The sequence below is a fragment of the Neolewinella agarilytica genome (assembly GCF_900110645.1).
Lineage (GTDB): Bacteria > Bacteroidota > Bacteroidia > Chitinophagales > Saprospiraceae > Neolewinella > Neolewinella agarilytica.
This window is the reverse complement of sequence record NZ_FOFB01000002.1, coordinates 57672-115342: the sequence shown is the minus strand read 5'-3', so window position 1 is coordinate 115342 and position 57671 is coordinate 57672. Positions and strand designations below refer to the sequence as shown.

Genomic DNA, 57671 nt, shown 5'->3' with positions numbered 1-57671 from the left:
TCGACCTCTGGTACGGTTGTACCATAAAAACGAGGGTCGAAAAAATAATCCGGAGAAGTGCACCAGTCTTTCCAGTCGTTAAAAGCCTTTGGTGGTAAATCCTCCATGATACCAAAGCGCTTAGCGGCAACGTAACCTTTCAGGGCGATGGACAGCGGCCCAAAGAGGTAAAAGAAAAAATGCGACTGCAACCTGTAATGCAGCGGCATTCCAGGGGCATAGCCCGTAGACACCCCAAAAAAATGAGCGCCCGCCACGTCCTTCAGGTTTTCGCAAAAAGGCAGTTGCTGCCCGCCGCCACTGTGCCCTACAAAGAGAAAGGGTAAACCCGGGAACTTCTGCTGCAGGTAAGCTCTCCCGGCCGGAATATCCAATAGCCCGTAGTCCGCATAGCCAAATCCGCAATCCTTTAAGTTCGTAGCTGGCCCTTCCGCAGATCCCCGATACCCCAATTGCCCTACTGCAAAACCCCGCTGCGCTAAAAAACGGAGAAAGGGCTGATAGAAGCGCATTTTCGCAGCTGTCCCAGGGTTAAATTGAATCACCGACTTAGGCTGATCGGGCAGGTAAAGCCAGAGCGGAATTTCTACCCCATCACCTGCTTCAATCAGTAGTTTTTCTTCCTTGACATCCCCTCCTTCCTTCATCGAGCTCGTAATTTTTGCTGAAGTTATACGATCGTACTGGCACTACCAAAACACCACGTCATTGCTAACCTCCTTACCATTGTGGTTAGGCTATTCCCCTGCCGGGGCCAAGGCACGCCGCATTTTGGTCAACGAACGCAATTCCAGCAATCAATGGTTTCTGCTGCATCGCCAAACGAGGAAAACCCTGGTTGAGGGGCTCCGCCCCGAAAACACGAGGCTTCAGCCGAGCATTTAAGTTTGCTGCGCATACATTTTTCGGGGCGGAGCCCCTCATCCGGGAATCGACGATCAACTGCCATAGGTTTGTTCATGACAAGGTCCACACCAGTGAACAGTACAACTTCTTACCTTTACAGTTCCTAACCAAGTTGATCAAATGACCGCCACCCTCCCACCACTCACTTACGGCAGTTTCACCACCGACGAAGCGACGCAAGTCAAACTCTACGAAGATCTGCTCCGCCCGCGCCTCATCGAAGAGAAGATGCTCAAGCAACTTCGCCAGGGCATCATCAGTAAATGGTTTTCCGGCATCGGGCAGGAGGCTATTTCGGTGGGCTGTGCAGCCGCGCTGAATGACGACGAGTATATGTTCACGATGCACCGCAACCTGGGTGTATTCACGACCCGAAACGTCCCCCTGGAGCGTCTTTTCGCTCAGTGGCAGGGCAAGCCCGGTGGTTTCACCCAGGGGCGCGACCGGAGTTTTCACTTCGGCAGTCAGGAGCATAAGATTGTGGGCATGATCTCTCACCTGGGGCCACAGATGAGCCTGGCCGCCGGGGTGGCCCTCCGCCACAAGCTGATGAAGGAGCCAAAGGTGAGCCTGGCCTTCACCGGCGATGGCGGCACCAGTCAGGGAGAATTCCACGAGGCGCTCAACACGGCTGCCGTCTGGAAGCTGCCCGTTCTCTTCGTAGTGGAGAATAACGGCTGGGGATTGTCTACCCCCGTCAGCGAGCAATACGCCTGTGAGAATCTGGCCGACCGGGGTGTGGGATATGGCATGCGCTCCCTGGTCATCGATGGAAACAACGTGCTGGAGGTCTACGAAACCGTCAGGCAACTCGCCGAAGAGATGCGGACGAACCCGGAGCCGGTACTGCTGGAATGCCGCACCTTCCGGGTGCGGGGGCACGAGGAAGCCAGCGGCGTCAAGTACGTCCCTAAAGACCAGATCGAAGCCTGGACGGCCCGCGATCCCCTCAGCAACTTCGCCACCCACCTGAAAGAGAAGGGGCTGCTGACCGGGGCGAAAGAAAAAGCGCTGACGAAAAAAATCAAAGCCGAGATCGACGCCGGCCTCAAAGCCGCTGCAGCCATGCCGGATACTGAAGGAGACGTAGCCCGGGAGTTGGGAGACATCTATGCTCCTTCAACGTCCACTGCACCCGCGGCCGCGCCCGCAACCCCCGCAACCCGCAACCCGCAACCCGCAACCGTCAAGCGTATGATCGACGCCATCTCCGACGGTCTCCGCGAAGGAATGCGCGCCCACCCCGACCTGGTGCTGATGGGTCAGGATATTGCCGACTACGGCGGCGTGTTCAAGATCACCGACGGCTTTATGGATGAGTTTGGCGCTGACCGCGTCCGCAACACCCCTCTTTGCGAAAGTGCCATCATCGGTATCGGGCAGGGGCTGAGCATTGCTGGTGGTAAAGCGATGGTGGAGATGCAGTTCGGCGACTTCGTCACCTGCGGCTTCAACCAAATCGTGAACAACCTGGCCAAACTCCACTACCGCTGGCAACAGAGCGCTGACGTGACCGTCCGCCTGCCCGTCGGCGGCGGCGTAGGCGCCGGCCCTTACCACAGCCAGACGATGGAAGCCTGGTTTACCTCCGTACCGGGGCTTAAGATCGTCTACCCCAGCAGCCCGGCCGACGCCAAGGGGCTATTACTCGCCGCCCTGGCCGACCCCAACCCCGTGCTCTACTTCGAGCATAAAGCGCTCTACCGTTCCCTGAGCGGGGAAGTACCCGCCGGTAATTACCACACGGAGATCGGCAAAGCGGCCGTCACCCGACCCGGCTCCGCGCTAAGCATCATCACCTACGGCATGGGCGTGCACTGGGCCTTGAAGGCCGTGGAAGCCACCGGCATCGACGCAGAGATTCTCGACCTGCGGAGCCTCGCTCCGCTCGATTACGATGCCATCTCCGCCACCGTTAAAAAGACCAACCGCGCACTCATCCTCCACGAAGCCAGCCTGACGGGCGGCTTCGGCGGCGAGCTCGCCGCCTGGGTCGGGGAATACTGCTTTGAAGACCTCGACGCGCCCGTGCGCAGACTGGCCGCGCTGGACACCCCCGTCCCCTTCGCCGCCGCGCTGGAAGCGGATTATATGCCGGAAGGGCGGCTGGTGGGGGCGATGGAGGAATTGGTGGCTTATTGAGGCTGGTTTCGCGGAACTCTAGTTAACAACAATTCACGTAAAAGCTAAAGTCCGCTGAACCAGTTCTTCCCTCTGAAGCAAGATTGTACCTTTGCCCGAAATAACCAACACATGAAACTAAGCGAAATCATCGCCGTCACCGGTCTGTCCGGTTTATACAAAGTAGTGACCGAACGCAAGGGCGGTCTGATCGTAGAGAGCCTCGCCGATGGCAAGCGCCGCTTCGCCCCCCAGCGTAAGCATCAGTTTGCCCCGCTGGAGAGCATGGCCATGTACACCAACGATGGCGACGCCGAACCGCTAAAGAAGCTCTTCGACCGGATGAACGAGCAGGCAGAAGACAATCCCGCGCCCGCCACCAACGCCAGCAAAGATGTCCTCTTCGAGTACATCGAAGACGTATTACCCAACTACGACAAAGAACAGGTTCATTCCAGTGACATCAAGCGCCTGCTGAAGTGGTATCACTTTATGAAGGATAATGATCTGTTTGCGGACTTGAGTGAGGAGGAATAAGGCAGTAATGTAGTAGTGTAGTTTGGTAGTAATGTAGTGCTGCCGCATTTTGGAGGCGAGAGAAAGGCCTTGCCTGTCCCTGCTACATTAGATTTACGTCATTAGAACACTACATTACTACCCTCTACATTACTACAATACTCCTCTCCGTGGCCAAAAAGACCCCAACTCCCCAAATCCTTCGCCCCCACGCCGAAGTGGCCTACAAAAAAGAGCTCGCCGCCCTGGCGAAGCAGGATACCGGTGTGAAGCCGACCGGTTGGAACCTGAGCCCGCGCGCCGTAGTGGATTACCTGCTGGGAGAAACGCTGGCGGACGGAACGGAGATCACGACTAAATACTTTGGTGATCGCCGCATCATCGAGGTGGCAGTAGCGAGTCTGGTAACGGACCGGGCCTTGCTGCTCGTCGGCGTTCCGGGAACGGCCAAAACCTGGGTAAGTGAACACCTGGCCGCCGCCATCAGCGGCGATTCCAAACTTCTCGTACAGGGGACGGCCGGGATGAGCGAAGACGCCCTCCGCTACGGCTGGAACTACGCCCGGCTGCTGGCCGAAGGGCCCAGCGAAGCTGCCATGGTCCCCAGCCCCGTCATGAGTGGTATGCAGGCGGGCAAGCTCGTCCGCCTCGAAGAACTCACCCGCATCCCCAGCGATGTGCAGGATGCGCTGATCACCATCCTCTCCGAAAAAATTCTCCCCATCCCGGAGCTTAATAAAGAAGTACAGGCCGTTCGCGGTTTCAACATCATCGCTACGGCGAATGACCGGGACAAGGGCGTCAATGAACTCTCCAGCGCCCTGCGCCGCCGCTTCAACACCGTGGTAATGCCGCTGCCGGCTACGCTCGAAGAAGAAGTCCGCATCGTCACCGACCGCAGCTCCGCTGCGGCAGCCGGCATGGAGCTTCCGCCCATAAAGAAAGACGTCGCCGCCGAAATCACCCGCCTCGTCACCATTTTCCGCGAGCTACGCAATGGTCGAACGGAAGACGGCCGCACCCAACTCAAATCTCCTTCCTCTACCCTCTCTACGGCAGAGGCCATATCCGTCGTTAACCAGTCCCGCGCCCTGAGCCATCACTTCGGCAACGGCGACCTGACACCCGATCACCTCGCCGCCAGCCTGACCGGCGCCATCATCAAAGACCGGGGGCAGGATGAATCCGTCTGGCGGGAATACCTCGACGTAATCGTCCGGAACCGGAAAGGCTGGGAAGATCTTTGGGAGGTTTTGAAGTAGGGGGGGGCAGGTTGCAGGGTGCAGGTTGCAGGGGGCAAGTTGCGGGTTGCGCCGGCTGGGGAGTTCACCAACAACTTGCAACTTGCAACCTGCAACTTGAAACTTGAACCCTACAACCTGACTCTACCTCACCAGCACAATCTCCCCCTCAAACACCTCTACCCTTCCGTCAACGAATTCAATTTCGGTGGTGAATACGAAGACCGCCGGGTTCATGCCTTTGCCCCGAAGGGTACCATCCCAACCGGAGGCCGCGTCGTTTGGCGCCAGGTTTTCGGCGAAGAAGACGGCGTTCCCCCATCGATCATAGATACGAAGGGAGGGAATATTACGGACCAGCGTGGAATTAGCGAAGGGAACCCAACGGTCATTCACACCGTCTCCGTCGGGGGAGAAAGCCGTGGGGAAGTAAACATTAAGGCTTCGGTCAACAATGAGTTCCAGCTGATCGCTGGCCCGGCAGCCATCGGTGGTTTCTACGGATAAGGTATAAATCGTTGTCTCGCTGGGGGAAGCATTGGGGCGGAGGCAACCTTCGCAGCTGAGCGCCGTCGTTGGTGTCCAGGTGACGATGGCGAAGGCAGAATCCGCAAAATTGGTCACCGTATTCAGCCGAAAGCTATCACCGAGGGAAATGAGCGCCCGGGCGTCCAGAAAAACATCTAGCTCCGGCGGAAAGGGAATATTCGTTTGCTGACGGATTTCGCAGCCCTTAGCATCCTGCACAACGAGCCTGTAATCGCCGGATTCCAAACCAGTAGCCAAAGTATCTGACTGAAAGCTCGCACCGCCATTAACCGAATACAGGAAGGGAGCGGTTCCACCACTGACCGATTCAAAAACGACGGTTCCCGTCGGCACTCTGCAGTCAGGCGGCACCTGACTGAATGCGAAGGTTTCGGGCAAGTCCTGTATCGTCACAACCGTATCTCCCCCGACACAACCGTTACCCTGGTCAGTTACGGTGACGGTATAAGTTCCGGGGCCATCCGACAGCGGGCGGGCGGAGTTTTCATCGCGGATGATGCGGCCATCGGCCGTCGTCCAGGCGTAAGTGAAGGGCCCCAGACCCGTTGCTTCGGCGGAGAGTTCCATCGGTTTACGTTCGCAGCCCAGGTCGATATCCGGCCCGGCGGAAACCGCCGGTGGCGTCACATTGCGGTTGACCCTGACGGACAAAACCGCCCGACACCCCGTGCTTCGGTTGGAAGCCGTTAAGCGGTATCGGCCGGGAGCCGTCACGGTGGGCGTAAGCGTGCTGCCGCCCTGAAGGAAGTTACCGCTGTCGTCCGTCCAGAACAGGAGAAATTCATCGGCGTTGGGTTCGTCCAGGCTGGCGACAATGTCCACGGAAGTACGGGTACAGGTCAGCAGGTCGGGGGGGAGGAAAGAGAGCTGCGGCGGAGCAGCGTCCCGTTGTACGATGACGGAGTCTGTCGCCTGGCAACCATTGACGGTGTTACGAACCGTCAGGAGGTAAGTCCCCGCTTCCGCTACCACGGGCATCAGCGTTTCGCTGCCGGAGACAATGTTCCCGTCGGCGCTGGTCCAGGCATAAGCGAATTCACTTCCCTGGCTGGAGCTGGTGGCCAGGAGCTCCCGCTGTGGGGTTCGGCAGTCCAGGGCTCCGGGCGGAGTAATCGCTGCCAGCGGAGCTATGGTATCAATCCTCACCCGAACGGTGGTTGAATCAGTACAGCCATTAGCGGGGTTCTCCAGCCGTAACTGATACTGGCCTGGGCGATCCACTACGGGGCTCGGGCCATCCGTTCCGCTCAGGAAATTTCCGTCCGGCGTAGACCAACGGATCAACAGGGAGTCCGCGACGCTATCCGCCTGCAGCGACAGTTCGGATCGTTCACAATCCAGGGCTTCCGGCAGGGCGAGGCGAACGCGTGGCAACTCTCGGTCAGCCGTAACCAGAACCTCTCCGTCCGCCGAGCAGCCATTGCCCCGGCTCGTCGTCGTCAGCCGGTACGTTCCGGCAAAGCTGACGGGGAGGGTGGACAGGAAATCCGGCCCCATGAATTGTCCGTTCGGGGTCGTCCACCGATATTCGAGATTGGGATTGATGGCTTCTGGGTTACCGAGAAGCACCTGGCGGGTCCGGCAGGTCAGCTGCCGGGTTTCGGGACCGGTAACGGCCACGGGAGCGGTAAAATCGGCCGTTACCTTCACGCTATCGATGGCAAAACAGCCGTTATCGGGGTTTTCAGCGCGGAAGTAATAAGTACCTGAATCAATGACCGAAGGCATTAGGCTGTTGAAGCCGAGCCCGGCAGCGTCCGTCCAGGCATAATCGAAGCCCGATCCGCCGGTGGTGTCGGGCAAAAGTTGCAGGGTGGGCGCACGGCAATCTAACCTTCCCCCTGCACCTGCGTCCGCGCCCGGCATCACGGTATCCTGCATAACGACGACATCGAGTTCGGTCGAACAATCGTTGTTCTGATTCAAGATCGTGAGCGTATAGGTACCCGCCGCATCGACGCGGGCCTGCAGGCTGTTTTCTCCGTTCAGGAGGTTACCATCGGTCGTCGTCCAGCGGATCGCGAAGCCAGGGTCATCGTCGGAATTACTACCGTCCAACGTTAGTTCTGTCCGCCGGCAATCCAGCCTTTCCGGTGTAGCAATACGTACCCTTGGAGCTGCTGCGTTTTCTGAAATATTTACCGTATCGCGGCTAACGCAGGCATTGGACGTGTCCGTCACCACCAGATAATAAGTACCCTGCGCATTGATCACCGGGCGGGGCGATGTTGAATCTGCGAGAAAATTTCCGCCGGACGTTGTCCAGCGATAAACAGCGTTCGTTTGTGGTGCACCTCCCCGAAGGGTGTCCTGCAAACTCGCACAAGTGAGGGTAAAATCAGGCCCCGCATCCGCCAGTGGCGGGAGGGTATTTTCAGCGACAACAATCATACTGTCGGCCGAGCAACCGTTCTGCGGGTTAGTAACCGTCAGGGTATAACTTCCGGCGCCCGCCACGGTGGGGCTATCCGTATTTCCATCGCTTACGATCGTGCCTCCGTTGCTGGCCGTCCAGGTGAACTGAAGTGGCCCAAAGACGGAGTTTCCGCTGCTGCTTAAGGTCATTTGGGCGCTTCCGCAGGTGAAAGGTGGAGCTTCCGGAACAGCAATGTTTACCGTTTCCACCCGGGAGATGACCTCTACCGTATCTCTGGCGCTGCAGCCCGAAGCTCCGTCGGAGACCAACAGAAAATATTGCCCCGGAGCGTCCACCAGAGGGCTGCCGCCATTGGCTCCGGAGACGATGTTTCCCGTGTCCGTCGTCCACTGGTAAAGGATGGGGCCTCCGATGGAGGAAGCACCAACGGACAGGCGGACACTCCTTTGCCGGCAATTGAGTGTGTCGTTCACCACGGCGTCAGCTATCAGGTCCGAAGGAGTTTCGTTTACCCTCACGGTGGCGCTTGCTTCACAGCCCGTAGTGGTGTTGGTCAGGGTAAGCGTATAATTACCGGGGAGGTTGACGATGGGCATGAGCCCGTCAGTTCCGCTCTCGAAGTTGCCGTTGGGTGTCGTCCAGACAGCGGCAATGTTGGATGCCATTGCGGAGCCGGAGCCGTCGAGTTGAATACTCGGGCTGTCACAACTTAATTCGTCGGGCAGGGCAATGCGGGCAAGGGGCATTGTCTCTTCTGCCGTCACCATAACCGAAGCCGTCGCCCGGCAACCGCTGGGCTGGTGGATAACCGTTAGCTGGTAGGTTCCCTGTGCATCCACTTCGGGGCTGGCGCCGTTGGCGCCGGAGAGAATGTTGCCGTCGGTCGTCGTCCATTCATAGCGGATGTTACTGCCCGAAGAAGAGCCCACGGCGGTGAGAATGGCCGTCGGGTTATTACAATCAATATCATTGAGCCGGTCAGCGGCTGCATCGGGGATGTCGGTGCTTTCGGTGACAAGGACGGTAGTTTGATCCGTGCAGAAGGTGACCCCGTCATCGTAGGTTACTTCGAGTTCGTAAGTGCCCGCTGCGTTGATGCGTGGAGCCGGGCCGTTGGCCCCGGAGAGGAGGTTACCGTCGGCTGTCGTCCAGTTATAGAAGTAGTTCGCCCCGTCGCTGGAGTTCGTTCCGTCAATGACGACGCCTTGCGGAGGAACATCGCAGGGAAGCGACAGGGTTGCGGGCGCATCCGCCTCGACGCTTACCTCAAAAATTTCCACCTCATCGCTCTGTTCACAAACCGGGCCGAAGAAGATATCGTCAATGGCAAAGTCATTGCCGGAGCCCTGGGTATTCTGATTAGTTATGCAGATCTCCGCAGAGTTGCTTCCGCCAGACTGCCAGACCTCGTCGAACTCCCGCCAATCACAGGTACTTCCGGAGGCCCGGAAGTTATCTCCCACTAAATCTCCATTTACCGAAAACTGCAGCCTGGCCGGGTTTTGCGGGTGGACCGATTGCAGCCAGGCGTTGAAGACGTAGGTCGTATTCGGGTCTACACTGACCGTTTGGCACCAGACATTTTCGTTGAGCGTTGAAGAACCGTTGACAACCATCATATTCCCGCTGCCGCTATGATCCGGACAGTTGGAAAAATTGGTGTGCGTCAGGTTACTGTTGGTGGTAATGACGTATTCCCCTTCATCGGAGAGCAGACCAAAGCTTCCTCCGGAGCCCGGACTGTAGTCCGTAGAAAAGCCACTATCGCCGGCCTCGAAGTCTCCGTTGGTGATGATGTTGTTCGCGGGGTCAAAAACCAGGGCCGTCAGGGTATACACTGCAGGCCCCGTTACCGTGGCGGTGGGCTCCAGGTCAGTGGCATCGGACAGCCCCTGGGCCGGCGTCCAGGCAAAGCCCACTACGTTAGTCCCGAAAACATCACCCAGCAACCGGACGCTGCCCCCTCCGGCACACACACTAAGGTCAGCTCCGGCATCAACCGTAACCCCGCACTGCCCGGCTAGTGAGCAAGACAGGCTGAGAACCATCAAAAAGCAGAAAAGACGAAGGACCATATAGGAAGTAAAGGACGAAGGATTATCCTGTTCTCCCACAAAAAACGAAAAAAAGAAGGAACTTCTGTTATCGTAAAAAGAGAAGGGACAAGTGACCGATAGCGGACAGCTCTCTGCTGTTCAGCCACTATCTTTGCCACCTCCTCAAAAAATCCCTTTAGGATTTCCATATGCGCGTTACCGACTACTTTGAACAGGCTAAAGGCAAAACCCTTATCAGTTTTGAGGTACTACCTCCACTAAAGGGAGGCAGTATGCAAGCCATTTTTGACACCCTTGACCCTTTGATGGAGTTTAAGCCGCCCTTCATTGACGTTACCTACCATCGTGAAGAATACGTTTACAAGCGGCGGCCCAGCGGCTTTTACGAAAAAGCCTCCATCCGGAAGCGCCCCGGTACCGTTGGCATCTGTGCGGCCATCATGCATCGTTACGGCGTAGACGCGGTGCCGCACTTACTGTGCGGCGGGTTTACCCGCCAGGATACCGAGAACGCCCTGATCGACCTGGGCTTCCTCGACGTACAAAACGTACTGGCCCTGCGGGGCGATGCCCGCAAATTCGAAGGAAAGTTCATCCCCGAAAAAGATGGACATGACTATGCATCGGACCTGGTGGAGCAGATTTCAAACATGAACAAAGGCATCTATTTGGATGACCTGACGGCTACCGACGAAGCGAGTAAAACCAACTTTTGCATCGGTGTTGCCGGCTACCCAGAGAAACACTTCGAGTCGCCTAACATGGAAATTGACCTGCGTTACGTAAAAAAGAAGATAGAAGCAGGAGCCAATTACATCGTAACGCAGATGTTCTTCGATAACGAGAAGTACTTCGCCTACGTAGATGCCTGCCGCAAAGCAGGCATCGATGTCCCCATCGTTCCGGGGCTGAAGCCACTCACCAAGCTTTACCAACTTAATTCTATCCCCCGTTTGTTTCACGTAGACCTGCCCGACGATTTGGTTAGTGCCATTACTGCAGCAAAGAACGGTGAAGCCCGGCGGCAGGCGGGGATTGAGTGGTGTATCGCCCAAAGCCAGGAGCTTAAAGAGCGAGGAGCACCCTGTCTGCATTATTATACAATGGGAGATTCCAGTACGATTCAGGCGATTGCTAAGTCGGTTTATTGAGATAGGATAAACCCTCTCCTCCGGCCCTCAGGGCTAAGGCATATCTACCGGACGCTCACCTCGCAGCAGCCCTAAAAAGCAATCAGCACCCAAGCCGCTAAGGCCTGGATGCTGATCGCTAAATATTTCGTCTGCGGAGGGGGAAGCCCCCCTCGCTAAATACGAAAGGCAAGCCCGCCTACCCCAGCATCTTCATGCTGCGGTCAACGAAGGCTTTCAGGTCGGGGCCTGACAGCATTTGCTGGCTCAGTAGCGCGAGCTGGTAAAGGTGAGTGGCATTTTCGCTGCGTTCGCCCTCGTCCTCTTTAGCCAGGATATGCTCCTTCACGGTCGGGTTATTGGCGTTGATGATGACCTGAACGCTGTCCGGGAACATACTCGTGTCCATGCCCTGCAGCTGCTGCATCTCCTTCATGCGGCGCATGAATTCCGGGCGAACAATCTGTACGGGAGCATCGGCAACATCCAGTGGCTTCACCTCTACGGTGCCCGCAGTGCCAACGATGTTGGTAAACAAGTTGGTGACCGTCGTTTGCTCTTCCTCACTCAGGAGATTTTCTTTCTCCTCATCTTTCTGCACCAGTTGGTCTGGCGTAGCGGAATCGACCCGTACGAAGGTCATCTTTTCCTCCTTTTGCTCCAATGCCTGCAGGAAGGGAGCGTCAATGGCGTGCTCAAAAACGAGCACGTCGTAACCCCGGTCCTGGGCCGCAGTAATCAGTGTGTGCTGACGGTCCTCATCGGCGGTGTAGATCCCCACCAGCCGGTCGTATTTATCCGTCTGGTTGGCGCTGATCCGCTCGCGGTATTCCTCGATGGTGGAGTGCTTACCTTCAGTATTCTCCAGCAGGACGAATTTCTTACCCCGGTCGTAGAACTTGTCTTCAGAGATCATACCGTACTTAACGAAGACACCGAGATCCGGCCATTTGTCTTCGAAGTCCGCCCGGTCCTCCTTGAAGAGGGAAGCCAGTTTCTCGGCCACCTTTTTGGTGATGTAGCCGGTGATTTTCTTGACGTTTGTGTCCGCCTGCAGGTAAGAGCGGGATACGTTGAGAGGAATGTCCGGGGAATCGATCACACCGTGCAGAAGGGTGAGGAACTCCGGGACGATCTCTTTCACGTCGTCCGTTACGTAGACCTGATTGCTGTAGAGCTGAATCTTGTTGCGCTGCAGCTCCAGCCCACCGGAAACTTTCGGGAAGTAGAGAATACCCGTCAGGTTGAAGGGGAAATCAATGTTGAGGTGAATCCAGAACATGGGCGGCTGGCCCATGGGGTAGAGTTCCCGGTAGAAGCTGACGTAATCCTCATCCGTAAGGTCAGCGGGGTTCTTTTTCCAGAGCGGCTCGGTGTTGTTGATGATATTGTCCACCTCCGTTTCGATCTTTTCGGGGGCGGGTTTCTCTTCGCCTTCGGCAACCTCTCCTTCAAATTCCTTGTATTCCACCTCGGTTTTAGTACCGAAGCGAATGGGTACGGGCAGGAAGCGGGCGTACTTATTCAGCAGGCCTTCGATTTCACTGTTTTCGAGGTACTGTACGCTGTCTTCAGAGATGTGCAGAATCACATCAGTACCGTGGAAGTCGCGTTCAGCGGTACCGATCTCGTAGCTGGGGTCTCCTTCGCAAATCCAGCGAACGGGCTCGCTACCTTCTTTGAAGGAGCGGGTAACCACTTCTACCTTATCCGCCACCATAAAGGCAGAGTAGAAGCCCAGGCCGAAGTGGCCGATGATGCTGGCTTCGTCTTTGTATTTATCGACAAAATCCTGAGCAGAGGACAAGGCCACCTGGTTCAGGTACTTTTTCACTTCCTCTTCGGTCATCCCGATACCGCGATCGCGGATGGTGAGGGTTTTGGCTTCTGCATCGATAAGAATATCGATGGTGGTTTCTCCCAGTTCTCCTTTGACTTCGCCTTTACGGGCAAGAGTTTTGAGTTTACTGGTAGCATCAACGGCGTTGGAGACGAGTTCCCGCAGGAAGATTTCCTGATCAGAGTATAGGAACTTCTTAATGATGGGGAAGATGTTCTCCGTTTGTACGGAGATGTTTCCTTTTTGCATAGTTGTATGAATTTTAGTCGGTTTAGGTGTAGGCAAATGACGTTCCAACAGGAGGGTACTGACTTTTTGTCGGTCGATTCGCTCATCGGATACATCTTTCAGCCTGGCGTAGCCGGATGGAAGTTCATCCGTGTGTCGAATCGACTACGAGCTTTTATGCATCCGATAAGCTTTTGCGACTACGTCAGCAAAAGGTGTATCGGATAAAAAAGCCTGCCCCTTACCTCCCCCTGCACCTGCGGCTGCGCCCAATTCCCCCCAATGACCTTTCTTTGTGGCAACTATGGCCATCTACTTCGCATCTGATTTCCACCTTGGCGTTTCCGCTGCCGTTTCCAGCCGGGAGCGGGAAAGCCAGATCGTTGCCTGGCTGGATCACTGCTGGAGAAAAGATGCCGAGGCCTTCTACCTCGTCGGTGACCTCTTTGAATTCTGGTTCGAATGGCGGGAGGTTGTCCCGCGTGGCTACGTCCGTTTCTTCGGCAAACTGGCCGAAATTGCTGACGCTGGCATCCCCATTCACGTCTTTACCGGCAACCATGACCTGTGGATGGAAGATTACCTGCAGGAAGAAATCGGGGTAGTGATGCACCGCCAACCTCTGCGGATTACCCTGCTGGGTTACGAAATGCTGATCGGCCATGGCGACGGGCTCGGCCCCGGAGACTATGGCTACAAACGCCTCAAAAAACTATTCGAAGCCCGCTGGGCCCGATGGTGCTACAGCCGCCTGCATCCCAACCTGGCCATGAAGCTGGCTTTTTATTTCAGCGGCAAGAGCCGCAGCAGCCAGCCGGCAGAAACGGAATTTCTTGGCCCGGACAGAGAATGGCTCGTCGCCTACGCCGAACGAAAAACTTCCATCGAGCCCGCGCTGGACTACTGCGTTTTCGGGCATCGCCACCTGCCCATTAATTACCCGCTGAGCAATGGCCACAGCCGATACGTTAACCTGGGAGAGTGGCTGCATTATAATTCTTACGCCCGGCTGGAAAGTACCGAAGGCTTATCGCTTGCCTACTGGAAATAAAGGGTGGAAATAAAAAGGCGCCTTTTTTTGCCCCTTTCGTTTGATCTGCCTAATTTGTCGATATCCGAACAATAATCGCCCTTAATCGCTTTCATCAATACAAGGTTGTGTTCACAGGCCTATTTCCAATTTAGACTCCGTTTTCAATAAATCGTAAGTCATAGGTTAACAGAGAGTTATGAGAAAAAAACGTATTTTTGCCCCCAGTTAGGGGCATCCCTTCCCCTGATTTGTTTGACTTCCTGAGCTGACTGACCACTGCCACCGCACTCGTTTACGAGCACCCGCAACTCATTCCCGGACTACCCTGTGCCGGACAAAAAATACCGCATTGTCACCGCAAAAAACGAAATTACCCCTCGTAGAAAACCCGGATGCCTCCGCACCCGATTTTGAGCGCGCCCTGAAAGACTATTACACCTGTCGCGTAAGTAGGGAATTGAGTAACGTGATCCGCCGGGACGTACTGACGGGCCGGGCGAAATTCGGCGTAAGTGACGACGGTAAGGAACTCTATCAGGTAGCCATGGCCCGCGCCGTAAAAAACGGCGATTGGCGAGCCGATTACTACCGTGGACAGACGCTATTGCTGGCCCTTGGTCTCTTTACGGTGGAAGACATCCTGGCACAACTCTACGCCGATGGAGACAAAGACCCCTTCAGCGCCGGACGGCAGATGGTCGGCCACCACGCCACCCCTGCCATCAAAGAAGACGGCAGCTGGGTAGATCAAACAAAAAGCTTCAACGTCAGCAGCGCTACTTCCCCCACCGCCGGGCAGATGGCCCGGGGTATGGGCCTTGCCTTTGCTTCCACCATTTACCGCAACGGTAAGAACCTGCCGGAAGGCTTCAGCGACAACGGTCAGGAAATTTGCTGGACGGAAATCGGGGATGCTTCCACCTCGGAAGGTGTTTTCTGGGAGGTGATGAACTCCGCCGGCGTCGTTCAGGTCCCTATGATTACCACCGTCGTTGATGATGGCTACGGCATCTCCGTGCCGGTCACCCGGCAAACCACCAAGAGCAGCATCAGCAGTGCCCTGGCTGGCCTGCAGGCCGGAGAAGACGAAACCGGTGACGGCAGCGGCATTGACATCTATGGCGTGAAGGGCTGGGACTACCCCGCTCTGGTCGCGCTCTACCCCAGCGTAGCCGACCGGGTACGGAAAACCCACCGGGCGGCCCTGATCCACGTACGCGAGCTTACCCAGCCGAACGGCCACAGCACCAGCGGAAGCCACGAACGCTATAAAGACGAGGAGCGCCTCGCCTGGGAAAAAGAATGGGATTGCCTGTTGCAGTTCCGCCACTGGCTCATTGCCGTTGGGGCCGCCGAAGCGGATGCACTCGATGCTATCGACAAGCAGGCAAAGAAAGAAGTCATGGCCGGCCGTAAAAGAGCCTGGGATGCCTACACCAGCCGCCTAAGCGCGGAGCGGGACGAACTGCTGGCGCTTCTGCCAGCAAATGACCCCGCCTACGACCACCTCCGCCAGGAAGTCAGCAAAACCGACCTGCCGATCATCTCCGAGCTGGTAGACAGCGTTCGCCGCTTCCGGCTTTCCCTGAATGACCCACTGCCCGCTCCGCTAAACAGCTGGCTCAAAGAGAAGCGGCTCAAGATCAAGCAGGACATGGGCAGCGACCTGTACAGCGAGACGGCCTGGTCGCCCATCCGTGTACCGGAGGTAAAGGCCACCTTTGCCGACGATGCCACGACGAGACCCGCTTACGAACTCTTGCAAAAGTATTTTACCGCCAAGCTGCACGAACGGCCCGAGATTTTCGCCTTCGGGGAAGACGTGGGGACGATTGGCGACGTCAATCAGGGCTTTGCCGGTCTGCAGGAAGAGTTCGGCAAGCTGCGGGTTTTCGACACCGGCATCCGGGAATGGACAATCGTTGGCGGTGCCATGGGCATGGCTATGCGCGGGCTGCGGCCCATCGTTGAGATTCAGTATCTCGACTACGTCTTTTACGCCATGAGCGTATTGACGGACGATATCGCCACGCTACGCTGGCGGTCGGCCGGGCAGCAGGCCTGTCCCATCATCGTCAGAACCCGCGGCCACCGGCTGGAGGGCATCTGGCACAGCGGCAGCTATCTGTCGCCGCTCATCGGCACCCTGCGGGGCATGCACCTCTGTGTTCCGCGGAACACAACCCAGGCCATCGGGATGTACAATACGCTGCTGGCTGGGGACGACCCGGCCATCGTCGTGGAAGTTCTCAATGCCTACCGCCTGCATGAGCGGATGCCGGCAAACCTAACGGAATTCACCGTTCCCCTCGGCGTGCCCGACTGCATCCGGTCCGGAGACGCGCTGACCATCGTTACCTACGGTGCCTGCGTGAAAGTCTGTATGGAAGCCGCTGACCTGCTGGCCCAGCGGGGCATCGAGGCGGAGATCATTGACATCCAGACCCTGCTCCCCTTCGACCTGGAGCACCGCATCGGGAATCACCTGCAGCACACCAACCGCCTGCTGATCGTTGACGAAGATGTGCCCGGCGGCACATCGGCCTACATTCGCCAGCAAATCCTGGAAGTGCAGGGGGGCTACGCTCACCTTGACGCTGCCGTCAAGACCGTGACCGCCTCCGAACATCGCCCTCCCTACGGAGACATCGGCAACTACGCCGGCAAGCCACAGGTGATGGACGTAGTAGAAGCAGCCCTTGAACTGACCAAATTTTAGGGCGAGCACGCAGGTGCAAGGGAAGCTTAAACAGCAAGGGGAAGTACCCGGGAACTTTTTTCTCTCTTTCCTCGTTTAATTTTTCCAAAAGAGTTTGCCGAAACACATATACAGTAGTATATTTGCGGCCGCTTAGGGGGAAATCCTTTTCTCTTTTCGCACATAGACCCATGGTGTAATTGGCAACACATCAGATTTTGGTTCTGTCGTTCAAGGTTCGAGTCCTTGTGGGTCTACAGAAGCCCCTTCACTTCGGTGGAGGGGCTTTTCTGTTTGGGGAGGGGAGCGTAAAGCTACAGCGGTAGTTAATCACAATGAGTTAAATCAGCCAGAAACAACAGTTGTGGTTACCAGTGCAGAAGTTAATTCTTCATCACTGCAGTAGTGAATAGCTGCGGTAAAATTCCTAATGAATTATGTTTTGTGTGGTTTGTTATTTTTGCACTAAGTCTCACCTCTCTTTTGAGTCGCTCGAACTATAGCAACCAATTATCTATACCCTATCAAACAATAAATATGCCTCTCGTTTTTTTGAGCTCAGTGTTCATAGGATTAACACATAAGCAGCGTGGACTATTAGCAAGACTCTCGCTTCTTGTCCTCCGACTATCCATCTTCCTCATTACACTGGGAACGCTCCATGCCCAGTGCGAAGTAGGGCAGACCTCCCAAATATTTATTGCAGCCGGAAGAACCACGCAGCTTTTCACTGTGCCTGTTGGAGTGACTTCCCTTACCGTTACAGCTGTTGGTGCAGATGGTGGTAATGCGGGGGCCAATTTAGGTGGTAGTGGCGCTATCGCTACTAGTACATTTTCGGTCTCTCCAGGGCAGAAGTTTCAAATAGCAGTTGGTATTGCTGGCGGACAAGTCAGAGGCGGTGGCGGCGGAGGTTCCGGCATTAGGACTCTTGAAAACGGCTTAAATGGTCTCATCCTCATTGTTGCCGGAGGTGGAGGAGGAGCCGGAGGAGGAGAAGGGGCCCTTGGTGGCGGCGGAGGTACCGAATTCGGCATCGGAGCAGGAGGTACCGGAGGGACTTTCAACATGCCAGGTGGTGGAGCTGGAGGAGGAGGTGGTGGCTTTGAATGGGGCAACGACGGTAGTTTTGGCGGCGACTTCGGCTTCGGCGGACGCGGTGGTTTCCCCAGAGACGATAGATTCGGAGGCAACAGCCTAGGTGGCCTAGGTGGCCTAGGCGGTTCCGGTGGTGCCGGTGGTGACGGCGGCAGCGGCGTCGGTGGCGGTGGCGGTGGAAATCGAGGCGGTGGTGGAGGCGGAGGTTACAGTGGCGGTGACGGCGGTGACTTGATCGACGGATTTGGACACGGCGGTATCGGCGGCAGTTCTTTCACTAATGCCAGCAGTACCAATTCCAGTATAACTCCAGGAGCTGATGGTGGCAGCATGAACATGGACGGCTCTGTCACCATCTGCTATACTCCTGCAGTTGCCCTACCAGTGACCATGACCTACTTCCGCAGCAGCCCCCAGACCAAGCACATTCAGCTCGAGTGGGCCACCGCCAGTGAGGCCCATAACGAAGGCTTCGAGGTCCAGCGCAGTATTGATGGTAGCAGCTTCGTCAATCTCGGCTGGGTAAACGGGGGTGGCACCGCCAACGAAGAGCAGACCTACCAGTTTACCGACGACGAGGTACAAGCCAATACCACTTATTTCTACCGCCTCCAGCAGGTCGACCTTGACGGCACCGCAGCCTTTAGCCAAGTGGTTTCCGCCATGATCACGGATGGCGACCTCGCGCAGGTCTCCGAATTCTTCCCAAATCCCGTTGGGAAAGAAACTGGCGTTGCCAGCTTCCGCATCAACATGCCAGAAACGGGGCAGATGGCCATTCAGTTGATCGATGCCCAGGGCAGACTCGTCAAGGAATGGAGCCAGGAATACGCTGCGGGGCAAAGCGTCTTTTCTGTCCCCATCAGAGACGTACGCGCCGGGCAGTATTTTGCAAAAATGCAACTTGGCAAAGAGGTTGTTTACCGGAAACTGGTGGTGAACTGATCCGGTTTACACTCGAATCACAGGCTAAATAAATCGGTAGAAATGCTTAGGGGTGTTGCGCATGATACCGTTAGAATTTCAGTCCGGTTTTATGTACTGCATGCTTGTTTTGCGGTTATGAGCCGAGCTAACTGTTTGACAACAAAAGAGCGTAGGTCTACCTTGTGGGTCTATAGAAGCCCCTTCACTTCGGTGGAGGGGCTTTTCTGTTTTCGGGAAGGCTTATCTAAGATGGTTTTACTAAGCGAGCTCACTAATTAAAAAAAGTGACAAAATCTTTATTAATGGGCCCGCTAATAAAGAAAATGGGCAAAAATTTAATTAACAATGGCAACTAATAAAGAATTCTGGCCTTTATTTTAATTAAGCGAGTACGCTAACAACATCCCTAATCCCCCCTCTCACTCAACTTCACCTTCTCCCCCTTCAAAACTTCCAGCCGCTCAAACACATCCCGCCCCGGCAGCTGATCCGCCCGACGGACAATGCCGTACAGATAGCTGACCTGACTGATGAGCATGGGTTTTTGGTAAGTCCCCTTGGCCGTAACCAGCTGTTCGTGTAGCTGCTGGAGTTGCGCCAGCTGCTTTTGCTCAGTGGCCGTCAGTGTTTCCTTTGCCTTCAGGGCCTCTAGTTTCTCTTCGATCTCATGGGCCATCTTTTTCAGCTCGGAGAGTAGTGCGATGATGTCCAGCGCAACGGACTCCTGTTGCTGTACGTCCGCCAGGCTGACGCCGCTGGCGGCCACTTTAGGGTCGAGCTGCAGGGCGAAGGATTCCTCCATCGTCTTGTCTCCTACGGTCAGGCGAACGGTGTAGGTACCGGGGCTGACCATCGGCCCGCCGGCGTATCGCCGGCGCTCGGAGGCATCCCAGCTGCCGTGGTGGCGCATATCCCAACTGAAACGGTGGAGCCCCGGCTCGGTGCTCAGGGAGCTGTTCAGGTTGTAGGCTACATCATTGGTTGCCATGTCCCGTACGACTTTAGCGGGCTCGCCATCCTTATTATCACTGACCAGTGTGCGGACCACTTTACCGGTCGCATTCAGGAATTCCAGTTTGAGGGGTTCCGTCACGCCTTCGGGGAGGTAATAATCAATGTCCATCCCCGGCAGCAGATAGTCCACGTGTTCGCTGCCGCTGCGCCCGCGATAGCGGTAACGGACCTGGTCTCGGGGCCGGAACAAACGGGCGGGCGAAGAGGCCGCCAGTTGCTCGGCGCCCTGGTGAAGGCTCGAAAGATTATCCATCACCCAGAAAGAGCGGCCCATGGTGGCCAGCACGAGATCCTTTCGGTGGACCTTGATGTCGCTGATGGGCGTAACCGGCAGGTTACGCTGGAAGGACTGCCAGTTTATGCCGTCATCAAAGGAAATAAACAGTCCAAACTCGGTTCCGGCGTAGAGCAAGCCTTCCCGGTCGGGGTCTTCCCGCACAACCCGTACGGGATGGTCTGCGGGGATGCCGTTCTCTCCGCTCGTCAGCAGCTCCCAGCTTTTGCCGTAATTGGTGGTTTTGTAGATGTAGGGTTTCCAGTCGCCCAGCTGGTAACGCATGGAGGTAAAGTAGGCCTTCCCGGCCTGGTGCGGGGAAGGTTCCACGCAGTCGATCCGTCCGCCTCCGGGGAGGTCCGCGGGGGTGACGTTTTTCCAGTTGGCACCGCCGTCCCGGGTCAGGTGCACCGGGCCGTCATTTGCCCCGACCCAAATCAAGCCCTTCTCAACGGCAGATTCACGGATAGCATAAATCGTGCTGTAAAATTCCTCTCCGGTAATGTCACGGGTAATGGGAGAACCTGAGATTACCTGTTTATCGTCTTCGAAGGCCGTCAGGTCCGGGGAGATGATTTCCCAGGTCTTTCCTTCGTCCGTCGTTTTATGGACAAACTGGGAGGTATGATAAATGACCTCCGGGTCGTGGGGAGAGACGTGGATGGGGGACACCCGCTGGAAGCGAAACTTCAATTCTTTTGGGTTATGCCCGTACATAAAGGCAGCGCCCACGTCGTAGCTCTGTTCCTGTCCCGTTGTTTTATTGTAGACACTGAAGCGCCCCTTACAATTAGAGTAAACGATATCCGGGTTTCCGGGTTTGGGAACGGCGGGCCCCGTTTCGCAGCCGCCGGTATTCATCACCAGCCCAATCGCGCCGGCCTGATGGCTGTATGGCGGCAGGCTGGGTACGGAGATGGTGGTGTAATTGTCTTGCTGTCCGGCATAGAGCCAGTAGGGGTACTGATCGTCTACTTCCAGCGTATAGAGTTCGGCCGTGGGCTGGTTCAGTTGGGTCGACCAGGTTTCGCCACCGTTGTGGGTAACGTTAGCGCCGCCGTCGTTTGCCTGGATGAAAAGCCGGGGATTATCCGGATTGATCCACATATCGTGATTGTCTCCATGGGGAGGGTTGAGTCTTTCCCATTTTTCACCGCCGTCGGTCGACTTCAGGTAAGGCGTTGACAGAACGTAAAGGATGTCTGTGTCCTGCGGGTCAACATCGAGATTGGTGTAGTAAAAGGGCCGGATGGAGAGGTTTTTGTCGTTGGAAACGTGGATGAAGCTTTCCCCCTGATCATTGGAGCGATACAAGCCCCCCTTGTCGTTGGGCGCTTCAATTAAGGCGTAGAGCAGGCTGGGATTGGCCGGGCTGACGGCCAGGTCGATCTTCCCGACGATGCCGGAGGGGAGACCTTCTTCGAGCTTGGTCCAGTTATCGCCGCCATCGACGGATTTGTAGATCCCGTGCTCTTCTCCCCCGCTAATGATAGTCCAGGGCTTCCGCTCGGCCCGCCAGACGGTGGCGTAGATAATGTCTGGGTTGCTGGGCATAAATTCCAGGTCAGCCGCGCCGGTTTGCTCCGAGATGAACAATACTTTTTCCCAGCTCTTCCCTCCGTCCTTTGTACGGAATACCCCGCGTTCCGGGTTAGGAGCAAAGGCATTTCCGATGGCCGCCACAAAAGCAATATTATGGTTAGTGGGGTGGATTTCTACGGCGCCGATCTGGCCGGCGTTCTTTAGTCCGATGTGTTTCCAGGACTTACCTGCATCGACAGATTTGTATACTCCCTTCCCGGCGATAACGTTGGAGCGGAGTCCGTCCGAGCCCGTACCGACGTACACGATATTAGGATCATTCTGTGCGACCCGGATCGCGCCGATCGACGGAGTATCAAAAAAGCCATCGGACACATTGGTCCAGCTCGTTCCGTAATCTTCCGTTTTCCACACGCCCCCTCCGGTAGCTCCCATGTAGTAGACATTGGGCTGTGTCCGTACGCCGGCTACGGCCGTGGCCCGGCCGCCCCGGGTAGGGCCGAGGTTGCGGTACTCCAGGTGATCTAATTTGATTTGTGCGGGTAATTCCGCGACCGTCAGCAGGCAAAATAGAAGTAGTACAATCGCTTTTTTCATTATCTGGAGTGCTTTTGGGGTTCTTTAGGGTAAATATACCTACTTGCACCTTGCCTCCCCGCACCTGTCGGGCCGTCGGGCCCGATTCCCGGGGAAGAAGGCCTGGTCCACTGCTACAGGGAAGTTACCCTACCTTGCTTTCCATCACCCAAAAGCCATGAAAACTACGTCCAGCCGCTGAATCCCGCAAATCAGGCACAATAACTATCCCCACCTTAACTCCATCCTGTACAACAGAAGACATTACTAAAGTTATTGTCCGCTAAAGCTTCCGCCTAATTTTATATCTTTGCTGTCTACCTTTACCCCTCTAAGATTACCTGGCTATCTATTTAAACGTAATTTTTCTTCCGCACCAACAGCTTGGCTGGCGTGCTAACGGGAGGTATAACTGGTAGCAAACACATCTTAGTGGAATCGAGGAACTTTACCGGCCTGACGGGCCGGCTTTATTCGCCTTACATCAATTCAGTATAAACCATTTTCTATATGAAGCAGCTACTACTACTTGCATGCTTGTCATTGTTTACGCTTGGCCTTAATGCCCAGGTTTTTGTAGACATCGACGCTACTGGCTCTGCCGACGGAACGTCCTGGGCTAACGCTTACACTAACCTCAACGACGCCCTCCTGGCCGCCCCTGCCGGCAGCGAAGTATGGATCGCAGAAGGAAAATACATCACCGTTGACACGGCTTCTTTCTTTATCGACAAAGAGCTTACCGTACTGGGTGGCTTCGTTGGTTCTGAAACCATGGCTTCTGAAGCAGACCCCAGCAAGAACGAGACCATCCTTAGTGGTGACGTTATGCAGAACGACGTTCAGGGTGTTTATGACAGCATCAGCCGGGCTGATAACAACCGGGTACTATTCATTACGGACACTAACCTGGTGAGCACATTTACGGTAACCATTGACGGAATCACTATTCAGGATGGCTCCATCATCAATGCGGCCATCGACGCTGCACAGCGGGTAGCCTTTACGGGTGGTGGTATGCTAACCTTCGCCAAAGTTGACGTCAGCCGTGTAACTTTCAAAGCAAACTTCTCTCGCTTCGGCTCAGCAATCGGTTCTTACTTCGAAACTGCTAACGGTTCTACTTACGATGACATCAGCGTGGAGAATAACTACGCTGGTATTGCTAATATGATCTGGGTAGAAAACACCGACTCGGTAACCTTCAGCAACTCTAAATTCCTTGGTGGTGAAGCTCCTCAGGAATCCGGCATGGCATTCTTCCAGAACATGCGTGGTTTTGAATTCGCAAATTGTGTTTTCGATAGCATTTCAACACCCGTTGACCGTGGCTCCGCCATTGCCTTCTCCGGAGTACTTGGTGCTAACGTTCATGACTGTACGTTCACGAACCTCTCCGCTGACCTGGGTGGTGCGATTTACTTCCGTAACAGCGCCGACTTCGAAGCGGATCGTGAAATAGACGCCGATGAAGTCATCATTGACAACTGTACTTTCGACAATATCTCTACCGATCGTTGGGGTGGAGTAATCTTCTTCGGTGACGTCAGCCACCGGATCTCTAACTCTTCCTTCTCTAACTTCTCTGGTAACGCCAGCGGTGGATTGGGCGGCGCTGTTTACGCACAAGATAATGACGATAGCGTATTCCACGCTTACGACATCAACAACACGACCTTCACGAACGGAAGCGGTAACGTAGGTGGATCTATCTTCTACTTCTCCGGTGGTCATGACATCTCTATGACCGATGTTAGCATTGACGAGTCTGTCTCTGCCGGTAGCGGTGGTGGTATCTACCTCAACGGTGATGATATCACTGATGATGTAGCTACTTTCAAGAACCTGTCAATCACCAACACTACTTCCGGTGGCTTTGGTGGTGGTCTCATCGTTCTGGGTCACGGCTTCATGGGTGACAGCCTCACCTTCACGGACAACGAAACGGCGCTGGCTTCCGGTAACGGTGGCGGTATCTACGTACAGGGCAGCGCTCCTTACACTGTTAGCCTGACCAACTCTACCTTTGAAGGTAACCGTGGCCTTTCCGGTAGCGGAATGGCTTCCTGGGGTGTATCTCAAGACGTTACGCTTGCAAACGTCGTCTTTGATGGTAATGGCAGCACCACGGAAGGTGCCTTCCGCGGTGGTGGATACGCAGCCCTTCACGGCAGCGGTTCAACTGTCAGCCTGGATAATGTTGACTTCATGAACAACAGCGTAACCCAGGAATCCGGAATCGTTTCCGGTGGTGGAGCTATCTACCTGAACTCTCTCGACGGTGCCCCAGGTGTTGTCTCCGTAACCAACAGCCGCATCGAAGCAAACACCGCTGCTGATGACGCTGACGGTGGCGCTCTTTACACCATTGATGGTGTTGACGGTGTGTTCGATAACGTCGACTTCTTCTCCAACAGTGCCAGTGATGGTGGCGCCATTGCCACTTTCCTCTTCGTTGAGTTTGACACAGTAGCAGGTGTTCCTCTTTACACTTACCCGGATTACAAGCTGGACGTAATGAACTCTATCTTCGTTACCAACATTGCTGGTAGCCAGGGTGGTGCCATTTCTACCCAGCGTACGGGTGTTAACCTGATCAATACGGTATTCGCTAATAACGAAGTAGGTACTGACGGAGCCAGTGGTGGTGCTATGATCATCAACGGTAACTCTCCCGTTACCGATGCAGAAGGCACTTACGAGTATGCCGCTAAAGCAGACATCACTTCTACCATCGTTCACAGCTCTTTCTACAACAACCGTAACGGTGGTGGCGAAGGTGACGTAGGTTCTCACATCGCTATTTTCCAGCCGCAGAACCCCTTCAGCGACACTTCTGTATCCGTAGCCCTGACCATGCAGAACAACGTTTTCTTCAACGATGACGAGGACGCAGAAAGCCTTGCTTTCGAGCCCGCAACTGCTGAATCAGCTACCGCATTTGGTGACATCACGATCACTTCTCTCGGTGGCAACTTCTTCAACACGGAGAACGGCCCCGAAGCTACTGCTGCTTTAGGTTCTAATGCTGCTGACGTGATGCTTCCTTCGGATACCGATCCGGAAGCTCTCTTCGTTGACCCCAACGAAGACAATACGGACTTCCCGGACCTCACCCCCGTTCTCCTTGGAGACTTTGGTGCTGACAACCCACTGATCAATGCCGGTACTACCGGTGATCTCGTTCCTGCAACGGGCCTGAACGGCAACCCACGTGCTGACTTCCCGGACATCGGAGCCTTCGAACTTGAGCTCGGCCTGACTAACGTGGAGACCGTTGAAGAAAGCGGCCTCGACATGGCCTTCTTCCCGAACCCAACCGTGAACTTCGTCAACATTCAGAACAACGACCCCGCCATCAGCCAGTACACCGTACTGCTGACGGACAACGCCGGCCGCGTACTGCGCGTTGAGCGCTTCAACGAAGCCACCAGCCGCCTGAACCTGACTAACGTTCCTACTGGCGTTTACAACCTGCAACTGCTCATCAATGGTAAGCAGTACAGCAAGCAGATCGTGAAGCAGTAAGCAACACGCTCTACGGAGTCTGGCTCGTTCCAGCTCTATGCGAACACTATGCCGCTCTTCTCCAGCCTGGAGGGGAGCGGCATTTTTTTGGCCGGGTGCCGGGTGCCGGGTGCCGGGTGCCGGGTGCCGGGTGCCGGAAAAAAATAGTTAGTCAGGCCATTACAAAATGCATAATGTCAAAATTTAAACTATTTGGCCCTCCCGGCACCTCGCAACCCGCAACCTGCAACTTGCAACCTGCAACCTACACCCTTTATTTACGGCTCCTAAAACCTCCCCCTGCACCTGCGTCCGCGCCAAAAAAAGGCCCGGAAGCAAGGGAAAAACCAAAAAGCGGCCTAACTTTGCCCCATGCTTACGCAGTTAACGAACATAGTCCGCCGAGATAGGCGACGGGTCCGGAGGACCAAATAAGCTTCCCGCCACTGGCCCGGAAGCGCCCGCAGCAATTCCATGCTGACCGGGCAGTACCGTTAGCAACCTTGCCGCATTTTCATTTGTGGCTTCTTCCTTTTCCCTTTTCTCTTTCCTCCCTTATTATGCATATCGATATCCTGGTGGCTCAGCCCGAGCATACCGTCTACGCGCAACCTATTTGTGACCTCATTGAGGAATCTGCTAAAGCCCGCGGAACCGGCATTGCCAAGCGAGAGCCCGCTTACGTAGAGGAAAAAATGCTGACCGGCAAGGCGATCATCGCCCTGGTAGACGGTGAAATTGGCGGCTTCAGTTACATTGAAACCTGGAGCCACGGCAATTATGTGGCCAACTCGGGTCTCATTGTCAACCCGAAATTCCGGCGTCTGGGACTCGCGCGTAAGATCAAAAAAGCCGTCTTCGAGCTGTCCCGGAAAAAATATCCGAACGCGAGAATTTTCGGTATCACCACCAGCCTGCCTGTGATGAAGATCAACAGCGACCTGGGCTACAAACCCGTTACTTTCTCCGAACTCACCCAGGATGATGCCTTCTGGGCCGGGTGCAAAACCTGCCCCAACCACGATATCCTGATGCGAAACGACCGCAAAATGTGCCTCTGCACCGCCATGATGGCCCTGAGTGCGAAGGAAGCTAAAGAAAAGAAACTCGCTAAACTGGAAAAGAAGCGGGAGAAGATTGAAAAGAAAATGGGGTAACCTCCTCCCCAGCAGGAAACCTCTCCCCACCCTCTTTTGCTTCGCAGCTTCTCCACAGGACTCTTCGAGTCCGCTACAAGGTCCGAAGGAGAGGGGCTAAAAAAATGATAAGCGTTTTACACCATACACGATCCCGAAAGGATCTCACCGCTTTAAGCCCGGATGTAGTCGCACCGTGACGAAATCCGGGGATGAAAAACCACCCCAAAATGAAAAAAATAGTACTCGCCTACAGCGGCGGACTCGACACCAGCTTCTGCGTAAAGTACCTGACTGAAGAGAAGGGTTACGAAATCCATGCCCTGACGGTAGACACCGGCGGCTTCTCCGACGAAGAGATCGTAGAAATGGAAGCCCGTGCGCTCAGCCTGGGCGCCACCACTTACAAACGGGTGGACGTGACGGAAGCTTACTATCAGGAATGTCTGCGCTACCTAGTGTACGGCAACTGCCTGCGCTACCAAACCTACCCCATGAGTGTGAGCGCAGAACGGATGTTTCAGGCCATGAGCACCGCGCGCTACGCAGTGGAGATCGACGCCGATGGTGTTGCCCACGGAAGTACCGGGGCCGGTAACGATCAGGTCCGGTTCGACCTGGCCTTCGAGTTAAGTGGTAAGGAACTGGAGATCATTACCCCCATCCGCGACCTCCAGCTCAGCCGGCAGGAGGAAGTCGACTATCTCGCTAAGCACGGCCTGATCTGGCCAGAGAAGAAAGGAACCTACAGCATCAACGCCGGCCTGTGGGGCACTTCCGTTGGCGGCGCGGAAACACTGACCAGCCACCAGTCTCTGCCGGAAGACGCCTGGCCCGTGCCCGTAACGGAAACCGAAGCCCGGACGATTGATCTGAACTTCAAGGAAGGGCAGTTCACGGGCTTCGACGGACAAACCTTCGACTCCCCCGTTGCCGCCATCAAAGCACTGGAAGAACTGGCGGCGCCCTTTGGCGTTGGACGAGACATCCACGTAGGCGACACCATCATCGGTATCAAAGGCCGGGTCGGCTTCGCCGCAGCCGCAGCCGTACTCATTCTGAAAGCGCACCACCTGCTCGAAAAGCACACCTTGGGCAAATGGCAGCTTTTCTGGAAAGAACAACTCAGCAACTGGTATGGCATGATGCTCCACGAAGGGCAGTTTCTGGATCCCGTCATGCGGGACGTAGAGGCCTTCCTCGAAAGCAGTCAGGGCACCGTTAATGGCAGCGTTCACATCACCCTGCACCCGCACCGCTTTGAGCTCAATGGCATTACTTCGCCCAATGATTTGCTGGGGGCCGGGTTCGGTGCTTACGGCGAAATGAACAAAGGCTGGAGCGGGGATGACGTGAAGGGATTCACGAAGATCCTGAGCGTGCCGGGGCGGATTCGGAATGCAGTGAATGAGTGAATGGAGGAATAAGTGAATGGCTGCAACATGGATTCAGCCATTCTAAGCTTCAATCATTCTCACATTCCATCACTCATTCAATTGAACATGAAAAAGAAAACAGGCATCATCGGCGGCGGTGGTTATACGGCAGGAGAACTGCTGCGAATCCTCATCAACCACCCCGAAGTGGAAATTACTTACGTACAGAGCGACAGCCAGGCTGGCAAGGCCATCCATGAAGTCCATACGGATTTGGTGGGGGAAACGGAGCTGCGTTTTTCGGCCGCGGACGCAGGTGCATTGAAAGACCTGGACGCCATCTTCCTCTGCATGGGCCATGGCCGCTCCAAAGGCTGGGTCGAGTCTACCCCCGTCTCTGACAAAACGGTCATCATTGACCTGAGTACGGATTACCGCATGGACGACAGCTGGGTCTACGGCCTGCCGGAGATCAACCGGGAAGCTGCCCGCGGATCGAAGCGCATCGCTAACCCCGGTTGCTTCGCCACCGCCATCCAGCTCGGTCTGCTACCGCTCGTACAGGCAGGCCTGGCCAACGGTGAAGTCCACATCAACGGCATGACCGGCTCCACCGGCGCCGGCCAAAAACCAATGCCGACGACTCACTTCAGCTGGCGCAACGCCAACGTATCCGTCTACAAAGCCTTCGGCCACCAGCACCTGAACGAAATCGGGCGGACGGTCCAGCTGCTGGGGCGCCCCAACGCTGACGGGCTCAACTTTTTACCGCTGCGCGGGCCCTTCGCCCGGGGCATCTTCGTGACCACTTACGTGCAAACCGATGCTTCCGAAGCCGAGCTGAAGAAAGTCTTTAACGACTTCTACGCGGAAGCAGCTTTCACCCACGTCACGGACGTTAACCCCAATCTTAAGCAGGTTGTCAATACCAACAAAGGGCTCGTCTTCGTGGAAAAGCACGGCGACAAAGCATTGGTCATCTCGATGATCGACAATCTCCTGAAGGGTGCCTCCGGGCAGGCCGTCCAGAATATGAACCTGGCGCTGGGGCTGGAAGAAATGGCGGGGCTGCGGCTGAAGGCGGGGATGTTTTAGTATGTTGTTTTTTGGTTCGTTAGTCTTTTGGGCTACCGCACGGCAAATGCGTGATAAGTGGTGGAAGCCATTACACATTGACGCCTACAATACGCGGTAGTCTACTAGGCCACAGAACTACAAAACTATCGCAGTGCGGCAGCCCCAAAAAACCAAAAGACTAACAGACCAAAAGACTAAAAAATGAACCTTTTCAACGTCTATTCCCTCTACGACACCGAGCCCGTTCGCGGCGAAGGTGCCTACGTTTACGATGAAAACGGCCGTCAGATCCTGGATTTTTATGGCGGGCACGCCGTGATGTCCATCGGCCATGCGCACCCTCATTACGTCCGGAAGGTACAGGAGCAGGTCGCTAGTCTGGGCTTCTACAGCAACAGCGTAAAGAACCCCTTACAACAGGAACTGGCCGATAAGTTGGGGGAGTTATCCGGCATGGACGACTACCAGCTGTTCCTCGTCTCCAGCGGAGCGGAAGCCACGGAAAATGCCCTGAAGCTGGCCAGTTTCCATACGGACCGCAACCGGATCCTGGCCTTTGACGGTGCTTTCCATGGCCGGACCTCCGCCGCCGTCAACGTGACCGACAACGAGAAGATCAAGGCCCCCATCAACAAGAACTTCCCCGTCACCTTTCTGCCCATGAACGACCTAGCGGCCGTGGAGCGGGAGCTGGCCAAAGGCGACGTTGCGGCGCTCATCATTGAAGGCGTTCAGGGTGTACACGGCATTTACGTGCCGGAGCCTGAATTCCTGGAGGCGCTGCCGGCGCTCTGCCACAAACACGGTGCCTTACTTATCCTGGACGAAGTACAATCCGGCTACGGCCGTACCGGAAAATTCTTCGCCTTCCAGCATTCCGGGGTAGAGCCGGACATCATCGCGATGGCCAAGGGAATGGGTAATGGCTTCCCGATTGGCGGCGTATTGATTCATCCCAAATTTGAGGGCAAGGCCGGCATGCTGGGCACTACCTTCGGTGGCAACCACCTGGCCTGCGCAGCGGGCATTGCGGTCCTCGACGTAATCAAAGACGAGGGCCTGCTGGAGAACGCCACCGTTCAGGGTGCTTACCTCATGGAAGAACTCGGTAAAACGGGCCTCTTCACGGAAATACGGGGCTACGGCCTGATGATTGGGCTGCAAATGACGGAGCCCATCGCTCCACTCCGCAAAAAGCTACTCTTTGAGCACGGCGTATTTACCGGTTCCAGCAAAGACCCGAATACCATCCGGCTACTTCCACCGCTGAACGTAACGCGGGCGCAGTGTGATGATCTGATCGCGGCTTTCAAAAAAGCACTCGCCTGATGGTACTGGAACAGGTCCACATCACCGTCGCTCCGGAGCGGACGTCGGATTACCAGCAGGCATTCGAGCAGGCGCGCCCGCAGGTGCAATGTCAGCCCGGCTGTAAATCCTGTCGCCTGCTACCATCACTTGACCATCCGGGGCAGTTTTTACTTCTCATCGAATGGGAAACCAAAGCGCATCATACGAAGGGCTTTCGGACAAGCCCGGAGTACCGGGAATGGTCTCGGCTACTGCACCCGTTTTATGATATCTTTCCCACCGTAAACTATTTTCAAGGCTAAGAGCGTGTCTAAGCATGCACTACCGCACCTGAGCCGTGCGGCTACCCCAATTACCATGAAACAATTCCTCTCCGTCTCCGACGTACCCGACATCAACGCCCTCATCGCTAAAGCAGCTGCTCACAAAGCAGCTCCCTTCGCCAGCAGCCATCTGGGGCAGCACAAGATGGTCATTAACCTCTTTTTCAACTCGAGCCTGCGGACGAGGATGAGCACCGAGAAAGCCGCCCGCCAACTCGGAGCAGACGTGATCACCTACGACGCCAGCGGCGGCTGGGGCATCGAGTTTGAAGACGGCACCATCATGAACGCGAACACCGCCGAGCACGTGCGCGAGGCCGCCGGCGTACTGAGCCAGTATTGCGACGTGCTCTGCGTTCGCTCCTTCCCTACCCTGACGGATAAGGAGGCGGATTATGCCGATCGTATCATGAAGGCCTTCGTGAAGTATGCCTCCGTTCCCGTCGTCAGCATGGAGTCCGCCACCCGCCACCCGCTGCAGAGCCTGACGGATTGCCTGACGATCAGTGAGCACCGGCGGACCGCCCGCCCTAAGGTCGTGCTCACCTGGGCGCCGCATCCGCGGCGCCTGCCGCAGTGCGTCGCCAACAGCTTCGCCGAATGGATGCAGGCCTGGGGAGAGGTGGACCTCACCATTGCTAACCCGGAGGGTTTTGACCTGGCACCCGCGTTCGCGCCCAAAAGTATCGTTAGCCACAACCAGGCTGAAGCTTTCGCCGGGGCCGACTTCATCTACGCCAAAAACTGGTCAGCCTACGACGACTACGGCGCCACTGCGGATCTCCCCGACTGGATCATCGACGAGCAAAAAATGGCCCTTACCAACGATGCTTTCTTTATGCACTGCCTGCCCGTACGACGCAACATGGTGGTCAGTGATGCCGTGATCGATAGCCCGAACTCGCTCGTCTTACAGCAGGCGAATAACCGGACGTGGGCCGCTCAGGCGGTACTCGGAAGTATGCTTTAGGGTTAGTGAGAGAGGGAGATCTAAGGCCCTCTCTCAGCGAAAAACGACCAAACTGAAAAATTAACAGACCAACGCAACGCGCAGCGGAGGCTATCGTCCTTAACGATTGAACACCACCCGCTACCTTTGCCACTATGACGCTCAGCCTCTCCGGTTTTTTTATTCTCGCCAGCGTTGTACAGGGGCTTTTCATCGGGCTGGCGATCCTGTGCGCGCCCTTCTTCCGGAGTAGTACGAACAATTACCTGGCGGGTTTCATCCTGCTTGTGAGTGGTATGACTTTTCTCGGCTGGCAGGAGTTCGATCATTTCTGGCCGGATTACTTCTGGTCACTGATGTGGGAATTCCTCATCCCCGTGCTCTTGTTTCAGTACGCCCTGCGCCTGCTACAGCATCCTTACCTGCGCGCGCCCTGGCTTCCCTGGTTATACGCTCCTTTTTTGGTCGTGCTGGTAGCCGATATTATTTTCGACCTGGATTTCTCTTTTGGCGTTTACACACTCCCTTTCCCGCAACAACACCCTGCTTATCAGTTCTACGATTCGCTATTGGACTCAATGGCGCTGTGGTGGAACATCTTTTTCTTTGGCTGGATCTTCCGCATTGCCCGCAATGACCGGAACGCCGCGGCGGACAAACGCCGGTGGCTCACCCGATTCAGCATCGCGCTTCTATTGGTTATGTCTGTCTGGTTCCTTTCCGACTACATTCAATACCGGACAGCAGTGGAAGACCCCTATTCCATGTTGTGGCTGGCGCTGTCGCTGCTCTTCTGGTACATCGCCTACGTGGGGGTGTACCAACTTCGGATCGTGGATGAACGCGCGGAGATCGGTGCCTTGCGAGATCAACTGTTGGAGCCCGCCACACCCGCGAATGTTTCGGTTGGGAATGATTACTCCCCGGCATTACGGCAGCTGATGGAGGAAGAGCAGTTGTATCGCAATCCGGATCTGGGCCGGCAGGTGGTGGCGGAGCAGTTGGGGATCAGCGAAGGGTACTTGTCACAGGTTATGTCCACCCAGGTTGGCCAGCCCTTTGCGGACTACATCAACAGCTACCGGATTGAGGAGGCTAAGCGACTCCTTTCTTCGCCGGAGTTTAATCCCTACTCGCTCGAAGCCATTGGGCTGGAGGCCGGTTTCAAATCCCGTAGTGCTTTCTACACCTGCTTCAAAAAGGCGACGGGGACAACGCCGGGGATGTTCCGAAAAGAGGTAAAAACGTCCTGATTACTTACGTTCTGAGGATTCCGGACAGGTGAACCCACCATTTTTTTGCGCGGACGCAGGTGCCGGAGGATGTTTGTGGAGCAATGTATCACCAAGCTCTCAAGCATCTTATGAAACTGAAATATTTTTTCCTCGCCCTCGGCCTTTTATCCATCACGACGGTGAGCGCCCAGGGCATGGCGGACGCCACGCCGCAATACCAAAACCAATTAACCCTTACCATCGGTCTTAACAATGGTTACTTCCGGGACCGAAACTACAGCCCTCTCAACTACAAAAGCAGCGGCACCAGATTCGGCCTGAGCTATGGCCGGATAACGGCCAGCGGCCACCGCTGGACCGGCGGCCTTGCCCTAGGTCTCGGCACCCTGAAGCACCCGACCGACTACGATCGCCACCCCAGGCCGGAACGCTATCAAATTGACCTAAGCGTCGGTTATCTCCGTAAGGTCGGTCAGGTAACGGACGACCGACGGAGCTGGCTGGGCGTGAAGTACCGCTCCACCGTTGATCTCGCCCTCTATGATGGTGCCGAAGCTGTCACCTTCTACGGGTTACACGCCCTGGAAGCCGCCCTGGCCACCGACTGGAAAACGGGCGATCGACACCGCTTAAGTACGGAAGTCTCGCTGCCCGTCTTCGGTCTCCTCTCCCGCCCGCCCTACACGGGCTGGGACAAGTTCATCGTTGACAATGCCGAGAACATCCCCAAGGTAGTTACCCGTGGAGATTGGGTCTCCTTCGGTGCCTTTGCGGCCCTGCGCGCCAGCGCCGCCTGGACCTATGACTTCGGGCAGCGCTGGTCAACCTCCGCCCGCTATGACTTCTCCTACTTCGCAAGCAAGCGAATAGACCCCGTTCGTCTCCTGGACAACACCTTCTCCCTTTCTTCCACCCTGAAATTCTAAGCCCCATGAACCGCCTCCTTCTCCCTTCTCTGTTTCTTTTGCTCCTGTTCTTCACCGGCTGCCAACGCCTTATTCTCGGCGAAGACGAAGCCAATGACCCCGAAAACAACTTCGAAATTTTCTGGAAGGACTTTGACCGTCATTACGGGCTGTTCACCGTTCGCGGCTGGGACTGGGACAGCATCTATGCCGAGTTCCGGCCACAGGTTACCGCTCAGACGACGGACGAGGAGCTCTTTGAGGTCTACCGCCAGATGGTGGAATACCTTGACGACTCTCATACTTTCGTTTACTGGCCGGGGCGCGACTTTTTCAGCGGCAACTCCGAAGATGATGAGCGTACCGAAGCCGAATTCAGCCTTCCGCTCATTCTTGACCAGCACCTGGAGGTCATCGATTCTTCCAGCGAGGAAGGTTATGTATACGGCCAGTTACGGGGCCGCAACGTCGGCTATCTCTACCTCGCCGGCATCGAGATGGAAGACCTTTCCTTCGGAGACAAATTGCTTACTGACCTGGGGCAAAATGACGCCCTGATCATTGACCTGCGGAATAATTCCGGAGGAGACGATGGCGTGGGTGCCGCCCTGGCCGGCCGTTTCGCTGACCGGACAGAACTCATCTACACCGTTCAGGAAAGAAATGGCCCGGAGCACGATGATTTTGCGGGAAAAACGGAATACTACCTCCGGCCGCAAGGCACCGTCCAATACGATAAGCCCGTTATCGTTCTGACGGACAACATCACCGTTAGCGCCGCCGAGGTGATGCTTATCTACCTGAACGCTCTGCCCCAGGTTACCCAGATCGGCACGGCTACCTCCGGAGATTTTTCTGATACGGGGATGCGGCGGTTCTTGCCCAACGGCATGCAGTATCAGTATTCGATTATGAAGTTTCTGTTACCGGACGGGACGAGCCTGGACGGAGTAGGCCACGTACCGGACATCGAGATCCGTAACTCCGCAGCGGACATTGATGCGGGTAACGACCTGGTGCTGGAGCGGGCTTTCCGTTTTTTGTTAGAGGAGTATGGGATTGAGTAAGGAATCAGCCCTGCGGACGCAGGCCTCCGGGCCTGCCGGTAGTGGAGGCACAGGCCAGGGCTACAGGAGCATTTGGTTCCTGTCTCTTCCATTGCTTTTTGTTCTTAAGCCTGCATCCTGCGTCCGCGGCCGAAAAACTTCTTCAATCCCACGATAAGATTATCTTTGCGGCCATGACAGACTACCTGAAACTTGCCGCCGAAGTAGGCGAAATTACCCGCCTCGCTGGCGCGGCCATTATGGAAATCTACGAAACCGAAGATTTCGGCGTGGAGATGAAATCTGACGACAGCCCATTGACCAAAGCTGACAAGGCGGGCAATGACGTTATCGTTGCGGGGCTGGAAGCCCTGGAATTCCAGGCGCCCATCATTTCGGAGGAAGGTAAAGGTGTTGCTTATGAGGTCCGTAGCCAATACAAGCAATTCTGGCTCGTTGACCCGCTTGACGGCACCAAAGAATTTATCAAACGCAACGGTGAGTTCACCGTTAATATCGCGCTCGTGGAAGCCGGAAAGCCCATCCTGGGAGCCGTTTATGTACCCGCCACCGGTGAGCTCTACTACTCCGCCAAAGGCGAAGGCGCCTGGAAAGTAAGCGACGGAGAGCCCGAGCGTATTGCTGCAGCTTCCTTCACCATGCAGGACACCAATCTGCGCGTAGTGGCCAGCCGGAGTCACCTCAACGAAGGCACTCAGGCCTTCATGGACAAGCTCGACCAGCCCGAGATCGTTAGTCGCGGCAGCTCTCTCAAAATCATTGAACTGGCTACCGGATCGGCTCACCTTTACCCCCGCCTCGCCCCGACTATGGAATGGGACACGGGCGCTGCTCACGCCATCCTGTTGGAAGCCGGCGGTAAAATGGTGGATGATGGTACCGGAAAAGAACTCCGCTACAACAAAGAGAACCTGCTGAATCCTTTCTTCATTGCTTACGGTAATGTGCGGGAGGAGCTGCTGGCTTGTTAGTACCAGCCATGCGCCAACTGAGCATCATCTACACCACCTTCAACGAGCTCGACATCATCGAGCGTTCGCTGGCCTCCGTCGCCGGGTGGTCGGATGATCTGGTAGTTGTGGATAGCTTCAGCACCGATGGCACGGCTGAGTTATTAGAAGCCCGGGAGGATGTCATTTTGCGCCAGCGGAAGTACGTCGGCCCTTCGGACCAAAAGAACTGGGCCATTGAGCGGGCCCGGCACGAGTGGATACTTTTGCTGGACGCGGACGAGATCGTTACGCCGGAACTCCGAGCAGAGATTAACGCTCTGCTGGCCGCTGATCTGATTCCTCACGATGCTTACTGGATCGGGCGAGACAACCACTTCATGGGCCGTCGTATTTACCACTCCGGCTGGGCCGGAGACAAAGTCGTCCGCTTTTTTCACCGCGACCGCGCCCGATACAATGATAATCAGGTGCACGAAGAGATCATAACCCAAGGCATCAGCGTAGGCTGGCTGAAGGGCAGGATGCTACACTACACCTTTAAGGATCTGGATCATTTTCTGGACAAAACGCGCCGCTACGCGCGTTGGTCCGCTAAGGATCATGCTGCAAAAACGCCCCGAGTCGGCTTGTATCACCTACTCGTGAAACCCGTTTACCGCTTCTTCAAACACTACATCCTGCAGGGAGGCTTCCGCGACGAGAAGGAAGGGCTCATCATCAGTATGGTTCTGGCCTACGGTGTCTTTTTACGGTATGCTTATATGATGGCGGGGAGGAAGGCGGCGGCGAATGCCCCTCAGTCGGAGTCGAAGAACCCTTAGGCTACACAACCACTCCCTTCCCTCTCTTTATCGTGCGGATCCGGTAAGGACGTTTATCCTGGCTCTCGTAGTAGGTTCGCATCAATACTTCCACAATGATTCCTACGGTGATCAACTGTATGCCCGCTAAGACGAGTAGTAAGCCCAGAATCAAAAGCGGTCTGCCCCAAACGTCATTGCCCATAATCTTCAGCACCAGCAAGTAGACATTGATCAGCGCACCGACAGCAAAAAGAAACAGCCCTGACTGGGCAAAAAGGTGCATTGGCTTCTGCATATACTTCTTGAAGAAGAGCATCAGCATCAGGTCACTGACGACCTTAAACGTTCTCCCCAGGCCGTATTTACTAACCCCAAACTGCCGGGCGTGGTGCCGGACCGGGATTTGCGTAATCCGCGCACCTTCTAAACTGGCCAGTACGGAAATGAAGCGGTGCAGCTCCCCGTAGATGCCCATGTCTTTGGCAATCTCCGCCCGGAACACTTTCAGGGCACAGCCATAATCGCGCAAGTGAACACCACTAAGGTTTCTGATGATCCAGTTAGCGATCCGGCTGGGGATTTTCCGGAGCAGAGCGCCGTCTTTGCGGTTTACCCTTTCTCCTACCACCAGGTCCCATTCGTCTCCATCGCGGACTTTGGCCAACATCTCAGGAATATCCAGCGGGTCATTCTGTAAGTCACCGTCCATGGTAGCGATAAATTCGCCACGGGCAACGTCAATACCTGCCATCAGAGCTAAGCTTTGCCCGTAGTTTTTCCGAAACTCAACGACAACAAGTCTTGGGTCATCAATTGACTTAAGCTCCTTAACCGTCCCGTCTGTGCTACCATCATCAACGTAAACTATCTCGTAATCCATACCCGGCAAAGCGGCATTGATGCGATCGATGAGTGGGCGGATATTTTCCCGCTCATTGTAAACGGAGATGACAACGGATAGTAACATGCCGCGAAGATAGTTCGGTAGTCTGATAGTCTGGTAGGCTGCCGCACGTTGAAGGCGTTGAAGGCAAGTGCATAAATTTCTGCATCGCCCACCTGCAGTGCCTTGCCCCCACAAATGCGGTAGCCCGAAAGAACAAATACCAAATGACTAGCAAGCCGCCCCGTCTACTTATACTGCACCCGGAACTTCTCGATCATTTCCGGACTAAGGGAGTCAGCATAGACACCATACGCATCCACCAGCATGCCCTTCGTGCCGTCGTCAGCCTCGATAGCATAGAGTACGGAGTTGTCCCCTGTACTACTCATACCCTCAAACCGGTGCGTTTGAACGATGGTGAAGTTTTCCGGATTAAATTTCTTTTCCAGCTTCTTACACTCCAGGTATTCGCCGTGCTGGTTAAAGTCATGCTCATAGCCTTCTTTCCGCAATTCTTCGATAGCGTCAGTTAGGCTGGCATAGTGAGTCTTTTGCAGGATTGCCATAGTTGGTTATTGGTTTGGTTATACCAATAAATCGTATCCCACCGGTCCTTTGTTCGTTTTCACCTTCGCTAACGGACCGTCCGTCATTGTGCCGTTACCCCCGCATACACCTCCCGCATTTCCTCCAGCGTGGCGAAGAGCGTTTCCGCTTCGTATTCGGAGACGAGGGTCTTGCGGTATTCCTTCACGCCGGGCATTCCGCGGAAGTAGTTGGTGTAATGGCGGCGCATTTCGAGGACACCGAGTTTGGGGCCTTTCCAATCGAGGCTACGACGGAGGTGGTCGCGGGCGGCATCGACGCGCTCGTCGATGTTGGGCGGCGGCAGGGTTTCGCCGGTGGCGAAGTAGTGCTTGATTTCCCGGAATATCCAGGGGTTACCGATGGCGGCCCGGCCGATCATGATGCCATCCACGCCGTAGCGGTTGCGGTAGGCTTCGGCTTTCTGTGGAGAGTCGATGTCGCCGTTGCCGAAGATCGGGATGCTGATACGCGGATTGTCCTTGATGGCACCGATCAGCGTCCAGTCGGCTTCGCCCTTATACATCTGTTGGCGGGTGCGGCCGTGGATGGAGAGGGCCTTAATGCCAACGTCCTGCAGCCGTTCGGCGACTTCCTCGATGTACTGGGTCTTATTGTCCCAGCCGAGGCGGGTTTTGACGGTGACGGGCAGGTTCGTCCGGTCAACGATGGCCTTGGTCAGCTCTACCATCTTGGGGATGTCCTGCAGAATGCCGGCACCGGCGCCCTTACAGGTTACTTTCTTGACGGGGCAGCCGAAGTTGATGTCCAGCAGTTCGGGCTGGGCGGCTTCGACGATGTCGGCGGCCTTGACCATACTTTCGATGTTGGCACCGAAGATCTGGATGCCGATGGGCCGCTCGTAGTCGAAGATGTCGAGTTTCTCGACGCTCTTCGTCGCGTCCCGGATCAGGCCTTCAACGCTGATGAACTCAGTGTACATAATATCACAGCCTTGTTCCTTGCACAGGGCGCGGAAAGGTGGATCGCTGACGTCTTCCATCGGAGCGAGCAGCAGGGGGAATTCTCCCAGTTCGATATCGGCTATTTTGACCATAGGCATTAGAAAGTGCAAAGGTAATAACCGGGCGGGAGAGGGGATAGTTGCGGAGGTGGGTGGGTATACAGATGGCAGGTTTGAAGCAGGACCTAAATCGGCAGCGCCGTAAAACCTCTCCCCCGGCCCCTCTCCGGAGGAGAGGGGAGACGTCTCCGACGGTAAAATCTTAACGACCTGCAATTTGTTATGCACACGCACAAGTGGGCGGCGGAGCGCAGGTGCAGGGGAGGGTTAAAGAAGCAGAGAAAAACACTACTCTTTACCGCAACAACTTGACGCAATACCCGTCAACAAAACCCTCCAGTACCCAAAACGCGAAGCGTTTTCTATAGCCCCTCTCCGTCTAGCCGGAGGCTAGACCTACCGGAGAGGGGTTGGGGAGAGGTAGAAAGAGCGCAAACAACCAATATTAGGTGACTTATTAACAATTAAAAGCATACCCCCAATTAAATCAAATAAAAAACAAATAATAATTTGCACATACCCCCCCCGCCATATATTTGCATTAAGCCCCCCGTACTAAGGGCAACTATGTGACTATTACATCAATCCACAACCTACTATTAACATGCGGACAATTTCCGCCCATAAATCAATCAAATCCAATACCCTCACGGAAATCTTCTCGGTTTCCGGCTGGCTAATGTTTTTATTAGCCGTTGTAGCGGGTTGCCTCAACGTTTACCTCGTCCAGGAATTCGTTTTGACCGACGACGTATATTACAATACCCTGGGCGAACGGCTCGCTTACGAACGCATCGAAAAAATGCTGGCGGAGCAACGGGAATGGTCGTGGCTGGGATATGCCTTTGTTCCCGTCGTGGTATTCCTGCAAACCCTGGTCATTAGCCTGTGTTTGGTAACCGGTGTAATATTTTCCTACGCCAAGGTGAGTTTCAAGCGAATATTCGGCATGGTGTTAAAAGTAATTGCATTGATTGCCGTTATTCGCCTGCTACCGTCCCTGGTCTTACTCTTTCAGGACATACAAGTACTAGATGACCTCCTCACCAGTGACTGGTATTCCATGCTCGCCCTCTTCGGGCGGGATAACATCGCTATGTGGCTACACGTACCGCTCGCTTCCCTGAATATATTTCACTTGCTGCTTTTGCTCGGCCTACTCGCCGGCATGAAGCATCTCTCCGATAAACCCACCCGGCGCATGGCGCTAATCAGTTATGGCTGCGGGACGCTGCTCTGGTGGGTGGGGCTGATGTATTTGCAGGTGAGTTTTGGATAAAAAAACCGTTCGACTCATTTCGGACGTTAAAGTGCCCTGAAACACAGGAGCTTTATTCACCATATTTTCACTTTCTTTAAAAAAACCTTTGTATGAAGTTATTATCTGACAAACAGCTCGCCAATACCCATGGCGGCTGGTGGACCACCGATCAAGTCGGTGGCGCAGCTTGTGCAGCAGTGGTGCTCGGATTTTTTGTCGCAGCATCTGTCACTTTCTCTCCACTTGGAGCAGCAGCAGTATTGGTAGCAACAGGAATGAATGTTGCAACCTGTTCTACAGCTATTACTTTTGGATAGCATATAATTGTAAAGCAAAACCATTTTAAAACCTAAAAAAACAAGAATGAAACCTCTTTGTTTAAATCAATTAACTAACATCAATGGCGGGTGGTCTTGGGCATCCTTCACAGATGGGGCATGCGGCGTGGTTGCCGTTGCCGACGCGGGGGCCGGAGCTGTATTACTTTTCACTGCCGCCACTGCAGTGCCTAACCCATTGGGCGCGGCATTAGTGATTGGCTCTATCGCTTGTGCCGGATGGACAGCCTATCGCTTATCAACCTAAGCTATAGAGCGCTTGATAAGCGTCAAATCACAAAACAGTAATGCTAACTTGATTGTTTCGATTGATACTGTTCAATTGATCTAATCATTTTTTTGGCGGTGTATCATAAGTAAAGGTGATTACCTTTAAGAGCCAAGTAAACACTGGCAGCCTATAAATGGCTACCATCACTTCTGATACACCACCAATTTTTTAATAAAAAACATCTATGAATATATTCATGCGCTTTATCCTTGCAGCAATTTTACTAGTAAGTGGATCAATGATATTACTCAACATGACAAACATCATTGACTATGGAAAAACAACTTACTTTATATTAGTATTAACTTGCTGTACTATATTTTTAGCAGTTTTTTTTTAAAAAAAAACACAATAACTGAGTATCCTCGTACGCCCTATTAATTATTAAGTTAAACAAAATTAAAAAAATTGTCCTCCCTTTTTAAAAATACATTCCTTATTCAATATTTTATTTTCTATCTAATCCTAACCATATCTTCTTGCAACAAGAATAACGAGAGCAAATACTTGAAAAGCACGGAAAAAGCTCCATGCTCAGACATTGCTCTATTGAGCAAGTTTAAAAAAGATTTTACTCCACTTGCGAACAAGAACTATTGCGCCCTCACCTTCATCTCCCCCGCCTGCGAGCACTGCCAATACCAAACCCAGGCACTCCTCTCCGACCACGCGCAAAAGCCTGAAGATTTACGACTGGCTTTTCTCTCCGACGTCCACCCGGACAGCTTGAAAAGCTACGCCAGCCAGTTTGAGTACGACACTGCTACGACCGTATTCCTCTGGGACGAAGGCGGTAAGATCGCCCAACAGATGGAGGTCAGCAGCTACCCCACAATGTTCCTTTACGACACCGCCGGGGTCCACCTACAAACCATCGTCGGCGAAGCCAAACCCTCCTACGTCTACAAACACTTCCATGACACCCACTAAAGCCCACGTCCGCCAGCAAGACCAAACGGACTGCGGCGTCGCCTGCCTGAAAGCCGCTCTCAACCATTTTGAGCGGCCACAACTATCCTTCGAGCGGCTGCGGGAGCTGAGCGGCACTTCCATCACGGGCACCACCATGCTGGGGCTGCTGCAGGCCGCGCAGGAAGCGGGCATGGAAGCCGAAGGTTTTGAAGCCGACCTCCCCAGCCTGCAGGAATGCGAAGACCTCTGCATCCTGCACATCGTCAAAGACGAACGGCTGCTGCACTACGTGGTCTACTACGGTTACAACCAAAAAAAGAAAACCTTTCTGATCGGCGACCCCGCCGAGCCGGCATTGGTGGAATGGACGGATGAGGAACTCCTCTCCGTCTGGAAAAGCAAAGCACTGCTGCTACTCAAAGCAAAAGCCGGTACGGCCACCGAAGCTGCACCGCAAAAAAGCCAATGGGACTGGATCAAAGGGCTAGTGGAAGAAGATATTCCGCTACTCTCCATCGCGCTGGTTATGGGCGTCATCCTGGCGGTGCTGGGCCTGGCAACCGCCATTTTCTCTCAGCAGCTGTTGGATACCATCCTACCCAGTGCTGACCGTAACCGATTATTCATCGGCACGGGCTTGTTGTTGGTACTCTTGCTGGCCCGCAGTGCCATTCAATACCTGCGCTCGCTCTTGCTGATCCGGCAGAGCTTCGATTTCAACCTGCGCATCATCGATCATTTTTACGGTCGCTTGCTGCAGCTCCCCAAATCCTTTTTCGATAATCGTAAGACGGGCGACCTCATCGCCCGCATGAACGACACCCAACGCATCCAGCGGGCGGTGTCCAACATTCTGGCCAGTGTAGTCATTGATGCGCTGATGGTGCTGGTCGCCTCCGGGGCCATCATCTGGTTCGACTGGAAGATCGGGCTGGTGAGCCTGGCCTGGCTCCCGGTTTTTGGTTTTATCGTCTACCGCTTCCATCCGCCCATCCTGGGTGGACAGCGGGCGGTGATGGCCAGCTACGCCGCGAATGAGAGTAACTACGTCGACACGATTCAGGGCGTCGGCGTCATCAAGCTGCACGGCAAAGAAGGCGTTTTCAGCCAGTTGACGAATGCCGTTTACCGGCTCTTTCAGGACGCGGCCCTGGCCCTGGGCAAAATCGCCATCCGCTACCAGTTCTGGACGCAGGCGACCTCGGTCCTCTTCGTGGTGGGCATCATCCTGTGGAGCGCCATCAAGGTTTTAGCGGAGGAGATGACGGCTGGCGAGCTGATGGCCATCCTGCAAATGGTCGGCCTGCTGATGGCATCAGCGGGCACCCTGGCCTCCGCCAACATCCAGCTCCAAGAGGCCCGGGTGGCCTTTGACCGAATGCACGAGTTCACCAGCATCCCGAATGAAACGGAGCGGGAGGCACATCAGCCACAGTCGCTGACGGATAGCTTCGAAGAGTTGCGGGTGGAAAACTTGCGCTTCCGCTTTCCGGGCCGGCCACTGTTACTTGACGGCGTGGATTTTCAACTCCGACGCGGGCAGTGGGTCACGATCATGGGCGAAAGCGGCATGGGCAAGTCTACCCTTCTCCAGATTTTGCAAAAATTCTACGCCCCGGAATCCGGCTCCATCAAGGTAAACGGTGTCGACTTCGATCTGCTCGACTTTGCCGATTGGCGTAGCCACCTCGGTGTGCTCCCTCAACAAATCAAACTATTCAACGGTACGGTGTTGGACAACATTTTGCTCGGAGAAGTCCCGGAGTCTCCCGAAAAGCTGGACGAGTTTTTCCAAAAATACGGCCTGGACGATTACTTCCGCCAACTGCCCAACGGCTACGCGACCATTGTTGGCGAGCAGGGCGTAAACCTGTCCGGCGGTCAGCAGCAGATACTGGGTTTAGCGAGGGCGCTGTGGCGCAAACCCTCCTTACTATTGCTGGATGAGCCTACCGCTGCTCTGGACCGGAATGCGGAGCGAATCGTATTGAAGCTGTTAGAGCAATTGAAAACAGAGATGGGCATCCTGGTGCTCACTCACCGGCTGTCTACTGCCCGGCGGGCGGATGAGATTGTGGTGCTGGGAGCGGGAAAGACGGTAGCGAGTGGAACTCATGAAGAATTGCTGACGCAGGGGGAGAATTTGTATGCTTTGGCTTGGGGGGATCTTATGGACTAACTTGTAAGCGTATCAATCATGAACAAGCAACTCGTCATCAGAATTTGCCTCTTCCTAATCTGCCTCTGGGGCTTAGTCGAGTTATTCTACTTTGACAATGGTACGATGGCAGCATTTCTCGGCCTGGTGTCCACCTTGGGCACGATGGTATTTCGGAAGGAATTAACTACTTGACGGAAGGGTATTCGGATGGTAAGTTGGGCGACAGAGCGCAGGTGCAATACCCCCTCGTCGGCGCTCTGCGCCGGTCCCCGAAGGGAGGGGGTTTAAGGAGCAAGGAATAAAGGGGCGCCTTCCACCGCCTGAAGTCGGTACTGGTGGATGAAGTCCTACCGGGCTGCTTACAGCCGTACCCGTCCGTACCTTACCACCCTCATGCGCCATCAAGAACTTCTCACTCAACTTCGCCACGACCTTCATTGTCACCCTGAGCTCTCCGGCCGGGAGGAAAAGACCGCCGCCCATATCAAGGCCTTCTTCCGGAAACATTGCCCCGCTGATGAAGTCATCAGTAAAATCGGGGGCTATGGACTAACCTTTAGGTATAGCTATCCGCAGCCGGGGCCGACCGTCATGATTCGTTGCGAGCTGGATGCGCTGCCGATTGAGGAGCCCAATGACTTTAGGTATCAATCGATAAACGAGGGCGTGTCCCACAAATGTGGTCATGACGGGCACATGACGATCCTGGCCGCCCTGGCCCTTCGCCTGCGAGAAACCCCTCCGGCCCGGGGCAGCGTAATTCTCTTTTTTCAGTCTGCTGAAGAGACGGGGCAGGGCGCAGCAGCGGCACTACAAGACGCCCGCTTTACGGCTCTGGCGCCAGATTATGTCTTTGCCCTGCACAACATTCCCGGAGCACCACTCCACGAGGTGTTGCTTACGCCCACCACATTCTCTCCGGCCGTGCAGAGTTTTTCCGTTCAGCTCAGTGGCAAAGAGGCCCACGCCGCCGAGCCCCAAAACGGCCGTAACCCGGCCGTGGCCATCAGCCGGATCGTGGCGGCGCTGGCGCCGCTGAACGTGCCTGATCCCAATCGGGAGGATTTCTGCGTTCTGACGCCCGTTCACCTCACCCTTGGGCAGAAAGCCTATGGTATCTCCCCCGGTGAAGGGGAATTGCATTATACCATCCGCTGCTGGACGAATACAGGACTGGACCGGCTCAAAGCCCGCATTTGTCAGGAGATCAGTCGTATTTCCACTGCTGAAAACCTCCGGCGTACAATCAATTGGTTCGAGTACTTCCCGGCAACGGTTAATACCTCCAGGGCCAGAGCGATCGTTCAATCTGCCGCCATGGAGTCAGGCAAAAATGTTACCGAACGCGCCCACGGCTTCACCTTCGGAGAAGACTTTGGCTGGCTGGCCGGTCGTTATCCATCGGTGATGTTCGGGCTCGGGGCGGGAGAAGACTGTCCGGCTTTGCACCACGCTGAGTATGATTTTCCGGATGCGTTGATTGCAACCGGTACTTCCGTGTTCAGCGAAATCATACGAAGAATATTGAAGAAAAATTGAGAAACCTCACTTTAGCTCTTTAGCGAAACCCTTAGCCTTGCAGCATTGCTATCCTGCATAGCTATTGTATTGACTATGATTTTCAGAAAAGAGCTGACCACTTAGCCCATCTCACTATTATTCCGACCTCACTGCTCCTTCAACCTTCCTTTGCACCTGCGGTGAGCGCCCAAAAGAGAACATTGCACCTGCCCCGACAGCTACCGGAACGCGCCCAAACAACACATTCAGAAAAAACTTTAGTGTTTACGTAACACTATCCCAACTAAAGTTATAAAGCCATGTAACCACAACGGTGGCAACATTTTGGACGGCGAATTCGCTACATTTGGGTAACGCTAGAATGAAAACGCCCGTGATTGTGAAAGACACGCCAACTGAAGACGCAGAACTGTTTGAGGCCATCAAATCCGGCCGCCACGAATTGCTCGATGAGTTATACGTGCGGCACCGGGAGGCCTTTCTCACCTACGCCCAACGGCAACTGTACGCTACGGAAGATGATGCTGCTGACTGTTTTCAGGACGCGGTCATCGCTTTTTACAAAAATATTGTCAGCGGTCGATTGACGGAGCTCACCTGTGGAATTCGTACTTACCTCTTCGCCATCGGCAAGCGGTTAGTCTACCGCAAGAACCAGAAGCGGCACCGGGAGGTTACTTCCGACCCCGACGCCGGAATTGGCTTAGGCAACGACCCGGCAAATGAGCTGGACATGAGTCTGCTGAACAAATTTGAAGACGACCATCGAAAAGCCCTGCTGGCCGGTGCGCTTGGCCAGCTAGGTGACACCTGCCAGCAATTATTAACCTTGTTTTACTACCATCGTTACCCCATAGAAAGTATCCAGAATACCCTGAATTTAAGCTCTCCCGGGGCTACACGCATCAAGAAGATGCGCTGCCTCGATCAACTGAAAAAGATTTTATCCCCCCAGTCCTAGAAAATTTCTGGAAAATGAGCAAAGAAGAATCACAGAAGCGCATTGACGACTATCTCCTGGGCCGGACCTCTCATGAAGACCGTTTGGCGTTTGAAGAAGATACCCGGCAGAATAATGAACTCGGCGAGCAGCTCGCCGACACCGAGCTGGCCATGGCGGCCATTGAACTGGCCGAAGACGAAGCCATGAAGGCTCGCCTCCAGAGCCTTGAAAGTAAGCTCCGGCAGGAAACGCCGACGGCGACGACGACCTCTACCCCCGAGGCTAAGGTGGTCAATATGAAAGCCCGCAAGCGCAGCCGTATGAGCCTGTTCGGTATCGCAGCGGCCTTGCTATTACTCCTGGCCGCTGGCTGGTGGATCATGCAGCCCGGCGGCTTTGACAGCCCCGGCCAACTGGCCATGGCCAATTTTGAGCCCTACCCCAACATCGCTTACCAAATTGAGCGCAGCGGTGGTGCTGCGGACCCCGAAAAAGAGGCCTACATCGCCTACGAAGCGGGCAACTTTAAGCTCGCCAGTGAGGCCTTTAAGGCGCTGCCGGCTACGGCCGTGAATAAGTTCTATCTCGGTCAGAGTCTGCTCGGTGAGCAGAATTTTACCGCCGCAGCAACGACCTTCCGCGAAATCGTAAACGCCGATGCATTTAACCTCCGCCAGGAATCTGAGTATTACCTGGCACTGGCCCTGGCCGGACAGGGAGAAACAGATAAAGCGATTGCTGAACTGAAAAATATCGTAGCGGAGGCAGGCCACCCTTCTCTGAAGGAAGCTAAAGCACTGCTGGAGGATTTGCAATAAAACGGTTACACCCTGTTTTAGTCTGTAAGTAGTCTTGTATACTCTTTGCTGAAAAAACGGACTAAAATCCGCGCAACCAGCACCGCCCATCTGCGGCAGTTACTATTTGACTCCTTGACTATCTGACTCCTTGACTATCTTGCGGCATGACCGCGAAAATCGGACTAGAAGACGTACGTTTCCACGCTCCTCACGGCTTTTATGAGGAGGAACACCGGATGGGCAATGAATTCAGCATTGATGTTGAAGTCGAAGCTTCCATCACCGGTGCGGCCGAAAATGATGACCTGGGTGGTACGGTCAACTACGCCACCATTTATTACCTGCTGCAAGCGGAAATGAAAAAACCGACGCAGCTGCTGGAAGCCCTTGCCTACCGTATGGGGAACCGGATCATGAATCAGTTTGACACCGTCAGCTCGGTGAAGCTTCGCTTACGTAAGCTTAACCCACCACTGGGTGGCAAGGTGGGGGCTGCGGTGGTAGAAATTCAGGTCGATAGTCGTAGCGGTTCTTCCGGAAGCTTTGGCGGCGGCTTGCAGCAACAACACACCTATGAAGACGAACCCATGGGCGGCGGTGGCGCATTTGGCGGCGGCGGCATGGGAGGTATGGGCGGCGGCATGGGCGGCGGTGGCATGGACGGGCTGACCATCAAAAGACCTCCTCCTCCGGCACCGATACCGGTATTTGATGACGATGCCTTCGATGACGAGGACGATGGGGGCTTCTATGACGATGAAGAGGGTTTTGACGACGAAGGCCACTTTGACGAGGAGGGCTTCGATGAGGAAGGTTTTGATGACGGCGACTTCGAAGATTTCAGCGAGGAAGATATGCTGGACTATGAAGACGAAGACGACTTTGACCCATCCGACTTTGAGGATCTTATGAAAAAATTAAATGATCCGGACTTCGATATTGGATGACCCTGACAAAGCTTTTCCGTCCTAGCTAACGTTATTACCACAAACCAACCTCCCGATGACACGTAAATCATTCTTGCTGGCGATGCCGTTCCTGCTGTCCGCCTGTACCACTCAACAGATCAACGACACCCTGAATACCGTTCTGGGAGAAGGCGGCGGGCTCTCCTCCACTGACATTGCCAACGGCCTCAAAGAAGCCCTCCGCAAAGGGTCCGAACGTGGCGCCAATGAGCTTTCCGCTCAGGGAGGCTACTTCAACGACCTGGCCTACCGCATTCTTCTCCCGGAAGAAGTTCGCAAGGTGACCGATAAACTACAGGGGGTGCCCGGCTTCAGCGACCTGGAGGAAATCATTATCAAAAAAATCAACCAGGGAGCGGAGGACGCAGCCTCCAAGGCCGGTCCGATTTTCGTACAGGCCATTAAGCAAATGACCATCCAGGATGCTCTCGGTATTCTTAAGGGAGACCGCAACGCAGCGACGAGCTACTTACAGCGGACTACCTACGACAACCTCTACAATGAGTTTGCTCCCGTGATCAATACTTCACTGGACAAGTTCGACGCCAACAAGGTTTGGGAAGATGCCGCCAATGCCTACAACAACTTCCCGCTGACCCGCCAGCAGGTTAACACTAACCTGGGCGACCACGTTACCCAGCGTGCGCTCGAAGGCCTCTTTACCAAGGTCGCACTGGAGGAAGAGAATATCCGTCAGAACATCGGTGCGCGCACCTCGGAGTTGCTCCGCCGCGTATTTGCCCTCCAGGATTCGTAATTTGCCCCCCGAAACGATATAATACCCCTCGTCATGAGATTAGAAGGAAAAGAAGGAAGTAAGAATATTGACGATCGCCGTGGCGGTCGTGGTGGCGGTGGCTTCAGCCGCGGAACAAAGACTGCCGGTGGCTTTGGCCTCGGCACACTACTCATCATTATCGTCGTAATGCTGCTCGGAGGAGACCCTTCCGAATACCTCGGCGCTGCCAACAGCGGGGCCTCCGCCCCTGCACAAACCCAGACCCAAAGTCAGGGCGGCATCGTTGAGAATACGCCCAACGCGCAGATCGTCTCCGTTACCCTCCGGGAGAATGAGAAGATCTGGGGGCAGATTTTCCCCAAGGAATATGGCCGCAATTACGCCGAACCCGTACTGGTTCTCTTTGAGGGTGAAGATCGTTCCGCCTGTGGGTATGCCAGTGCGGCTACCGGGCCGTTTTACTGCCCGGCGGATCAGCAGATTTACATTGACCTCTCCTTTGCGGACCTCCTGCGCAAGCGCTTCCGCGCTCCGGGCGACTTTGCCCTTGCCTACGTAGTCAGCCATGAGGTAGGCCACCACATCCAGAACCAGCTGGGCTACAGCCAGCAGGTAAGTCAGGCCCGCCGCCGGATGCGGGAAGCGGACGCGAACGCGATGTCCGTTCGCCTCGAACTTCAGGCAGATTATATTGCCGGTGTATGGGCCTACTACGCTGACCGTTACTCCGACCTCCTTAGCGAAGGCGACATTGAAGAAGCCATCAAAGCTGCCTCCGCCATTGGTGACGATACGATCCAGAAGCAGAGCCAGGGCTACGTAGTACCTGACAGTTTCACTCACGGTACCTCCGAGCAGCGTGTCAAGTATTTCTACGCGGGTTACCAAAGCGGTGACGCCAGTAAGAAAACGCTGGACTACTTCTTCTCAGCGCAGGAGTTGTAAGACTGCCTGCTTCAGACCTTTACCGGGTTTATTCCGGCTTATACCGCTCTTGTGTTAAACGGTAAGATTTATAAGTGATCAGGGTACAGCATTTTGAATGCTGTACCCTGATTGTTTTTACGGGCGGCTAGTTAACCCGCCAGTGTGACTCCATCGTAGCCAGCAGATCACCTTCCCGCCTGAGTGCGTGTCGCTGCAACAATCCATTGGAGGTAAGGGCGGAAGCCTGAGCAACGAGGGGATCACCAAACCTGGCTTCCAGGCGGTAATCTACTTCCAGCAATGTTGGTGTATGCCGTTTCAGAAAGTGCCCTCCAAGCGGCTCCAGCATCAGCTCGGGAAAGACCGGATTGGTGAGATGATCATTGAAATCCAGTTGATGATAAGCGACGGTAAATTCCCGTGTTTGCCCGCCCGCTTCCGGAGGTTTGATTTTTCCAAGGGGCCGATCCAGGTGCGCGGCCGCAGGTGCAAGGTCTGCTTCAAGAGCAGCAATGTGAGGGGGGATGGGTTTGAGCCGTCGGCTGGTAACATCCATGAGTAACCATTGTGTCGCAGCCGTTAGCAGCGTGTTCCCCTCTTCGTCCAAAACGTGAAAATCCCGGAAGGTTTGTAAACGGCGCTCAAAGCCAGAAGGTGCCGTAATAACGATCACCCGTGTGCCCATCGCAGGCAGGCGGGTGATGTTAATTCGTTGCCGCCGCAGCACCCATGACAGCCCCATCTCTGCCATAAGTTCCGGACTGGAAATTTTCAGCCGCACGGTGTTGATCATCGCCGCCTCCTGAAGAAGCCGTATCAGGTAAGCGGGCGTAAGCCGGCCGCCCGGGCCTACCGCAAACGCCGGGATGCTAAATTCAACTTTTTCATGCAAGACGGAGTCAGTAATCATTTTTTGTTTTAAATTTACACTCGACTAACAAAATGTCAGGCATGAAAGTACCACGGCTGGGCGGTCGTCCGGTATATATCGCAGATTATTCCGCAGATGCGGGAAAAAAGCTTCCTCCCGGAGAAGCTGCTGACGGCGACCACGCCCCAGCGTCTTCGACTTTTATTCAGCTGAAAGAAAGAACTTTATACACCCACTTTCCCGCTGCCGGCCAGCGCTATGAAGGAGGCTACTCCGACGGCTACTGTTACCGGATTGTTTTCTCCAGCGGTCGGTTTGAAACGAGTTTCAACTTACTGCGTGAGTTCCTTTGGGAAGAAGGCTTTAAGGGGGTGCCACTACCCAGGGACACAGAAGAACTTCTTCGTTTTCGCCTGCCGCCCAGGCTGCGGCATCAACTATCCTTTTTTGGCGATAACGGCTACGTCCATAACCCCGTAAAAATTCTTTTCCCGGTAACTCCCGGAAGACGGGGAGAGCTCATTCTGGAGGTCTATGACCGGGGCCACCCTGAACATTTACTTCGTTTTCATCGCCGGTAAGCGAAAAAAATGCGTTTATTTGCCGAAATAAGGGGGCAAAATGCAATGTTCCCTCATAATATTATGTGTATTCTGATATAAGTCAGTAAAATTGTAGCTTCTTAACTACTGTATCGAACATTCTTTCTGGAATTGTGGTACTACACAAAAACTGGACTACTCTACATACCCCAGCAATAAACCATTTCTCCTTACGTCAAATTTTAGCACTAATGCTTAAACACTTACTGTTAGCCGCCGCGATGTTTACCTGCCTGTCCATGTACGGTCAAAAAACACAATTCCCCTGGGAATTTGGCCTTAAACTAGGTACCTCTTCCATCGGCGGAGATATGATTGATAATGACATTGTATTCCTCAATCAGCCAAAATTCGGTGGAGCTATCATGCTGCGCCGTCGCCTGGGTAACACCTTTGCTTTACGAGGTGCCCTTGCCTACGGAGGCCTGAAGAGTGATGACAATGAATCTGACGAGGCAGCACGCCGTAACCGTGGATTCACTTCTGACGGTTCGGTAATTGAGCCTTCTCTATCTCTTGAGTTTGAGCCTTTTGCTGGCAAGCGCTTTACGGATGGCGTCTTTAAAAAGACACTTTCTCCTTTCATCAGCGCAGGTGTCGGGTATGGTATCTGGGGTGAAGTAGACACTGACTACAATGGCGCCAGCAATGCCAGCGTAACGGCTGATAACCAGGGCAACCTGGACGACAGCGGTGGGGTTGTTTTCCCGCTGGGAGCCGGCCTTAAGTACTACCTGTCCCCCAAGTCTTCTCTCGGTCTTGATATTACTTACCGCATGACTGGTGATGACCTCATTGATGGTGTAAGCCAGGCAGGCAACCCTGACAAGGATGATGCCTACGTTCTTACCGGTCTTACTTTTGCTACCGGCTTTGGTAAAAAAGACACCGATAAGGATGGTCTGTACGACGAAGAAGATGATTGCCCAACGGAAGCTGGCCCTGCATCAACCAACGGTTGCCCCGACACCGACAGCGACGGTATTGCTGACAAAGACGACAAGTGCCCTCAGGTTGCTGGTCTGGCTACCCTGATGGGTTGCCCCGACGGTGACGGTGACGGTGTTGCTGATGGTGACGACGACTGCCCAACGGAGGCCGGACTCAAGAACCTGAACGGTTGCCCCGATGGTGACGGTGACGGTGTTGCTGATAAAGACGACAAGTGTCCAACCGAAGCTGGTATTGCTGCACTTATGGGTTGCCCCGATGGTGACGGTGACGGTATTGCTGATGGTGATGACGCTTGTCCTGCAGAAGCTGGTCTTGCTAAATTCAATGGTTGCCCTGATGGTGACGGTGACGGCATCATCGACAAAGAAGATGAGTGTCCTACAGTTGCCGGTGTTGCAGCCCGTAACGGTTGCCCAGAGCCAAAGGATCGTCCGGAAAACCTTCAGGAGCGGATCACGCGCTACAGCCAGTTGATCGCCGGTCAGGAGTTCAAGCACATCCGTGTTGACTCTACCAACGGTACGATTGCAATTGACCGCATCTACTTCCCCACGAACATTCACTCACTGAACCGCCCCGACAAAGTGATCATCGAAGAGATCGACCGCTTCATGGCACTTCCCGGAGCTTCTGCTTTCAGCATCCGCTTCGAAGGTCATGCTGACCGTCGCAGCTCTGAGGAGTACAACCAGCGTCTCTCTGAGCGTCGGGCTAACTCTGCAGAAGCTTACGCTGCTGGTAAGGAAGGTGCTAACCCTTCTAAGCTGAGCCAGATCGGATTCGGTGAACTCAAGCCTGTAGGTGAAACACTCAAGGAAAACCGGGTAGTAATTCCGGTTGCTTCTGAGCCAACCCGTATGGTAAAAGGTGAGTAAGCCCCACTAACCATACCACTACATTTGAAGAGCCACTATTTCTCCGGAAATAGTGGCTCTTCTCATTGAAATAGCCCCATCTTCTACATTCCGGCCCTGCAGGACCAATTATTCGCTCGCTTACTTTGAAATTGCACAGAAATTATGCATTTTTGTAAGCCTGCTCTCAATGAAACTATTTGATGCAGGTTTTACGACAGTTACTTCTCTCCACATACCTGATTTTTCAGAACGTCAGTGCTTGGTTAATCCAAACTAAAAGACGTCGCGGTGATCACTCTCCGGTTTATCCGAAGGAACCTGATTGGTGCTTATTTGTGTGGTCAGAAATTTTATTACAGTAGGGAATCAAAGCACAAGGGATAATGTCAGAGTACAGGATAATTATTGCGGGACAACTTGAATTCGGATCCGAACGGGTATTCCGGCAGGTAGTAGATCAGTACATCCACCGGATGGAGAACTACTATAAGAATGATATTCTCCTTAAGGCTGAGAACATCTTCAAAGAAGAAGAGATGATTCTCGACATCCCCAGAACTGTAGTTACCGGCACTGAACGCCACTGGCTGAACACCCTGAACCTTCTGGAACGGGTAGTATCCTTCAGCATGGCCGGCAGCATCAACCTCTGGAGATTGAATGCGGGAACCATTATGGACCATCAGGTTCTGGAACCGCATAGTGACCGGACGACCGTTCAGCTATTCAATAAGGGCAGACAGCTGGTTAACCAGGCGGAGAAAGAGCAGGAAGCACTAGCAATGATGACCCGTGTAGTAGGTCGTTTTGCCCGCCACGCGCAAGCCTATGAGCGCCGCGGTTTTGTCAACTATCGCCTGGGTAACATTGATGATGCGCTGTACGATTACGACAAGAGTCTGAAGATCAACCCTTCTATGCCCGAAAGCCATTACGGCCGGGGGCTGGCTTACGCCAGTAAAGAAGACTGGGCAAAGGCTGCTGAAGATTTTGACCTGGTTACTAAGAACAGCATTCCTCACCAGGCTATTTACTGGATGGCACAGGTAGCTTTGGGTGACTCTTATTTGAAAATGGGCCGCCCCGCTGATGCTCTCCGGGTCTACAATATGTTTTCTAAGCGGAAGCAAAAAATTGCCAGTCTGGATCGCTATGACCGTCGGGTCAACAGCACCTTCGGCAAGTTACTGGCTAAGAGCGGTCGACACAATGATGCCGTCATCGCCTTCCAGCGTGCTCTCGACGCAGAAGCTGACGTTAAGGCACCTAAGGAGTCTGAAATCCGGTATCACCTTGGGCTAACGTTACAGGCCCTGGGAAAGGTGAATCCCGCCATCGCGCAACTTGAAATCGCCGCGAAGGAGATTCCTGAAGCAGCTGAAGCACTGGAGAAAGCCCGTGTAGGCGCTTAATAACAAGCTTAGCCATTTCTGCGTTATCCCAGCACTCAATCTTTTACTTGTGACTGGTCTTCGCGCTCTACTCTATATTATTCTGTTTTCTTTTTCCGTCTCCTGCGCTACCGCGCAGCCAGCGGGGAAATCCTCCAAAAGCACCTCCTTTAATAAGAAAGAGACGAAGCTGATGGCCGAAGCCCGCTCCGCCATGGATGCCGGCAATTTTACCGACGCGATTACTTTGTTGGACGAGCTCATCGATAAGCACCCCAACGCGACGGACCTGATCTACCTGCGTGGGCTTGGCCAAAAACGGCTGACGAATTATCAGGCGGCTATTACCGACTTCAGCAGGGGCTACGTACAGGATCAGAATCCACGCGCACAATTGGAACTGGGAGAAGCCTATGCCCTGAACGCGCAGTTTGACCTTTCGGTACAAGCTTATGAGGCCTACCTGAGCGCCGTACAGGACAGCAGGCGCCCTGGTCAAAAAGAGAAGGCAGAGCGCTTAGTGACCAAAGCCAGGGAAGCGGCCGCCATCGCCCGAAATCCTGTCCCCTTCTCCCCTATCCCACTGCCTGGTGAAGTTAACACGGACGAACACTTAGAGTACTTCCCGTCGCTAAGTATTGATGGTCAGCGGATGATCTTCACCCGACGGGTAAATGGAGAAAACGAAGACTTTTACGTCAGTGACCGTAAGGAGGACGGAAGCTGGGCCAAAGCCTTACCGCTGGAGGGTATCAACACCGGTTATGATGAGGGCGCACAATCCATCACCGCTGATGGCAACTACCTGGTATTTACCGTTTGCAACCGGCCCGAAGGGGCCGGCAGCTGCGACCTGGTATTCTCGGAAAAGCAAGAGGGAAAGTGGACAAATCCTCAGTTTTTTGGCCCGGCCATCAACACAAAAGCCTACGAAGCTCAGCCCAGCATTTCCCCCGACGGATTATTACTGTTTTTCACCAGCACCCGGGCCGGAGGCCAGGGGCAGGAAGATTTATACGTTAGCGGCCGGCTACCGGAAGGAGGCTGGTCTGCGCCGGTTAATCTGGGCCCGGACATCAATACGAATGGCAAAGACCAATACCCTTTCTGGTCTTCAGATGGAAAGACGCTGTTCTTTACGAGTGACGGGCACCCGGGAATGGGAGGAGAGGACTTATTCAGAACGGTGTTGGGCGGAGACAATACCTGGTCAGCTCCCACCAATCTCGGCTACCCGATCAACACCCCCGCTAACGAGACGAATCTCTTCATCGGGCTAAACGGCCGTACGGCCTATTTCAGTAAGCGGGAAATTGACCCGACAACCGGAAAAGCGGATGTTGACATTTACCAGTTTGAGTTGCCGGCAGAGATCCGGCCGGCTCCTACCACTTACCTGGAGGCAAGGGTGATCGATGCCATTAGCCGGGAGCCGCTAGTGGCAACGGCCCGCCTCCGACCAGTCACAGGGGCCGGTGCGGAGAAAGTGATGGCGACGGATCAGGAAGGTAAATTCCTGAGCTTACTTCCTTCGGGGCAAGACTACGCCCTGACCGTTGAACGGGAAGGATACCTCTTCTACAGTGACCGGTTTTCACTGGCGGACGGATTGCTGACGGACGAGCCCTTCCGCCTCACCGTTGAGCTTCAGCCAATAGCGGAAGTGGTTACGGAAAGTGATAGCAGTGAAGAAGACGGTTCCACCGCTTTCAGGAATGTTCTCTTCGAAACAGGCAGTGCCACCCTGCTGCCGGTATCGGGCCAGGAGCTGGACCGGTTGCTTGCCGTATTGGCGGAAGCGGATAAGCTCCGGGTACAAATTGCCGGGCACACTGATGACGTTGGCTCCGACGCCGACAACCTCCGCCTGAGCGAACAAAGAGCTATGGCCGTGCGGCAATACCTCATTGACGGCGGCATTGACGCCAGCCGCATCAGCACCATCGGATACGGTGAGGACCGCCCCATTACCAGCAATGATACGGAAGCGGGACGGGCGAAAAACCGACGAACGACCTTTCGTTTGCTGGAGTGAGCCCCTTTGCTTTTCAACGCTCTTTTGCACCTGCGCGCCGTCGCCCCACGAAAAACGAGTCCGTGAAGTATCTTCGCCCCATGGAAGATATTCCCCAATCGGCCGAAGCTACCGCCGCCCCACGCCCCTGGTGGGCCCTGGCGCTCAGCGGGCTGTTTCACCCATTACTGATCCCGACGTACATGTACGTGCTGCTGATGGTGATCAACCCGTTTCTGTTTGGCTCTAACGACCTTGGTGATCAAAGAGCCATTATTACACTGGTGATGCTGGTGCTCTACACCTTCGTCATTCCCTTAATATCGGTCTTGCTGATGGTGTTGCTCAACATGGTTGGCAGCGTCATGATGGAAGACCGAATGGAACGGATTGGCCCTCTCCTGCTGGTCATGGTACTCTATTTCTGGGTCTACTATAACCTCAGCCAAAGCAACGATGTGCCCACTATTTTCTCCTCCTTTTTACTGGGTGTTGTTATGTCATTGGCGATCGCCTTTGTCATTAATGTGCTCGACAAAGTAAGTCTGCACACCATTGGTATGGGAGGGCTGGCGGGAATGTCGATGATTTGCATGCTCTTTTTCGGCAGCCAGGGTATCGGGATGGGAGGCATAACCCTCAGCCTTGGTTTGCTGGTGATCCTGATCGTCTTGATTGCCGGCCTGGTGGGCTCCGCCAGACTCGCTCTGGGTGCACACAATAACACACAGATTTATATGGGTTACTTTGTTGGCTTTTTTTGCCAATGGATGGCTCTCTTATTCTATTTTTAGGGAATGGAAGACACAGTAGCATCTGGCAGAGTCATTGGCCACTACCGGGGTACGGAGCAAGGCCCGCTGGTGGTAGCCATCGG

Annotated in this window: 44 protein-coding genes and 1 tRNA gene (2 of these 45 cut by a window edge); 37 read left to right on the top strand and 8 right to left on the bottom strand. The window is 54.6% G+C overall.

Going from position 1 to position 57671, the window contains the following annotated elements:
- Nucleotides 1-647 carry the 5' portion of an alpha/beta hydrolase family protein gene (locus BM123_RS02715; protein ID WP_090165279.1) on the bottom strand. 259 nt of this gene lie to the left of the window's left edge, so the window shows 647 of its 906 coding nt (coding positions 1-647); the start codon lies at nt 645-647; its stop codon lies off the left edge, out of view.
- A gap of 379 nt (nt 648-1026) precedes the next feature.
- Between BM123_RS02715 and BM123_RS02705 the strand changes: the two genes are divergently transcribed.
- From BM123_RS02705 to BM123_RS02695, 3 genes are all read left to right on the top strand, one after another.
- Nucleotides 1027-3048: an alpha-ketoacid dehydrogenase subunit alpha/beta gene (locus BM123_RS02705; RefSeq protein ID WP_090165277.1), complete on the top strand. Its 2022-nt coding sequence runs from the start codon at nt 1027-1029 to the stop codon at nt 3046-3048.
- 111 nt (nt 3049-3159) lie between these two features.
- A complete protein-coding gene (locus BM123_RS02700; RefSeq protein ID WP_090165276.1) occupies nt 3160-3564 on the top strand; it encodes a DUF5606 family protein in 405 nt (134 codons plus the stop codon).
- 149 nt (nt 3565-3713) lie between these two features.
- The gene (locus tag BM123_RS02695) at nt 3714-4805 is read left to right on the top strand and encodes an ATP-binding protein (RefSeq protein ID WP_090165275.1); all 1092 of its coding nucleotides are present in this window, start codon (nt 3714-3716) and stop codon (nt 4803-4805) included.
- 123 nt (nt 4806-4928) lie between these two features.
- Here the strand turns inward: BM123_RS02695 and BM123_RS02690 are convergent, their stop codons facing one another.
- The gene (locus BM123_RS02690) at nt 4929-9785 is read right to left on the bottom strand and encodes a T9SS type B sorting domain-containing protein (RefSeq protein WP_090165274.1); all 4857 of its coding nucleotides are present in this window, start codon (nt 9783-9785) and stop codon (nt 4929-4931) included.
- Nucleotides 9786-9955: 170 nt separating this feature from the next.
- Here BM123_RS02690 and metF point away from each other — a divergent pair, with 170 nt between their 5' ends.
- Nucleotides 9956-10918, top strand: coding sequence for a methylenetetrahydrofolate reductase [NAD(P)H] (gene metF / locus BM123_RS02685; RefSeq protein ID WP_090165273.1), 963 nt, complete (start codon nt 9956-9958; stop codon nt 10916-10918).
- 178 nt (nt 10919-11096) lie between these two features.
- Here the strand turns inward: metF and htpG are convergent, their stop codons facing one another.
- On the bottom strand, nt 11097-12986 hold the full coding sequence (htpG, locus tag BM123_RS02680) for a molecular chaperone HtpG (RefSeq protein WP_090165272.1): 1890 nt from the start codon (nt 12984-12986) through the stop codon (nt 11097-11099).
- A gap of 283 nt (nt 12987-13269) precedes the next feature.
- Here htpG and BM123_RS02675 point away from each other — a divergent pair, with 283 nt between their 5' ends.
- The 4 genes from BM123_RS02675 to BM123_RS24660 all read left to right on the top strand — a co-directional run bounded on the left by BM123_RS02675 (nt 13270) and on the right by BM123_RS24660 (nt 18739).
- Entirely contained in the window at nt 13270-14016 is a 747-nt protein-coding gene (locus BM123_RS02675; protein WP_090165271.1) for a UDP-2,3-diacylglucosamine diphosphatase, read from the top strand.
- Between the two features lie 331 nt (nt 14017-14347).
- Nucleotides 14348-16717, top strand: coding sequence for an alpha-ketoacid dehydrogenase subunit alpha/beta (locus tag BM123_RS02670; RefSeq protein WP_217642082.1), 2370 nt, complete (start codon nt 14348-14350; stop codon nt 16715-16717).
- Between the two features lie 164 nt (nt 16718-16881).
- Nucleotides 16882-16953: transfer RNA gene (locus BM123_RS02665), tRNA-Gln, on the top strand.
- Between the two features lie 487 nt (nt 16954-17440).
- The gene (locus BM123_RS24660) at nt 17441-18739 is read left to right on the top strand and encodes a T9SS type A sorting domain-containing protein (RefSeq protein ID WP_175489224.1); all 1299 of its coding nucleotides are present in this window, start codon (nt 17441-17443) and stop codon (nt 18737-18739) included.
- A gap of 388 nt (nt 18740-19127) precedes the next feature.
- Here BM123_RS24660 and BM123_RS02650 read toward each other — a convergent pair whose 3' ends face one another.
- Nucleotides 19128-22148 carry a WD40/YVTN/BNR-like repeat-containing protein gene (locus BM123_RS02650; protein WP_090165268.1) on the bottom strand — a complete coding sequence of 1007 codons (3021 nt, stop codon included), beginning with the start codon at nt 22146-22148 and terminating at the stop codon, nt 19128-19130.
- A gap of 489 nt (nt 22149-22637) precedes the next feature.
- On the opposite strand from BM123_RS02650, the gene BM123_RS02645 reads away from it, so the two are divergent.
- From BM123_RS02645 to BM123_RS02590, 12 genes are all read left to right on the top strand, one after another.
- Nucleotides 22638-25655 carry a T9SS type A sorting domain-containing protein gene (locus BM123_RS02645; protein ID WP_090165267.1) on the top strand — a complete coding sequence of 1006 codons (3018 nt, stop codon included), beginning with the start codon at nt 22638-22640 and terminating at the stop codon, nt 25653-25655.
- Between the two features lie 539 nt (nt 25656-26194).
- Nucleotides 26195-26791, top strand: coding sequence for a GNAT family N-acetyltransferase (locus BM123_RS02640; protein ID WP_090165266.1), 597 nt, complete (start codon nt 26195-26197; stop codon nt 26789-26791).
- 209 nt (nt 26792-27000) lie between these two features.
- Nucleotides 27001-28185, top strand: a complete 1185-nt coding sequence (locus BM123_RS02635; RefSeq protein WP_090165434.1) for an argininosuccinate synthase — start codon at nt 27001-27003, stop codon at nt 28183-28185.
- An 87-nt stretch (nt 28186-28272) separates the two neighbouring features.
- Nucleotides 28273-29241, top strand: a complete 969-nt coding sequence (gene argC / locus BM123_RS02630; protein ID WP_090165433.1) for an N-acetyl-gamma-glutamyl-phosphate reductase — start codon at nt 28273-28275, stop codon at nt 29239-29241.
- Between the two features lie 183 nt (nt 29242-29424).
- On the top strand, nt 29425-30552 hold the full coding sequence (locus BM123_RS02625) for an aspartate aminotransferase family protein (RefSeq protein WP_090165265.1): 1128 nt from the start codon (nt 29425-29427) through the stop codon (nt 30550-30552).
- A complete protein-coding gene (locus tag BM123_RS02620) occupies nt 30552-30836 on the top strand; it encodes an antibiotic biosynthesis monooxygenase family protein (protein ID WP_090165264.1) in 285 nt (94 codons plus the stop codon). The genes BM123_RS02625 and BM123_RS02620 overlap by 1 nt, the downstream gene beginning before the upstream one ends.
- A 55-nt stretch (nt 30837-30891) precedes the next feature.
- The gene (locus BM123_RS02615) at nt 30892-31827 is read left to right on the top strand and encodes an N-acetylornithine carbamoyltransferase (protein ID WP_090165263.1); all 936 of its coding nucleotides are present in this window, start codon (nt 30892-30894) and stop codon (nt 31825-31827) included.
- 134 nt (nt 31828-31961) lie between these two features.
- Nucleotides 31962-33059 (top strand): helix-turn-helix domain-containing protein, encoded by a 1098-nt coding sequence (locus BM123_RS02610; protein ID WP_090165262.1) that lies wholly within the window; start codon nt 31962-31964, stop codon nt 33057-33059.
- A gap of 110 nt (nt 33060-33169) precedes the next feature.
- Complete coding sequence (locus BM123_RS02605) at nt 33170-33967, top strand: hypothetical protein (protein WP_090165261.1); 798 nt, start codon at nt 33170-33172, stop codon at nt 33965-33967.
- A 5-nt stretch (nt 33968-33972) separates the two neighbouring features.
- Nucleotides 33973-35013 carry a S41 family peptidase gene (locus BM123_RS02600; RefSeq protein WP_090165260.1) on the top strand — a complete coding sequence of 347 codons (1041 nt, stop codon included), beginning with the start codon at nt 33973-33975 and terminating at the stop codon, nt 35011-35013.
- Nucleotides 35014-35186: 173 nt separating this feature from the next.
- Nucleotides 35187-35984: a 3'(2'),5'-bisphosphate nucleotidase CysQ gene (cysQ, locus tag BM123_RS02595; protein WP_090165259.1), complete on the top strand. Its 798-nt coding sequence runs from the start codon at nt 35187-35189 to the stop codon at nt 35982-35984.
- 8 nt (nt 35985-35992) lie between these two features.
- Entirely contained in the window at nt 35993-36787 is a 795-nt protein-coding gene (locus tag BM123_RS02590) for a glycosyltransferase family 2 protein (protein WP_090165432.1), read from the top strand.
- A 1-nt stretch (nt 36788) separates the two neighbouring features.
- On the opposite strand, the gene BM123_RS02585 is transcribed toward BM123_RS02590, so the two are convergent.
- The 3 genes from BM123_RS02585 to dusB all read right to left on the bottom strand — a co-directional run bounded on the left by BM123_RS02585 (nt 36789) and on the right by dusB (nt 39297).
- Nucleotides 36789-37736, bottom strand: coding sequence for a glycosyltransferase family 2 protein (locus BM123_RS02585; protein WP_090165258.1), 948 nt, complete (start codon nt 37734-37736; stop codon nt 36789-36791).
- A 164-nt stretch (nt 37737-37900) separates the two neighbouring features.
- Nucleotides 37901-38221 (bottom strand): phosphoribosylpyrophosphate synthetase, encoded by a 321-nt coding sequence (locus BM123_RS02580; protein ID WP_090165257.1) that lies wholly within the window; start codon nt 38219-38221, stop codon nt 37901-37903.
- 83 nt (nt 38222-38304) lie between these two features.
- Nucleotides 38305-39297: a tRNA dihydrouridine synthase DusB gene (gene dusB, locus BM123_RS02575; protein ID WP_090165431.1), complete on the bottom strand. Its 993-nt coding sequence runs from the start codon at nt 39295-39297 to the stop codon at nt 38305-38307.
- A gap of 571 nt (nt 39298-39868) precedes the next feature.
- Here dusB and BM123_RS02570 point away from each other — a divergent pair.
- The 11 genes from BM123_RS02570 to ypfJ all read left to right on the top strand — a co-directional run bounded on the left by BM123_RS02570 (nt 39869) and on the right by ypfJ (nt 50123).
- Nucleotides 39869-40543: a hypothetical protein gene (locus BM123_RS02570; protein ID WP_090165256.1), complete on the top strand. Its 675-nt coding sequence runs from the start codon at nt 39869-39871 to the stop codon at nt 40541-40543.
- 92 nt (nt 40544-40635) lie between these two features.
- On the top strand, nt 40636-40842 hold the full coding sequence (locus tag BM123_RS23825) for a hypothetical protein (RefSeq protein ID WP_139211732.1): 207 nt from the start codon (nt 40636-40638) through the stop codon (nt 40840-40842).
- 841 nt (nt 40843-41683) lie between these two features.
- Nucleotides 41684-42064, top strand: coding sequence for a peroxiredoxin family protein (locus BM123_RS02565; protein WP_175489223.1), 381 nt, complete (start codon nt 41684-41686; stop codon nt 42062-42064).
- The gene (locus BM123_RS02560; protein ID WP_090165254.1) at nt 42051-44225 is read left to right on the top strand and encodes a peptidase domain-containing ABC transporter; all 2175 of its coding nucleotides are present in this window, start codon (nt 42051-42053) and stop codon (nt 44223-44225) included. The genes BM123_RS02565 and BM123_RS02560 overlap by 14 nt, the downstream gene beginning before the upstream one ends.
- A gap of 18 nt (nt 44226-44243) precedes the next feature.
- The gene (locus BM123_RS24140; protein WP_175489222.1) at nt 44244-44399 is read left to right on the top strand and encodes a hypothetical protein; all 156 of its coding nucleotides are present in this window, start codon (nt 44244-44246) and stop codon (nt 44397-44399) included.
- A gap of 201 nt (nt 44400-44600) precedes the next feature.
- On the top strand, nt 44601-45746 hold the full coding sequence (locus BM123_RS02555; RefSeq protein WP_090165430.1) for an amidohydrolase: 1146 nt from the start codon (nt 44601-44603) through the stop codon (nt 45744-45746).
- A gap of 343 nt (nt 45747-46089) precedes the next feature.
- Complete coding sequence (locus BM123_RS02550; protein WP_090165253.1) at nt 46090-46689, top strand: RNA polymerase sigma factor; 600 nt, start codon at nt 46090-46092, stop codon at nt 46687-46689.
- A gap of 14 nt (nt 46690-46703) precedes the next feature.
- Entirely contained in the window at nt 46704-47489 is a 786-nt protein-coding gene (locus BM123_RS02545; RefSeq protein ID WP_090165252.1) for a tetratricopeptide repeat protein, read from the top strand.
- Between the two features lie 146 nt (nt 47490-47635).
- A complete protein-coding gene (gene folB, locus BM123_RS02540) occupies nt 47636-48418 on the top strand; it encodes a dihydroneopterin aldolase (RefSeq protein ID WP_090165251.1) in 783 nt (260 codons plus the stop codon).
- A gap of 55 nt (nt 48419-48473) precedes the next feature.
- The gene (locus BM123_RS02535) at nt 48474-49196 is read left to right on the top strand and encodes a DUF4197 domain-containing protein (protein WP_090165250.1); all 723 of its coding nucleotides are present in this window, start codon (nt 48474-48476) and stop codon (nt 49194-49196) included.
- A gap of 33 nt (nt 49197-49229) precedes the next feature.
- Nucleotides 49230-50123, top strand: a complete 894-nt coding sequence (gene ypfJ / locus BM123_RS02530) for a KPN_02809 family neutral zinc metallopeptidase (protein WP_090165249.1) — start codon at nt 49230-49232, stop codon at nt 50121-50123.
- Between the two features lie 127 nt (nt 50124-50250).
- On the opposite strand, the gene BM123_RS02525 is transcribed toward ypfJ, so the two are convergent.
- Complete coding sequence (locus tag BM123_RS02525) at nt 50251-51015, bottom strand: acyl-[acyl-carrier-protein] thioesterase (RefSeq protein WP_090165248.1); 765 nt, start codon at nt 51013-51015, stop codon at nt 50251-50253.
- 41 nt (nt 51016-51056) lie between these two features.
- Between BM123_RS02525 and BM123_RS02520 the strand changes: the two genes are divergently transcribed.
- The 6 genes from BM123_RS02520 to BM123_RS02495 all read left to right on the top strand — a co-directional run.
- Entirely contained in the window at nt 51057-51557 is a 501-nt protein-coding gene (locus BM123_RS02520) for a hypothetical protein (RefSeq protein ID WP_245748396.1), read from the top strand.
- Nucleotides 51558-51769: 212 nt separating this feature from the next.
- Nucleotides 51770-53407, top strand: coding sequence for a DUF6089 family protein (locus BM123_RS02515; RefSeq protein ID WP_090165247.1), 1638 nt, complete (start codon nt 51770-51772; stop codon nt 53405-53407).
- A gap of 365 nt (nt 53408-53772) precedes the next feature.
- Nucleotides 53773-54801, top strand: coding sequence for a tetratricopeptide repeat protein (locus BM123_RS02510; protein ID WP_090165246.1), 1029 nt, complete (start codon nt 53773-53775; stop codon nt 54799-54801).
- A gap of 49 nt (nt 54802-54850) precedes the next feature.
- Nucleotides 54851-56815, top strand: coding sequence for an OmpA family protein (locus BM123_RS02505; RefSeq protein ID WP_090165245.1), 1965 nt, complete (start codon nt 54851-54853; stop codon nt 56813-56815).
- An 80-nt stretch (nt 56816-56895) separates the two neighbouring features.
- Nucleotides 56896-57588, top strand: a complete 693-nt coding sequence (locus BM123_RS02500) for a hypothetical protein (RefSeq protein ID WP_139211731.1) — start codon at nt 56896-56898, stop codon at nt 57586-57588.
- Between the two features lie 3 nt (nt 57589-57591).
- Nucleotides 57592-57671, top strand: the 5' end (the start) of a protein-coding gene (locus BM123_RS02495) for a succinylglutamate desuccinylase/aspartoacylase family protein (RefSeq protein ID WP_090165243.1). It continues 880 nt past the right edge of the window; only the first 80 of its 960 coding nucleotides appear in the window; its start codon is at nt 57592-57594; its stop codon lies beyond the right edge, outside the window.

Bases quoted from the DNA above. Each gene is read 5' to 3' on its own strand.
- BM123_RS02705 (WP_090165277.1), top strand. From the start codon at position 1,027: ATGACCGCCACCCTCCCACCACTCACTTACGGCAGTTTCACCACCGAC.
- BM123_RS02700 (WP_090165276.1), top strand. From the start codon at position 3,160: ATGAAACTAAGCGAAATCATCGCCGTCACCGGTCTGTCCGGTTTATAC.
- BM123_RS02690 (WP_090165274.1), bottom strand. From the start codon at position 9,785: ATGGTCCTTCGTCTTTTCTGCTTTTTGATGGTTCTCAGCCTGTCTTGC.
- metF (WP_090165273.1), top strand. From the start codon at position 9,956: ATGCGCGTTACCGACTACTTTGAACAGGCTAAAGGCAAAACCCTTATC.
- htpG (WP_090165272.1), bottom strand. From the start codon at position 12,986: ATGCAAAAAGGAAACATCTCCGTACAAACGGAGAACATCTTCCCCATC.
- BM123_RS02675 (WP_090165271.1), top strand. From the start codon at position 13,270: ATGGCCATCTACTTCGCATCTGATTTCCACCTTGGCGTTTCCGCTGCC.
- BM123_RS02650 (WP_090165268.1), bottom strand. From the start codon at position 22,148: ATGAAAAAAGCGATTGTACTACTTCTATTTTGCCTGCTGACGGTCGCG.
- BM123_RS02645 (WP_090165267.1), top strand. From the start codon at position 22,638: ATGAAGCAGCTACTACTACTTGCATGCTTGTCATTGTTTACGCTTGGC.
- BM123_RS02640 (WP_090165266.1), top strand. From the start codon at position 26,195: ATGCATATCGATATCCTGGTGGCTCAGCCCGAGCATACCGTCTACGCG.
- BM123_RS02635 (WP_090165434.1), top strand. From the start codon at position 27,001: ATGAAAAAAATAGTACTCGCCTACAGCGGCGGACTCGACACCAGCTTC.
- argC (WP_090165433.1), top strand. From the start codon at position 28,273: ATGAAAAAGAAAACAGGCATCATCGGCGGCGGTGGTTATACGGCAGGA.
- BM123_RS02625 (WP_090165265.1), top strand. From the start codon at position 29,425: ATGAACCTTTTCAACGTCTATTCCCTCTACGACACCGAGCCCGTTCGC.
- BM123_RS02620 (WP_090165264.1), top strand. From the start codon at position 30,552: ATGGTACTGGAACAGGTCCACATCACCGTCGCTCCGGAGCGGACGTCG.
- BM123_RS02615 (WP_090165263.1), top strand. From the start codon at position 30,892: ATGAAACAATTCCTCTCCGTCTCCGACGTACCCGACATCAACGCCCTC.
- BM123_RS02610 (WP_090165262.1), top strand. From the start codon at position 31,962: ATGACGCTCAGCCTCTCCGGTTTTTTTATTCTCGCCAGCGTTGTACAG.
- BM123_RS02605 (WP_090165261.1), top strand. From the start codon at position 33,170: ATGAAACTGAAATATTTTTTCCTCGCCCTCGGCCTTTTATCCATCACG.
- BM123_RS02600 (WP_090165260.1), top strand. From the start codon at position 33,973: ATGAACCGCCTCCTTCTCCCTTCTCTGTTTCTTTTGCTCCTGTTCTTC.
- cysQ (WP_090165259.1), top strand. From the start codon at position 35,187: ATGACAGACTACCTGAAACTTGCCGCCGAAGTAGGCGAAATTACCCGC.
- BM123_RS02590 (WP_090165432.1), top strand. From the start codon at position 35,993: ATGCGCCAACTGAGCATCATCTACACCACCTTCAACGAGCTCGACATC.
- BM123_RS02585 (WP_090165258.1), bottom strand. From the start codon at position 37,736: ATGTTACTATCCGTTGTCATCTCCGTTTACAATGAGCGGGAAAATATC.
- BM123_RS02580 (WP_090165257.1), bottom strand. From the start codon at position 38,221: ATGGCAATCCTGCAAAAGACTCACTATGCCAGCCTAACTGACGCTATC.
- dusB (WP_090165431.1), bottom strand. From the start codon at position 39,297: ATGGTCAAAATAGCCGATATCGAACTGGGAGAATTCCCCCTGCTGCTC.
- BM123_RS02570 (WP_090165256.1), top strand. From the start codon at position 39,869: ATGCGGACAATTTCCGCCCATAAATCAATCAAATCCAATACCCTCACG.
- BM123_RS23825 (WP_139211732.1), top strand. From the start codon at position 40,636: ATGAAGTTATTATCTGACAAACAGCTCGCCAATACCCATGGCGGCTGG.
- BM123_RS02560 (WP_090165254.1), top strand. From the start codon at position 42,051: ATGACACCCACTAAAGCCCACGTCCGCCAGCAAGACCAAACGGACTGC.
- BM123_RS24140 (WP_175489222.1), top strand. From the start codon at position 44,244: ATGAACAAGCAACTCGTCATCAGAATTTGCCTCTTCCTAATCTGCCTC.
- BM123_RS02555 (WP_090165430.1), top strand. From the start codon at position 44,601: ATGCGCCATCAAGAACTTCTCACTCAACTTCGCCACGACCTTCATTGT.
- BM123_RS02550 (WP_090165253.1), top strand. From the start codon at position 46,090: ATGAAAACGCCCGTGATTGTGAAAGACACGCCAACTGAAGACGCAGAA.
- BM123_RS02545 (WP_090165252.1), top strand. From the start codon at position 46,704: ATGAGCAAAGAAGAATCACAGAAGCGCATTGACGACTATCTCCTGGGC.
- folB (WP_090165251.1), top strand. From the start codon at position 47,636: ATGACCGCGAAAATCGGACTAGAAGACGTACGTTTCCACGCTCCTCAC.
- BM123_RS02535 (WP_090165250.1), top strand. From the start codon at position 48,474: ATGACACGTAAATCATTCTTGCTGGCGATGCCGTTCCTGCTGTCCGCC.
- ypfJ (WP_090165249.1), top strand. From the start codon at position 49,230: ATGAGATTAGAAGGAAAAGAAGGAAGTAAGAATATTGACGATCGCCGT.
- BM123_RS02525 (WP_090165248.1), bottom strand. From the start codon at position 51,015: ATGATTACTGACTCCGTCTTGCATGAAAAAGTTGAATTTAGCATCCCG.
- BM123_RS02520 (WP_245748396.1), top strand. From the start codon at position 51,057: ATGAAAGTACCACGGCTGGGCGGTCGTCCGGTATATATCGCAGATTAT.
- BM123_RS02515 (WP_090165247.1), top strand. From the start codon at position 51,770: ATGCTTAAACACTTACTGTTAGCCGCCGCGATGTTTACCTGCCTGTCC.
- BM123_RS02510 (WP_090165246.1), top strand. From the start codon at position 53,773: ATGTCAGAGTACAGGATAATTATTGCGGGACAACTTGAATTCGGATCC.
- BM123_RS02500 (WP_139211731.1), top strand. From the start codon at position 56,896: ATGGAAGATATTCCCCAATCGGCCGAAGCTACCGCCGCCCCACGCCCC.